Origin of the sequence: Snodgrassella sp. B3882 (genome assembly GCF_026535915.1) — a bacterium.
Classification (GTDB): Bacteria; Pseudomonadota; Gammaproteobacteria; order Burkholderiales; family Neisseriaceae; genus Snodgrassella.
This window is the reverse complement of record NZ_JAFNPF010000001.1, coordinates 1,062,327-1,119,997: the sequence shown is the minus strand read 5'-3', so window position 1 is coordinate 1,119,997 and position 57,671 is coordinate 1,062,327. Positions and strand designations below refer to the sequence as shown.

Genomic DNA, 57,671 nt, shown 5'->3' with positions numbered 1-57,671 from the left:
AACTATTGGTTAGCCACCCACCGACCAACTCCACCAACATATAAAGGGCAATGATAAACAGCGATACTTTTAAAGTTTTCTTATCCTGGCTATGCTCACCAATATGATGATGATGACAAGTTTCTTCGGCATGATGATTATGCATAACTTTTAACCTGATTAACCACAAAATTTTAAGTAACGATAACAGCTTAAACCTTAACCTGATGTTAAGGTCAAGCATGAAAAACATACCCCATGGATTAAATAAGCGCAGTTTGTCTAGCGCTTATGCGTTTACTGCAAATCTGCTGATACAAAAATATTTTGTTTAAAATCAATATATGAAAGTGTTTTAGGCGTAGCTATTACATTACATATATTTACACAAACGCAATATTACTGTATAAAGCCGCTAAAATTTCCATAAAAATGAATAGCGTGGAATATTTTAAGCTAGAAAATTTAAGCAATACTCAACCAACATTACCAAGTCAATTTAATGAAATCCAAACCAAGACTTCATTGTTGATCAAGTGGCTGTTAAGGGGTTAAGTGCTAATTGATTTAATTTGTTTGAAGAGTACAAAAGACTTCACCTCAAACAGACAGGATCATCCATCAACTGGTTAAGGACTGAAGTACTTTCAATTTGCTCAAGTGGTCTATTTCCCTCCTAAGATGATGTCCACCAGTATTCCGAAGTATTCAATAGGTATTATTAAATAGATCTCATGTATGTTTAGTTTTATATCATTAGAATTTGGCTTGTTTTTCATTCTCCTTTTCTGCCTATACTGGTTAGCTGCAGCCAAGCCATATATTCAAAATTTTTTGCTCCTTTGCAGCAGTTACTTTGTCATTTACAAAGCCAGCAGTCTACTGGCTCTTTTGCTGCTGATCGTTTATACAGTATTGATCTATTTTGTATCCATACGCATCAAAATTAGTGCGCATTTCAAACGTTGGTTAATCTTCGGCATAACTGTTACATTACTCAATCTTGCCTTTTGGAAATATTTTGACTTTTTCCGCGCACATGTCTCTGATCACTTACCTGATAATGTACTGGATATGAATTATTTATTCAGTATTGTTTTGCCACTGGGGATTTCGTATTACTCGTTTCAATCGATCAGCTATTTATCAAGTTTATACAAAAACCGAAAGCAAACTAATGTGACCGGCAAAATGTTTACTTTGCCGGGATTAGCTCTGCACCTGAGTTTTTTTCCAACCATCACTGCTGGTCCCATTGCTCGTGCTTACAATGCTACTCAACTGACTGATATTGACAATCAGCCTACAGGCATGGTCACTCAAATCCATGTCAGAGAACGTCGACGCATTATAGCGCCCACCTTGGCTTTAATACTGATCGTTACTGCTTTAATGAAAACTTGGTGGTTTTCAGGTTGGATTTCTGAAAACTGGGTAGATCCGGTCTTTAGCAACCCAACGCAGTACCATAGTTTAGAAATTCTTGCTGCTATCTACGGCTACACCGTACAGCTGTTTCTAAATTTTTCCGGCTACAGTGATTTAATGGTGGCTTTGGGTTTATTACTCGGATTCCGATTACCGATTAACTTCCGTGCTCCGTTATTGGCGCATAATATTCGTGAATTTTGGGCGCGCTGGCATATCAGTCTTTCCACCTGGATCAGGGATTACATTTATATTCCGCTGGGTGGCAGTAAAAAATCCTTTTTTCGTACGCAGATCAATTTGCTCATCGCAATGGTACTTTCTGGCTTGTGGCATGGTAATGGCTGGCATTTTCTCATCTGGGGAGCATTACACGGCACTGGTTTGAGCTTACTCAACATTACTGACCGCATCGTGATGCGGGTACGAAAATGTGCAGAAAAAGAGGCGAGAAACAGTCTGCAAAAATCAGGTTGGCTAGGTAAAGTGTTAGCTGTGGTTATTACTGTGCACTTTGTGTGCTTTTGCTTTGTATTTTTTCGCGCACCGACCTTAAATGATGCCGTAATTATTTTTGAATCTTTGTATCATAACTCTATTAATTTCCCTCTGACTAACAATCCTTTTTATTTCATAGGGATACTTTTACTAGCCTGGCTGATTTATCCGCACTTGGTCAAACTGTATAACTATTTTTATAACCACTCTGAAACATTACCGCGTTATCGCTTTATTTTGCCTTTATTACTGATTCTTATCATTGCCATCATTTGCGCACCTGCAGGCATTCCGGGGTTTATCTATGCAAACTTCTAAACGACGAAAATTACCTGCATACCGAAGACAAAAACAGCGTAAAAAATACATTCGCAGCCAAACGGTCACCACGGTCAGTCCTAAAATTAGCAATACCGTTGTGATGCCCGTGGCTGAGCCGGCTACAGAACAAACTCAACAAACTGGTACCCGCAGCAATAAACAACAATTTCGCTTTGTTTTCATCGCCGTGACCAGCATTACCTTGGTATTAGTTTGGTTAATGCAAAATTCTATCAGTGCGTATATTCAGTTGACTTATCATCGAAATGTAGACTTTAGTCAGCTTAAGTCTTCGAAGTTATGGCACAAAGGTGCTTTATTCGGTACGCTCCTGAATGAAAATATCAGTACATTAAACCAAAGCATAAATGATTTTAATCAAAATCTGATTGCACACTTTAATGATCATTATGCTTATACGCCAGCTTTTCTAGCACAGAAAAAGCTGGAAGAAGCGGAAAAAGAGAAGCATCGGCAGCAAATTGCACAGAAAGTCATTAAAGAAAATACTTTAAAAATGGATTTCTCTTTGGATAAGAATGATCAGGTGTTTTTTGCGGGTGATTCTATGATGCAAGGTGTCGCGCCTCATGTGCAAAGGTGGCTGAGTGAACAGTATGGGATTAAATCAGTCAATCTGAGCAAACAAAGTACAGGTCTAACCTATACCCGCTTCTTTGATTGGGACAAAACCATCAAAGATACGTTAAATAACAATGCCAATATTAAAATATTGGTGGTCTTTCTGGGTCCAAATGATCCATGGGATATGCCCAACCCTAATGGGGGCAGCTTCATCCGCTTTAAAACTCAAGAATGGGAAAGCATTTACCGTGGACGGATAAAAAGCATTATCGATCATGCGCAAAAACATCAAGTGACGGTGCTATGGCTCACTCCACCAAATATGCGTCGTGGTAAACTGAATGAACAGATGGTCTATTTACGCGAACTAATTCATGATGAAGTGAGTAAAAATCATGGTTATGTTATTGATACCAGAGAGATATTAGGAAATAATGGAACTGAGTTCAGTGATATACTGATGGAAGAAAATGGAAATAAAATTAAAACCCGTAGTGCAGATGGCATACATTTCTCTTTACAGGGACAAAAAATTATTGCGAAACATATTTTCGATCGTTTCAACATTTCGCCACAAACTGGTGCGGATGGTAAAACTGATGAGCTTTAGAAAACAATTAAGTATTTTTAGCTGCATACTCTTGCTGACAGCATGTTCGGTTGATCCAATTCAGCAACCGAAACAATCTCATAGTAGAAAACCTCATCAGGAAGAACCCGTCAATCAGGTAACCAAAGCTCTACAAAATAAGCAGATTAATATTGTACAGCTGGGTGATTCACACACTGCCGCTGATTATATGACTGAAGTAGCCCGTGTTCGATTACAGCAAGAATTGGGTAATGGTGGTGCTGGTTGGGCTATGCCCACGCAGTTTCCTGGTATGCGTCTGGCTCGGTTTAGCTATAGCAACCAAGGCTGGCGCGCCATATCGAGCCGAACGGAAGAAAATCAGGATTACAGTCTAGGTGGACTGATTGCTGTGCCCTCTGTGGGAGCCAAATTGACTATTAAAACTCGAGACCCTGAGGCAGAACAAACGGTTATTGTTAGTATCCGTCAGGGTGCTGACGATGATCCATTGAATATTGTCGATGCCAATGGCCGTCATATTGTGTTGTCGGCTAAGCGCAAAGACAATCAATGGCATTTCAGTCGGTTTAATGCTCAGTTTCCTATTACCATCTCAGCTGGGATGAATTTTCATACCGCCATCGGTGGAATCTGGACGCGTAATAGTAATCATCAGGGTGCGGTATTTTCTGCGCTGGGTATCAATGGCTATCAGCTCAATCAATGGAACCGATGGAATACTCAAGCATGGCAAAATGAACTAAATGTCATCGCTCCTGATCTGGTTATTCTTGCTTACGGTACAAACGAAGCTTATAACAATATGGATATTGAATCGGTTAGACAAACTTTAGTCACGGTGATTAATCAGATTCGCTCTGCTTCTCCTAAAAGCTCAATTATGATTTTGGGCGCACCAGAAAGTCTTAAAAATACCGCTGGTCCTTGTGGTACACGCCCACCTAAACTGACCGAATTGCAAAATATGCAAAGAGAAGTGGCAGCCACAGAAAACACATTATACTGGGACTGGCAAGCAGCAATGGGCGGAGAATGCAGCATGAAATCATGGATCAGTCAGGGACTGGCAAGAAATGATGGTGTTCATTTCACCCCAAGTGGTTATCAACGTTTGGGGCTGGCTCTAGCCGACAATATACTGGCGATGAAAAACAAACATTAGTTGTTGCTAAGCATAATAAAGACCTGTCTATTATATAGAAACAGGTCTTTTTTTATCTAACTTGAAGTTTAGCGTTTAGCCAATCCTTGCTGATGCAAAAACGGCAAAATATGGGGGCGCACTGGTTGGGCAAAATTATTGGCTACTGCCTTACTCCAATTGAGATCAAGCCCGCTTCGTTGCTGATAATATGCAGCCAGCTGCTGATCATAAGCAGCCAGCGCAGCTTGATCCATTGGTCGGAATGTATTTTCGCTCACCAACGTAGTTAACGGCATACGTGGTCGATACATAGGACGTTGATCAGGATGACCGAGACATAGCCCAAATAAGGGTGCCGTTAGCTCGGGCAGCTGGAGAATGTCTCTAACTTTAGCTGTATCGTTACGTAAAGAGCCAATATACACACCACCTAATCCCAATGATTCAGCGGCCAGTAAACAATTTTGCCCCATGATGCCGGCATCTACTGCGCCGATAATCAACGCTTCAGTCCAGTCTAGCTGCGCTTCAGGACAAACCTGACGATGCTTGGTGTAATCAATACAAAATACCCAAAATTCTGCAGCGGTGCGGACATATTTCTGGTTAGCTGCCACTTCACATAAGGCAGCCCGCTTTTCTGCATCGGTAACGCGAATGATATGGATACATTGCATAAAACTCGATGATGAAGCTGCACGCCCTGCTTCTAAAATGGCTTCACGTTGCTCTTGAGTTAAAGCTTCTTGAGTAAATTTACGAATCGAACAATGGCCATAAATGGTTGGTAAGGTAGCCGCACTGGTTAATTTGGTTTGATAACTCATAAACACATTCCTTCTGATTTATTTACTCACATAGCTTTTTGGCAGCATGTTGATGGTTTAAAGTAAACAGCATACTGTATGGCTTATTGTATTCTGTTTAGCTATAAGCAACAAACTATAGGGAGTGCCAAAAAGAATACCAATCACTAAGCTTAGCTGTTTAGACCATTTTATTGATTGACGTAGAAGCATAGTTAACTCAAGTTTGAGATTGATTATGGCTATCTAAGCGGTAAAAATTCCAAAAATAAAAATATAATCAGTTATTTACTGTGATATTTCGGTACAATGAATGTAATGATCGGTTTGCCAAACTATGGTTATGAAAAAAACTTTTGACTCAAACAGATATATACAAAAGCGTGTACCGCAATTTCTATTATTTGTCAGCAAGAATTTCCGTCGCTGTCATTTATCGCTGATTGCCACCAGTTTAACATTCACTACCCTGCTGGCCTTGGTGCCTTTTTTTACGGTGACCGTGATCATGGTCAATGCTTTTCCGATGTTTGCGGGTATGGCAACTCAGTTCAATCAATTTTTAACCAACATCATTCTACCGGCAGCGGGAGCTGATTCAGTAGGGAATTATCTGGACGCTTTTCGCGCCAAAGCCAGTGGCTTGACTGCCGTCGGAATTGTGTCCATGTTCATTACTTCTTTAATGTTGATACAGACCATCGAGCAGGCGTTTAATCAAATCTGGAAAGCTCGGGATAAACGACCATTATGGATACGCATGTTGATATATTGGGCTTTTCTCACTCTCGGTCCAGTGGTCATGGGGATGAGCTTATCCTTTCTATCCATACTGACACATTTAGGCACCGCAGCAACCCATATTCCCTTTACCAGCAACCTTTTCAGTTATTTTATTAATCTGGCACTTATCACTACATTATTATTTTTACTATACAAATTAGTCCCGTTTTGTTTTGTTCCATGGCGTCATGCTTTGCTCAGTGCCATCCTTGTCGCTGTGGCTTTAGATTTACTGCGCAGGGGATTTGCTCTATTTATTATTTATTTTGGCAACTATCAGTTGGTTTATGGCGCGTTTGCCGCCATACCTGTATTTTTAATATGGCTAAATCTACTGTGGCTGTTATTACTCACAGGTGCGGTTTTAACTTCATCTTTGCCTTATTGGCATCGACAAACATTTCGGCAACTGGATCAACATCAACTTTTCGAAGATGCGCTAAACCTTTTATTAAAACTGTTACAAGCACAACAAGTTGGTAAGGCTATTAGCGCATATACGCTACAACAAGAATTACAAATTAGCGATAAACACTTGTCTCGTCTGTTAAATGATTTGGAAGATCATCGTTATATTACCCATAATAGTTATGGCTGGGTTTTACAGCTTAGTGCCGAAAAAATCATGCTTAATGATCTATTTCGTTTATATGTCTACAATGATGTCGGCACCTCTGAAGTAGCCAAATCAATACACAGCATTTTGTCTCCCTGTCTACCTGCTTTGAATATTAATTTAAGTGCATGGGCCAAAAAAATAGCGCTTGATACATCAACAAAACAGCAAAAATAAGATATAGTAATAAGTTTAATCTAATCAACAGAGAATCCGTTTAATTTCAACTTTAAAGCCCCGTCGTTAAGAAAAACACACCCATGATGAAATCTATATCTGCGCTAAGTAACTGCATTAAAAAGAAAATCAAACAGCAACCCAAATTTTGGGTTATTTTAGCTGCATTGGTATTGTTTTTATTGCTCATACTCATCATCAGTGTAAGCAGCCAAAAACCAAGTACCAGCACTTATCGAGCAGAAAAAGTCATCATCAATCTACCTGAAGTCAATATTAAAACCTCTCAGGGTAATTTGGACTTCTGGCGTGATGAGGTGGTACAAGCGGGTGACACCATCGAAATGGTGCTTGGCCGCTTTGGTATCAGTGAAACAGAAATTAACCGCATAACCAGTATAGAAACGATTAAAAAACAAGTGCAACATTTGCAGGTTAATCAGGTATTCAGTATTCGTACTGACAATAATGGAAAGCTGACTGATATCCAGTTTTTTAATGATGATGGCAATGGTGAAAAAAATCTGGTGGTGCTGAAAAAAATAGATGACCATTGGCAGGCAGGCATTAACTCTGTTGACACTGAAACATTGCCGACTCTAAAAGCCGTTGTGGTTAAAACTTCTGCTCGTGGTGCATTGGCTCAAGCTGGTATTCCGGTTGAAATTCGGGAATCTTTGCGTGAAATATTTCGCGATAAAATCGATATTAACACTCTGGAAAGCGGAGATAAAATCCGCCTGATTTATGATATCTTGTATTATCGTGGACAACAATTGGGAACCGGCGACATCCGTGCTGCAGAGATCAGCCGTCACGGACAATTATATCGTGCCTATTACTATGAGACAGGCGATGATAATAATGGACAATATTATGATGACAATGGTAAACCGTCCCGCAAAGGCTTTACCAGTGCACCGGTAGAAGGCGCACGCATTTCGTCCCCATTTGGCATTCGTTTTCACCCTATCCGCCAAACCCTGCGGATGCATAGCGGTATTGATTACGCTGTTGCAAGTGGTACACCCATCCGCGCACCTTCTGACGGGGTGGTCACCAGTATAGGCGTAAAAGGGGGTTATGGTAATGCCATTATGTTGCGTCATAGTGATAGTATGCAGACGCTGTATGGTCACATGAGCGCGTTTGCAAATATTCGTGCCGGACAACATATCCGCGCAGGTGAAATCATCGGTTATGTTGGCAGCACGGGTGTTTCCACTGGCCCACATCTACATTATGAAGTATTGATCAATGGACAGCCAGTTAATCCAACTAGCGTGGCTCTGCCTACAAAAAAATTGAATACTCAAGAACTGGCAGACTTTAAGAAGAAACTACAACATTGGAAGCAACAATTAAACAGCGTACCCAATATGAGTGTCACCGTAGCCCAATTAGACTGAAGGTATTTGCCCTATTCGCTTTCGCCATATTCAAAAATAATCACGCTTTAGCTGAATATCAAGTAGAACTTGACCACGCTTTACGCTTACAATAAGTGTTTCGCTCTTCTTGCCAGCCAACTATGAAAATCGCTACCTGGAATGTTAATTCACTCAATGTTCGTCTCCCACATACATTACGCTGGCTGGAAGAAAACCAGCCGGATATTTTAGCTTTACAAGAATTGAAACTTGACCAGGATAAATTTCCGCAAGCTGATTTTGCCAACATAGGCTACCATGCGGCGTGGAATGGTCAGAAAACCTATAACGGTGTTGCTATTCTGAGCAAACAGCCAATTGATAATATTTGTACCGATATCCCGGCATTGAATGAACCGCAAAAACGCATTATTGCAGCCACCATTAATAATATTCGCGTGATCTGTGCTTATTGCGTTAATGGCGAATCGATCGACAGCGATAAATTTAAATATAAAGAACAGTGGTTTCATGCATTGCGTGACTACATCAGCCATGAACTAAAACAAAACCCCGCCACTATTGTTCTGGGTGACTTTAATATTGCCCCTACAGATATCGATGTTTACGATCCACAACAATGGCAAAATAAAGTTTTGTGTTCACCACAGGAAAGAAGTTGGTTCCAACAATTACTTGATCTTGGTTTAACCGACAGCCTGCATTATCTTCATCCGAACGAAGCACATTATACTTGGTGGGACTATCGCATGAATATGTTCAGACGCAAATTAGGACTACGCATCGATCACATCCTGATCAGTCAAAAACTCGTGCCAACACTCCAGCAAGTTTCTGTAGATGTGGCGGCACGTGGCTGGGAACGTCCTAGCGACCATGCTCCAGTCATTGCCCAGTTTGCTTGACATCAGTTATGACCAATACACAATATTATATTGGCTTAATGTCCGGTACCAGCATGGATGGTGTGGATGCTGTTATAGCCAAACTGAACCATACCCGCTTTGAAGGCATTTGCTCTCATGCGTTTATTCCTTATCCTGCCGACCTGAAACAAGCATTATTGGCGTTGCAAACCCCCAGCAACAACGAAATCAATCAGGCTGCCATACTGGCTCAACAATTGGCACAAATTAATGCCAAAGCTGTCAGTGCAGTACTGCAAAACGGACCGTTAACCGCGGCTGACATCACTGCCATAGGCTGTCATGGTCAAACCGTGCGGCATGAGCCTGAAAACCATTTCAGCATCCAATTAATGAATTGGGCATTGTTAACTGAGTTAACCAACATCACTACCGTAGGCGACTTTCGCAGTGCCGATCTGGCTGCAGGCGGACAAGGTGCACCGTTGGTTCCAGCTTTTCATCAGGCCGTATTTGCCAGCCCACATCAATGTAGAGTGGTGCTAAATTTAGGCGGTATAGCCAATATCAGTATATTGCAACCACAACTGGCTCCATTTGGTTTTGATACTGGACCGGCTAATATGTTGATGGATGCATGGGTTCAGCAAAACTGGCAGCAGGACTATGATCAAGATGGTTGCTTAGCAAAACAAGGGCAAATCATCCCCGCTCTTTTGCAGCAGATGTTACATCACCCCTATTTCTCTCAACCTTATCCCAAAAGTACCGGACGTGATTTGTTCAATCTGCAATGGTTGCATCAATATCTGTCAGGAAACGAGCAACCAACAGATGTATTGCGCACCCTGCTTGAGTTAACAGCGCAAACAGTTGTTCAGGCTATCGTACAAGCAGCGCCTACAGCACAAAGTGTTTATGTATGTGGAGGCGGAGCCCAGAACCTTTTATTAAAACAGACATTAAATCAGCTTCTTCACACACATAATATTAGCCTCTACACCACCGATGAATTACAATTACCAGCTCAACTGGTCGAAGCAGCAGCTTTTGCCTGGCTGGCTGCCTGTTGGTATCATCGTCAACCAGCATGCGTACATCATGCTACTGGTGCATCAGAAGCACGTATACTCGGTTGCGGGTATTGGTCTGCATCGTCCGCAAAAATCCGTTAAGACAAGCACAGAGCCTAATCAGAGTGTAGCTTAACCTTTATAATACAGCCTTGAAACAAACTCAGCATACCGTAACATTCATTTAAAATATGGCCACTACACGTAAAAAGAAAACGACGAGCAAAAAACAGTCTCCCACACTGGCCACCAAGCCTAAAGTAATCAAAACAAGACAATCATGGTTGATGAACCTGATAAACGATATTTTTTGGTTGATGGCGTTAATGGTGACCTTATACGTGTTTCTTGCGCTGGTCAGCTTCAATATGAATGATCCTGCTTGGTCACGTGGGATCATCCCTACTACTAATGTACCGGCCAATCTGGCTGGGTTAACCGGAGCCTATCTGGCCGATATCGGCTATTACATATTCGGTTTTTCCGTATGGTGGGGTATCTTCGCCGTTGCCATTGCCTTGTATCACAGTTTTCGTCCATTAAATGCCCGCTCCCTAAACGCCAACAGCGAAGGTAAAAACTATAATGCCTGGTTATCCATATTGGGTCTTTTTCTCATGTTTATTTTCAGCCCTGTGCTGGAAGATTTGATCCTCACCCACCGTCTGGATGAACATTTACCACTTGGCAGTGGTGGTCTGATTGGGCAAACATGCGGAAAATTACTGCAACACTTATTCGGAGAGACAGGTAGCTTACTCATTAGCGTTTTCATGATACTGATTGGTGTCTCACTTATTTTGCAGGTTTCCTGGTTGACAGTGATCGAAAAAATCGGCGCCCAACTAGAGTGGCTGTGGTGTAAATTATTGCGCAAACCGCATCGCTTGATCACTGCATTTCCTAATCAAAAAACCTTACGCCGCGTGGTAAAACAAGCGAAAAACATCAATGCGCAGCACATCACCAAACCACCTCTGGCAACCAGCAACCGTAAGACAGTCACTGTCAGCACAGCTGCCACCATTCAGCCAGATTTATTCGCTTCGGCGCAAACTGCCAACGCAACAGCGGCAACAGCGGCCAGACCAACTGTACGTACTGGCAGTGAACAGACCAGTCTGCCTAGCGTGGATCTATTGGCCACACCAGCCCCTCAAGCTCCTGCGGTAAAAGCCGAACAACTACAGCAGACCGCAGAGCATATTGAAACGAAGTTAAAAGAATTCGGAGTTGACGTAGAAGTCATTAGTGCAACATCAGGACCAGTCATCACCCGTTTTGAAATTGAGCCTGCGCAAGGAGTAAAAGGTAGCCAGATTGTTAATCTAAATAAAGATTTAGCACGCTCATTATCTGTACAAAGTGTACGTGTAGTAGAAACCATAGTCGGTAAAACCACCATGGGTATCGAATTACCCAATGAAGTACGCCAGAATGTCCAGCTAGCAGAAATACTGAATGCCAGCATTTTTCAAAACGCTGAAGACAAATTAACCATGGCAATGGGTAAGGACATCGCTGGTGCTCCAGTCATTGCCAGCCTGGCGAAAATGCCCCATCTATTAGTAGCGGGTACCACCGGCTCGGGTAAATCTGTCGGGGTTAACTGCATGATCCTGTCCATATTGTATAAAGCCCAGCCAGACGAAGTGCGTTTTATTATGGTGGATCCGAAAATGCTGGAATTAAGCGTTTACGATGGTATCCCGCATTTGCTTGCACCGGTTGTGACGGACATGAAAGAAGCAGCTCAAGCCTTGAACTGGTGCGTTGCCGAGATGGAAAAACGCTATCGATTATTAGCTCATGTTGGTGTACGCAATATCAATGGTTTTAACGAAAAAGTATCGGCTGCGAAAAATAATCAGGTACCGTTAGTGAATCCCTTTAGCACCAATCCAGATGAGCCAGAACCATTGGAAAAATTACCCTATATTGTGGTGGTAATCGATGAATTAGCTGATCTGATGATGGTGGAAGGCAAAAAAATCGAGCAACAAATTGCCCGACTGGCGCAAAAAGCACGAGCTGCTGGTATTCATTTAATCTTAGCTACCCAGCGCCCTAGTGTGGACGTCATTACTGGCTTAATCAAAGCCAATATTCCCACACGCTTGTCTTTTCAGGTATCCAGTAAAATTGATAGTCGCACCATTCTTGATCAGATGGGTGCAGAAAATCTATTAGGTAAAGGTGATATGCTATTTCTCCCTCCAGGACAGGCAGAGCCAACCCGTTTACATGGCGCTTTTGTCTCTGATGAAGAAGTCCATGCTGTGGTCAATTTTATCCGTCAACAGGCTCCGGCTCAATATATTGACGGCCTATTGTCTGGAGAAGCGGCTGAAACCACAGTTAATCAGGTCAACCCTAATGCCAACAGCGATGAATTATTTGATCAAGCTGTCGCATTTGTGCTGGATACGCGCAAGACCTCGATTTCCTCATTGCAACGCCATCTGCGCATCGGTTATAACCGTGCTGCTAATTTGATGGAAGCACTCGAAGCCGCCGGCATTGTTTCGGGCACCGAGTTAGGAGGAAGCAGACGCATATTGGCTCAAAAAGACAGCCTTTAAACCGTGTACATCTTCACCGGGCTTTCCTTCAGACTCAATTGATTTCATTAACGAAAAAAAATGTTAGCCAACAAAGCAGCAACAAGGTTGAAATAATCAACTACTCTTAATATCAACCTTGCAGCCTAAAACTGTGCCTAAGCATTGACAACGTTGCGCTGATGGAATGAACAATTTGTATCCAATCCCCTGCCTGCATTGTTACACAACTTTTCTGAGCACAAGTGTTAGCGCAAAAAAAAAACCGCGATAAAACTTAGGCTTATCGCGGTTTTTGCTTAATAATTTAATTAACGGTCAACCGTTAAATTGGCTTTGGCTTTTTTGCCGGCATAAATATAGCCGAATACACCGATAATAATCATTGGCAGGCTCAATAGTTGCCCCATCGATAAATTCATAAACAACAAACCGAGGTATGCATCGGGTTCACGTGTAAATTCAACAATAAAGCGCAAAATCCCGTAACCAGCGAGGAAGACCATCGAAACTTGCCCAAGCGGACGCGGTTTGCGAGAGAATAACCAAACTATGACAAATAATACTATCCCTTCAAGCGCAAACTCATATAACTGTGATGGATGACGTGGAAGACAGTGGTATTGATCCCATATTGCCGCCCATTTTTGCGGATTTTCAATCACCAAAGCTTCATCTTCCTTTAAAGCATATGGAAAGCCCATCGCCCAAAAAGCATTTAGCTCAGTTACCCTGCCCCAAAGCTCACCATTAATAAAATTCCCGATGCGACCACACGCCAGCCCCAAAGGAACTAATGGCGCAACAAAATCAGCCATCTGCCAGAAGCCAACCTTATGCTTTCTGGCAAACAACCACATGGCCACCAATACGCCTAAAAAGCCACCGTGAAAAGACATGCCGCCTTGCCAAACCTTAAAAATATCTAGCGGATGGTTTAATAAATAATATCCTGGCTGATAAAACAGTACATAGCCAAGACGACCACCAATAATGACGCCCAATACGCCTAAAGTGATGAAATCATCCAATAAATCATTGGTCATAAAAGTATGACCACTTTTAACCCTTTTACGTCCAAACCAAATAAACAAACTGAACCCGACAATATAGCTGAGCGCATACCAGCGTATTGCCAAAGGTCCTAAATGCAACAAAACCGGATCAAAATTCGGGTGTAAAATCATAAACAACTTATTCCTAATTTAAGGGCTTCAATATTGCCATCAAACCATTATCTTTTTATTTAATTGATCATCACTGCACTAAATTAACGAAAATCAAGCCAGTCAATCATCAACAACCATACAAATGGCACAATGCCAAATGCTGTAGCTTAGAAACGGTAATGCAAACCTAAATAATTTACAGTGTGATCACCATCAACGGCAACTTAAGTCACCACCCTAAACTGCCTTCTCTCACCAGTCCTGCATCTGCACAAAATAATAAGCAGCGACTAAATAGAATCTGTGCTGTCATTAGAAGAATCACCACCATATTGCCCGTCGCCACTTTCGAAAGTATTCAACTCTTTAGGTGGAGGAGGCAAAAGAGAATCTAATGCAAAAGAAGCCGCATTCAAATAAGGATAATCGGAAAAACTAATTTCATATCCACCATTATTGGTTGAACGTAAGCTTGCTTGTGCCCCCAAAGGGAACGTTTCTTTTTCAGCAATATGACCGAAAGGAAAACCAGTTAGAACCGGTACCTTGGTTAAACGTATCATCGTTTGAATCACTGAACTTAAAGTATAAGAGCTGTCATAAACATCGCGAATACCGTTCATACGGAAACTGCCCAACACGATAGCTTGTTGACGACTCAATACCCCACTGAGATATAAGGTTTGGAGCATTCGTTCAATGCGATAAGGTTGTTCACCCACATCTTCAATAAACAAAATACCGCCATTAATTTGTGGCATATATGGAGATCCAGCCAAAGAAGCCAAGACACTTAAATTACCACCCCACAATATGCCCTCTGCCCTGACATGCTGATTTTGAATTTGGTTAACCGAAATCGTCATCGTCGAATTAGTGCAATTTTTCACAAAGGAACGCATAGTGAATTCATTTAACTGCGGCTTCCCAAAATCGCTGTACAACATGGGACCAGCAAAACTGCACATTTTGCCTTTAGCCAGTAAGGCCAATTGTATTGCTGTCACATCACTGTAACCAAAGAGCATGGTGCCATGTTCGTGCATGCGCTTACCCAGACTTTCCCAGTCTATATTGGGTAAAATTCGTACTGCGCCATAGCCACCGCGTATACCCAGCAAAATTTTAGGCGTACTAACACGACCCGATGCCACATCCTGAAAATCAGCACTACGCTCAAAATCACTGCCACCAAAGCGCTGATAACGACGCATGTAAGCTTGCTGATTGCTTACATTAAAACCGACACGGCTTAAACGCGACACCGCGAGTTCACAGCGACTTGAGTTGTCAGCATATCCAGAACAAGCAAATAAACGCAAAGAGGAACCTCCTGATTTAGAACGAACATTTGGCGTTGGTGAAGAGTTTGTAGTTACCTTATTAGTCGTGGCTGTGTTACCGCAAGCCTGTAACAAACCAGTACCAGCTAAGGCTGCACTGGCACGTAAAAAATTTCGACGACCATGTTGTTGTGTATTCATATCCACCTATTTCTTTGCAGCGAAACTGAGTTTAACAAAATATTTTGGTAGCCAAAGCACAGCCAAGTTAAAAAAACCATCACCACAATAAACTGCTAACACAGCTTCGCCTAGTTATATTTAGCTGCTTGCATTAGGATAAAGATTAGTCGTAAGCGAACTTCAGGGCATATGTGAAACATGTCCTTCAAACTATGCTTTACTCATGACTGCGTTGTGGCATAACTCGTAATAAATCCACCAAGATAGACCAACATTCTGCCACCGTAGCCACTTCTAACCGTTCTTTAGGAGAATGTGCCGCTCGGATAGTAGGACCAAATGATACCATATCCAATTTTGGCGCTTTTCCACTCAGAATACCACATTCAAGCCCAGCATGGATAATCTGCAAAGGAGGCTCTTTGCCATAATGCTCCCTGAAGACCTGACTGGTCAGTTTCAACAAAGCCGAATCAGGATTGGGTGTCCATGAGGGATAATCAGCCATTAACGCTATTTCTGCCCCAGCCATTCGTGCCAATGCAGTTAAACGCAAACTTAATTCATCTTTTGGTGTTTCCTTCAGCGAACGCATCAAGCAATGAATATGCAATCCATCTGTTGTCGTTTGCACCACGCCGATATTTGATGACGTTTCCACAACGCCGGCAAACGCATCGCTCATTCGCAGCACGCCATTAGGCACCGACAACAATAAATCCAGTGCTTTTTGCGTATTCTCGACTGAAGCAACCTGTAGCGAAGTCAGATCTATAAATTCTGCTTCAATTTGCAAATGTTCTTCTTCAGGCCACTCTGCCTTGATCGCCGCAGCAATCTCTGACACCGTTTCAAGTGCTATCTCTTCATCCACCACAATCAGTGCCTCTGCTTCGCGCGTAATGACATTGCGCAACTCGCCACCGTGAAAAGAACTTAGAGAAAAAGGTATAGAAGAATACAAACTGCCTAAAACTCGAGCTAAAAGAACATTAGCATTAGCATGGTTTTTATCAATATCCACACCAGAATGACCACCACGCAAACCAGATACCCGAATCCTGCAAGCTCGAGCATCAACCGATTGCCAATCCAGCGGCAAAGTAAAACTTGCATCCCGTCCACCAGCGCAACCGATAAAAATTTCGCCAGCATCTTCAGTATCCAAATTGATCAAATACGGCATGTGCAACCAGTCAGAACTTAAAGCTTCTGCACCGCCCATGCCAACTTCTTCTTCAACAGTCACAATTAGCGTTAACTCAGGATGAACAATATCATCACTAAACATGACCGCCAGCCCCATCGCCAGCCCGATTCCATTATCAGCACCTAGCGTTGTATCATTGGCCCATACCCAGCCGTCTTCAATCCGAGTAGTGATTGGGTCGCGCAAAAAATCATGATTAGATTTTTCACCTTTCTGTGCCACCATATCCATATGCGCCTGCAACGCAACCGGTGTTCGATCTTCCATACCGGCTGTAGCCGGCTTAATCATGCGCACATTTCCCTTAGCATCTACGACTGTTTTTAATCCACGTTGCTCAGCTGCCTCTACCAACATCTGCCGAACCGCCTGCTCATGAAAAGTCGGGCGGGGTATTGCACACAAACGTTCAAACCATTGCCACACCGATTGGGGCTCAAGATGTTTTAATTCACTCATTTTATACACTCAACTTAATAATAATAGGAACCGAAATTGCTGTTGGCTTTTAATCGTTCACAATTTAATACTTCAAATCAAACCACCAGCCATTTTAAATCTATTAAACAACGTTCGGTTTAAAAAACAAAATAGATGGAAATATTGTCCTGACTATACCCTTAACTATGGCTACAAAACATTTATTTGTATCAAAAAAAAACCTACTAACACATCATAGCTTTATAAATGGCTTCCAAAGCTTCAGCAAATGATTTGTACTTGAAGAAAACCAAGACACATTTAAATACCAAATTATATAATATTCAAAAAGCGCCTGAAGATAAAAGCTTCATAAACTGATTCGATATAATCAATAATAAAAGAAAATCAAAATCTATCCCATAAACTTAACATACTAAGTTATGGGTCAGAGCAAAACTTAATTTATCTGATCGATAGACTAGGCGACAAATTCGATGCCTGAAAGAAAGTATAATTAAAATCTACAAAATTATGAATGTAAAAAGGATCATTTTTCATGATACCCTTTACCTTTTCAATTGAATCACTCATTACTAAAATTATACCACCCGTTTTATCAGCTAAAAGTCCTGACGCCAAAAACATGTTTTGAGCGAAATAATTATCTAAAATACATTATGTTCGTCCAATTTTGCCAGAATTTCTGGCATTGGTTTTTATAAACTTCAAAGCTGCAATGATCACTTTATTCACCTTGTATAATAATAATCAAATATCACATTGTAGGAGTGGTATCTCAAAAAAAACCAGATGTGATGTGTAAGTTATCAGTGTTATATAAACCATAAATCAATTCTTGCACTTGTTGTTGGGCGTTACTAGGTAGCCTTCGATTTTAGATAAAAGCATTTACCTGTAGTGCCACTAGCCAAGGGATGAATCAATCAAAAATTAAAAAATAACCTAAATAGATGATAGCAATAAAAATTCAGGCTACTTCCAAGCAGCCTGATCAATATTAACCACCTTCTTTAAAACTTCACCCCTTTGTGCAGCGCAACAACACCGGCTGTCAGATTATGGTAACTAACCCGATCAAATCCAACAGAAAGCATCATATTACGTAACGTTTCCTGATCAGGATGCATGCGGATTGATTCAGCCAAATACTGATAACTATCAGCATCCTTAGCTATCAGCTTACCCATTAATGGCAGCATTTTAAACGAATACAGATCATACAACGGTTTCAGCGGTTTAAATACCTGCGAAAATTCTAACACCAGTAAAGTGCCACCTGGCTTTAACACCCGATACATTTCCGCCAAGGCCACCTCTTTATGGGTCATATTACGCAAACCAAAAGAGACCGAAACCAAATTAAAATAATTATCTGGAAACGGCAATTTCTCCGCATCACACAAGGCTACCGGCAAGACCATCCCTTCATTAAGCAAACGATCACGTCCAACCGTTAGCATCGAAGAATTAATATCAGTTAGCCATACTTCCCCTGTTTTGCCTACACGTTTGGCCCAACCACGAGCCAAATCACCAGATCCACCGGCAATATCCAATACCTTATCACCCTGATGTAATGGCGCGGTGGTAATAGTGAAGTGTTTCCACAGCCGATGCATGCCACCAGACATCACATCATTCATTACATCATAATTTTTCGCCACCGAATGAAATACACTGGCTACTCGTCCGGCTTTCTCATTTTCATCTACAGTCTGATAGCCAAAATGGGTTTTGTGATCGCTCATACACCACTTTCAAATCGAATATTGATTAAATATATTACATCCAGCAAATGCCTGCATCCACCAACATCTAGCATGCATCCGTTACATTGCATCACGACTGGCGCCAGCTTGGTGTAACTGTTTTTCATACTCCGCCCAACGCTCTTGCTTTTGCGTGGATAAAGCAAATAAATAATTCCAGTCATACAACCCACTGTCATGCCCGTCAGAAAAAGCAATTCTTATTGCATAATGACCAACCGGTGTCAGCGACTCGATCGTCACTTCACGCTTACCAGTTTGCAATATTTCCTGACCTTTTCCATGACCACGCACCTCAGCACTGGGCGAAAAAACCCGTAGATATTCTGCTGATAGCTCATAACGCCCGTGCGCATACACCAAAATTAACACCCGCTTATCATGACTGAGGCGAATCTCATCAGGAACCTGATATTCCATGATTTATCTGTCCAACAACATTACATATCTTAGTTATTTTAACTGAACTCACCAACAATGCCCACCAACTTATATTAGGTACATACCATATAAAGTACTTCCGGCCGAAAAAACATTCTTTTCAACCGGCACAAAATTAAACTAAAAAAAGATAGAAAACTGATGGTGACAGAATTAAAAATTTAGACGATGCATTGAGCTTGTCATACACAAAGTGTTTCTGACCTTAAATGCAACAACAATAAACGTTGAATGGATGTCTTGTTCGTTCAACCAAATCAAAAAATAATTGCTTAACATTAGTTGAAAAAACCGTTTCGTCTTCTTTACCCAGACTAAGCGATAGAATCATCTTACTTTGCAAGCACACATTTAAGCAGTATATTTACCCTAGATTATCCAAATATTCAAGGAAAAACCATGCAATCTGCAGCCATTATCGAACATATCGTCAACTGGTTGAGCAACTATGCCAACCAAGCTAAAAGCAAAGGCTTTGTCGTTGGCGTCTCTGGAGGGATTGACTCTGCTGTGGTGTCTACCCTAGCCGCAAAAACCGGATTACCGACAATCGTACTGGAAATGCCGATTCATCAGAAAGCAGACCAGATTGCCCGCGCGCAGGAACACATCAATCAGCTAAAAAAACACTATACCAATGTCGAAGCACACCGTGTAGATTTAACCACCACCTTTGATTCCCTGGCCGCCGCTGTAGATATTGGAGATAAAAACCAGCATCAAACACAGCTCGCCTTTGCCAATGCTCGCAGCCGTTTACGCATGGTTACCTTATATTATTACGCTCAAGTACGTGGAATGCTGGTTGCGGGCACCGGCAATAAAGTCGAAGATTTTGGCGTCGGATTTTTCACCAAATACGGCGACGGCGGAGTAGATATTAGCCCGATTGCCGATCTACTCAAAACACAAGTCTATACCCTTGCTAAAGCACTTAATATCAACAACGACATCATTCAAGCTGCCCCTACCGACGGATTATGGGATGCCGACAAAACTGACGAAGACCAAATCGGTGCCACCTATCCGGAGCTGGAATGGGCAATGAGTGTTTACGATCAGCACACCATCGACGACTTCACTGGGCGGGAGCGCGAAGTTTTCAGCATATATGATCGTTATCATCGTGCCATGCAGCATAAAATCAACCCCATTCCGGTGTGCCAAATTCCAGCAGAATTATTGAAATAAATCTGCATACTCTATCAATTTTTTGGCCGATTATGCGTTTCGCTCCGCCTCAGATAGTGGACAAAATCACTGGATAAAAAAATCGTCACCAAAAAATTGATAGAGCTATAGCTTAAATCAAAAAGCTTCTGCCTTAACTTTTGTAGCTAAAAAACATGTTCATTTGCGATAAAGATAATAAAACCAATTAAAGGCAATTTTTCGCCGTTCTAAAACGACCAGCAAATAAAACTGTTAACGCTGTTGCTCACTTCAGCATATTTTCTTGCTGATAATATGGCTAAATTTAATTTATGGAAGAAAAGGGTGCTGATAAAATAACTTCGTTCAAACCGCTAGCATTCTGTCCTCATTCAAACCAGCAGCAATAAAGTTATATTTTTTTTAAAGCTTTTGAATTAATGACTTTACATTGCCATAAAAAACTGCACGACCGTGCAGTAGCTTTACATTAGTTTAATCCATCATAAACCTGAATAGAGTGCGATAAACTCACACCCTTTAATAAAATCTATATTGATAAGTAATATAAACATTAATCAATTAATCCAATCCAACTTATTAAATCTACCGCAGGGCAATTTCAACAGCATTGAACAGATAACTGAATTCAGGTTTATTTGTAATTATAGTGTTTTAATTCAAATGACTACAAATATGTGCAACGATATTCTCACGCGCAATTTGAGTTGCTTCAGTCTCTTTGCGTGCCTGATATTCCACCACACCCGCTTTCAAACCACGATCCCCGATAACAATGCGGTGAGGAATACCGATCAACTCAGAATCGTGCAGTAAAACACCTGAACGCTCGTCACGATCATCCAATAAAACATCAACCCCAGCTTGCAGCAATTGGGCATAAATTTCATCGGCAGCAGTTTTCACATCATTGGATTTTTTATAATTCATTGGCACAATGACCACCGTAAATGGAGCCATGGCTTCGGTCCAAATAATGCCACGTTCATCGTTATTTTGCTCAATTGCAGCGGCCACTACTCGGGTAATCCCAATTCCATAACAACCCATTTCTACAACCACATTTTTACCGTTGGCATCGAGTACCGTAGCCTGCAAGGCCTCAGAATATTTCGTCCCCAACTGAAACACATGCCCTACTTCAATGCCACGTGCCAGCTTAAGCGTACCCTGACCGCATGGACTAGGATCGCCAGCAACCACTTCACGCAAATCGACAAATTCTGGTTCGTCTGCATCCCGACCAAAATTGAAACCGCGATAATGATGATCATCTTCATTGGCTCCGATCACCCAGTCAGCGCCATTAGCCAAAGCAAAGTCGGCATAAACCTTGCCGGAAAAGCCAACAGGTCCCAACGAACCACCATGAGCACCGGCAAAAGCAGCCTCAATTGCATTAGCAGAAGCCATGGTTAATGGTGCTTTGACACCGGCTAATTTTTCGGCCTTAATCTCATTCAAATGATGATCACCACGCACCAATAACAATACCACTGAACCATCCTCTTCACCTTCAACCACGATGGATTTTAAGGTCTGATCAGCGGAAATATTTAAAAATTCAGTCAGCTCATCAATGGTACGAATATTTGGCGTATGCAGCTTAGTCAGATCCATGCTGGCAGACAGTCGCTCGCCGGTAAGCGGCATAGTGGTAGCTAATTCCACATTCGCGGCATAGTCAGATGCATCACTGTAAGCAATCACATCTTCACCACTCTCAGCCAATACCTGAAATTCATGCGATCCGGTACCCCCAATACTTCCCGTATCTGCCGCTACAGGACGGTAATCTAGTCCCAACCGGTCGAAAATTTTACAATACGCATTAAACATATCCTGATAAGTCTGTTGTAGCGATTCAAAATTGGTATGAAAAGAATAAGCATCTTTCATCACAAATTCTCGCGCACGCATTACCCCAAAGCGAGGTCTGACTTCATCGCGAAATTTAGTTTGGATATGATAAAAATTCAGGGGAAGCTGCTTATAGCTGCGTATTTCACTGCGAACAATATCAGTAATGACTTCTTCACAAGTGGGTCCCATACAGAACTCACGTTCATGCCGGTCAGTAATTCGCAATAATTCCTTACCATAAAACGACCAGCGTCCGCTTTCCTGCCATAATTCAGCCGGTTGTACCACTGGCATAAGCAACTCAATCGATCCGGCACGATTCATCTCTTCTCGTACGATATGCTCCACCTTACGCAAAACGCGTAATCCCATGGGCATCCAGGTATACAACCCGCTGGCTAGCCGACGGATCATTCCGGTACGCAACATAAGTTTATGACTGGCTAATTCCGCCTCTGCCGGTGCTTCTTTTAAAGTCGAAATATAAAACTGACTGGCTTTCATAAATATCTCCAAAAACAGCCGCTATTGTACCAGTCTCCAGCTGGAAAAAAAGCCTGTTAGCGCATCCGAACCTAGAAACACCCATCGCATAATCTCACCACGCCATAATGACAGCAGGCATGGTATGATTGAATTTATTTAACAGCGCACATACGCTTATGAATTATCTGCTTATCTTCAGTAGCCGCTTTGGTTACACCCATAAGATTGCTCAGAGACTGGAAGCCCAATGGACAGCTGCCGGCATAACCGTCCATACCATTAGCTTGAACGAAGCACCCCAACTGAATTTAGGCGATTACGATAAAATTATTATCGGTGCTTCCATTCGCTACGGACATTATGCCCCGAAAATGACCTCTTGGATCCAGCAAAATCAGCACATCCTTGATCAAACCCCTAGCGCTTTTTTTAGCGTCAGCATTCTGGCAAACAAACCACATCGTAATACCCCACAAACGCATACTTACACCCGCAAATTTTTTGAAAAAAGTACTTGGCAACCCGATGTAATCGGCATCTTTGCCGGTGAACTGCATTATGCCAAATACAACTTAATTGATCGTTATCTGATGCAGCTAGTGATGAAATTGAATAAGGGTGAAACCGATCTCAATGCCCATATTGAATATACAGACTGGCAAAAAGTGAGACAATTTGGAGAGCTCGTATTAAATATTGCATCAAAAAATTGAAATCATGCCACTTGTCTAAATTGTTGACTGTCCAAGCCCTTAATTTACGTTGATTTTTCTGGGTTTAAAGCACAATAAAAAACTGACTTTGTCTTTCAAGATAAAGTCAGTTTTAGCGAATACGTTTAATAGATTAATATTAAACCGTATCCCTTATAGCCAGAATACGATTAAACGTGCATACCGGTTAATTCAGCAGTATCCAAAGCAATCATCAATTCTTCATTAGTTGGTACAACCAATACATTGCCTTTACTGTCTTTAGTGCTGATCACACCTGATTTGCCGAAACGAGCATCAAGATTGGCTTGATCATCAAGTTTCAGACCGAATACATGCAGATAATCAACCACTTTTTTACGCATAGAGTCTGAATTTTCACCAATACCACCAGTAAATACCAGCGCATCTAAGCCACCAGCCGCCACAGTCATGCTACCAACATATTTAGCCAGACGATATGCAAATACATTCAAAGCAAGCTCAGCACCTTGGTCACCATTAGCGGCTGCCTCTTCCAAAATACGGCAATCATTAGAAAGATTTGATAAGCCCAGCATACCACTTTCTTTATTCAGCATTTCGGTTACCTGATCAATGCTCATGTTAGCATTTGCTGCCAGGAAAGAGAAAATACTTGGGTCAATATCACCACTACGGGTACCCATAACCAGACCTTCCAGAGGAGTCAGACCCATACTGGTATCCTGAGATTGACCATTTTTAACAGCAGTAATAGATGCACCATTACCCAAATGCGCGATCACCATGCTCATTTGATTAATATCACGATTCAAGATAGCAGCTGTTTCCTGAGCAACAAAACGGTAGCTGGTACCATGTGCACCGTAACGGCGAACACCGTATTTAGTGTACAAACTGGTTGGAACAGCATAATGGAAAGCATGCGGAGGCATGGTTTGGTGGAATGCAGTATCGAAAACCGCAACCTGTGGCAATTGAGGGAAAGCTTGCTGTGCAGCCTGAATACCCAAAATATGTGCAGGATTGTGTAATGGAGCCAAGACAATGCATGCTTCAATATCACGCATCACTTCAGGAGTAATCACAGTAGACTGAGTAAAGCGTTCACCACCATGTACCACACGATGACCAATTGCTTTAACGCCATCATATAAGCCCAATTTTTTCAATTCATCCAGCAACGCCATCACTGCAGCAGTATGATCATGTGGAGCACTCAAATCATGTTTATTTTTTTCACCATTAACTTTAAAGGTGATGTAAGCATCAGGGTTGCCTACTTTTTCAGCCAAACAGCTCATCAATACTTCTTTTTTCGCCACATCCATGACAGCAGCTTTTACAGAAGAACTACCACAATTCAGTATCAATACCAAATCTTGATTACTCATATTAAATTATTCCTGTTTATAAATACTTCAGACATAAAAAAGAACATAGGTTCTTTAAATTTATCGGGCAAATAGCGTTCGAGCATCAGTAAAACGCTGATTAAAATAGGGGTGATCTAATTTGGCAGTGCGTATCATTCCATTACTAGAGGGTGCATGAATAAATTCACCCTGACCAATATACAAACCGATATGCGAATAATTCTGACCATTGGTATTAAAAAAAACCAAATCTCCGATCCGCAAATCTTGTTTGCGAATTGGCGTAGATACTGCAGCAATATCGCGCGCAGTCCGAGGTAAATTTACCTGCAAGGCCTGCTTGTAGACATATTGCACCATTCCACTACAGTCAAAACCATTTTCTCGGCTGCTGCCACCATAACGGTAAGGAGTTCCGATCAAACTCAAGCTATGCAACAATAATTCCTGACTGCCCACGGCATGGCTAACCTTGGTGATTCTGATTGGTTGCAAATGAGAATTAGGCAGCATCACCACCTTCTTCTTACCCGTTTCGCCACAAGCAGTGAGAAATAAAATTAGCGCACATAAAATAGTACGTCGTAGTGCATTATGCGTAACCATTAAGTTTACCCTATTTTACCCAAATTGATTACTAATTGGTAATGCTCCAGCCTTATTGTAGCATGAGCCCATGACAATATCTGTATTCATATCAAATTAAAACCCCCTCCTTACCTTTTATAACTTTGTAGTACAAAACCTACAAAAGCCAAATTGTGGTTAATATTTATATTTCTACAACTTGACAGTACCTAAAGGCAAGAATAGAGTATAAACACTAATTTAGATTATATACTCTATTTAATTCTAAATTATCGTAACAAAAGCTAAGAAAATTTTATTTTTTCAAATAGCTAAAACTTATAGATCTACATCAAGAAACAGGACGCAACATGCAGCAATTTTCACCACTCATCATTCGAGGCCAACATTTAATACCGATTGTACAGGGTGGTATGGGCGTAGGCGTGTCTGCCTCAAAACTGGCCAGTGCGGTGGCGCGTGAAAACGGCGTCGGTACCATTGCCAGCGTGGATTTACGCCATTTACATCCTGATCTTCTTGAACAATCTAAACAACATCCAACCGAAGAAAAATACGATAAATTAAACCGCATTGCCCTTGATCGTGAAATTAAATCAGCTCTAGCGCAATCGCTGGGAAAAGGCATGATTGCCGTAAACGTGATGAAAGCGGTTAAAGATCATCATGCCTTAGTACAACAATCCTGCGAATCAGGTGCCCATGCCATCGTTATGGGAGCAGGTTTGCCGTTAGATCTACCGGATATGACGGCAGACTTTCCAGATGTTGCATTATTACCAATACTTTCAGAATCCAGAGGCATTGGCATCGTGTTGAAACGCTGGATGAAAAAAAATCGATTGCCAGACGCAATCGTAATCGAACATCCTGCCCACGCCGCTGGGCACCTTGGTGCCGCTACCGTGGCAGGAGTCACTGATGAGCGTTTTGAATTTAAACGCGTCCTCGAAGAAACCTTCGAATTATTCAAAAAATTGGGCTTAGAGCAGGAAAAAATTCCTTTAATCATCGCTGGAGGCATGGCTAACTTCCAAAAAATAACCGTTGCCTTAAAACAATGGGGTGCCTCAGCAGTGCAGATTGGCACAGCATTTGCCGTTACCGAAGAAGGTGATGCTCATCTGAACTTTAAAAAAATGCTCGCCGGCGCCGAGGGTGAACAAATAGTCGAATTCATGTCAGTAGCTGGTTTACCTGCGCGTGGCGTAAAAAATAAATTTTTAGATAGTTACCTGAAGCGTGAATCCATACTACAGAAAAATGCCAAAGCAGATCAACGCCGTTGTACTCAAGGTATCAATTGCCTCTCGGTTTGCGGGTTACGTGATGGGCTTGATAAAGTAGGACAATTTTGTATTGATCTAAAACTGGCTGCGGCATGGCGTGGTGAAACCGATAAAGGTTTATTTTTTCGTGGCAAAGATCCATTGCCTTTTGGTCATGCGATTCGCAGTGTGAAAGAAACCATTGCCTATCTTCTGACCGGAGAAATGCAATCGATTTAAAAAATGACCTAATTTTTAACCACTAACTCGTAATTATTTCTGCCACAGAACCATGAACACGGTACAATAAGCGTTTTGGTTTGGCTTCAAGCTAATCCAAAATAATAAATATTGATGGTATTATGACAAAAAAATTCTAGTGCAGATTGATTATGAATCCCAGACTTGAAATGCTGCAACCCTATCCGTTTGCCCGTCTGCGCAATCTGATGGATGGCTTGGAACCTCCAGCCAATTTAAAACCTATTTTCCTTCACATCGGAGAGCCAAAACACCCTACTCCGACTGTGCTTAAACAAGCTCTAATAGATCATTTGGATGGCTTATCTGTCTATCCCGTCACCGCTGGCTTAGCCCAAATGCGTCAGGCTTGTGCACAATGGCTTTCGCGTCGATATCAAGGTGTACAAGTCGATGCCGATACCGAGATATTGCCAATCCTTGGCAGTCGCGAAGCCCTCTTTGCTTTTACCCAAACAGTAATCAATCCAACTGGTGAGCACAAACCCGTTGTGATCAGTCCTAATCCCTTTTATCAAATCTATGAGGGAGCTGCGTTACTGGCGGGCGCACAGATTGAATATGTAAACTGCAATGCTCCGCGTTTCATTCCCCAATGGCATCAGATACAAGCAGATACCTGGTCTCATGTACAGCTTGTTTTTGTCTGCTCTCCCGCCAATCCCAGTGGCGCAGTAATGAACCTATCAGATTGGCAAGAACTCTTTGCTTTACAAGATCAATACGGATTCATCATTGCATCTGATGAGTGCTATTCCGAAATCTACTTTGATGACCATAACAAACCATTAGGGGTGTTGGAAGCAGCGACAAAATTAAACCGAACTTATGAAAAATTGGTGATGTTCACCAGCCTTTCCAAACGCTCTAATGCGCCGGGCTTACGTTCGGGATTCATTGCTGGAGACAGCAAATTATTAGCAGATTTTTTGCTTTATAGAACATACCATGGCAGCGCCATGAGCCTTCCGGTTCAATATGCCAGCATTGCTGCGTGGAATGATGAACAACATGTCATCAGCAATCGTAATCTATATCGGGAGAAATTTGAAAAGGTTCTGCCACTGTTACAGCAAAAATACATCGTGCAGAAACCTGATGCATCCTTCTATTTATGGTTAGCAGCGCCGCAGGGAGACGATTTAGCCTTTGCCCAATCATTATGGCAACAAGCAGCTATCAAAGTGTTACCTGGACGTTTCTTAGCGCGTAATACCACACATGGCAATCCAGGAGCAGGCTATGTCCGCATTGCCCTAGTTTCTGACTTAGAAGACTGTTTGGAAGCAGCCAATCGTATGATTAATATCGATTTCTAAATACTCATTTAGTTAAGTTCAACAAATCAACCTTAAACCTAATGAAAATAAATCCGCTTTGATGTCGGTATTTTGGCAGACATCAAAGCGGAATGTGATAACCATAATATACAATGTCTCGTCACATCGATACTACCCAAAAAATTTATAAACTGAAGGAAAATATATAAATCTAGTTTGGCTAGCTAAATCATTAGACCTGCGATAGCCCAAAAAATATTCTGCATTCATCCATTAATCATTAAAATATTTGATTGCGCATGATTTGCATAAACCAGATTAATCCTAGATATGATTTCAGCATAACCAGAAACAGCTGTTAATCAGACTATACAAAATTTCAATAAATCTCGAGCCAAAACCACAACACCTTTCAACAAAACCTATTCACCGGCTCATCACCAAACATAAAAAACAAGCAAAAGTACTGTAGCTGGTAAGATTTTCCCTGAAACACCAGTGAAAACATAAAATTGGTTATTTCTGTTAACGACTACTATCAGTAAGACTAATCCTAAAACGCAAAATCCACCGTGGTGACTCATTAATCGAATTCATTACCAAAAACAAGTGGATCTATAAAGCAAAAAATGAATACCGTAGAGAAGCACATACCGTCAGTTAGAATTAAATTATTTCTTTAGATACCATCCTTTTATCATATCCAAAAAAAAACCAGTACAGCTGGTTAGCTGAACTGGCATTTAAAATGTCAAATAGGCGCAACCATTATTCAATATTTTGCACTTGCTCGCGCATCTGTTCGATAAGTACTTTTAGTCCAACAGAAGCCTGCGTACACTCCATTGCGAACGCTTTACTTCCCAAGGTGTTGGCTTCACGGTTCAATTCCTGCATCAGGAAATCCAATCTTTTGCCGACACTGCCATGGTGTTCATTGATTAGACGGCGCACCTCAATAATATGGGTTTGCAACCGGTTCAATTCTTCATCAACATCCACTTTTTGCATGAATAAAACAAATTCCTGTTTTAACCTTTCAGCATCAACTTGTGCAACTGCTTCACGCAACCGATTTTCCGCCTTAGTAATATATTCTTGCAGCAATTGCGGAAAAATTTGTTGCAGCTCATCAACAATTACCGTCATATCGTCTAGTCGAGCCAACAAGTGATGCTGTAATTTTTCTCCCTCACGTTCGCGCGCTGCTCTAAAATCGGCCAGAACTTGCTTAAGCAAACCTAACACACCTGAAATTAATTCATCTTTATCTTCATTCTGCGCAATCAGCACGCCGGGGAAATGCAAAATATCCGCCACCGTCAGCTTGCCCAGATCAGCATACTGTGCCTGCAGCTGCGAATTAAAAGAGACCAACTGCGCCACCAAATTTTCATCAATAGGAAGCTGTTCATGACTTTTTCCCGCTAGCCTCTGTATTTGAATACGGCATTCCAACTTTCCCCGCATGATCTGAGCACTGATCATTTCACGCATCTTACCTTCCAGCATGCGTAATTCTTCTGGAATTTTAAACTGCATATCCAAATATCGATGATTGACAGCACGTAGCTCAAGATTAATCTGACGACTACCAAATTGCCCTGAGGCATTAGCATAGCCAGTCATACTTTGTAACATTATTCTTTTCCTTAAAACAAATTCACCGCAAAAAAACTGGTTAATGGATCAAGTATAACTAAAAGCCCACCTCTGGCAAACGCATATTATTAGGCACTTCAGTTGTACAGTACTATAATTAATTCACCAACCATCATCTAAAAAATTAAATTATGCCCAAAAACATCACTATTGAGCGCCAAAATCGTGCCCCTAACCAATTGCGTCCATTGCACATTATCCCGCATTTTCTTCCGCAAGCCGATGGCTCAGCTCTCATTAGCTGTGGCAATACCAAAGTGATTTGTACTGCCACCATCGACGAAAATGTCCCCCCTTTTTTAAAAGATAGCGGTCGCGGTTGGGTGACAGCTGAATATGGCATGCTGCCAGCCTCAGCCAACAGTCGTATGCGTCGGGAAGCAGTAGCAGGAAAACAATCAGGCCGTACCCAAGAAATTCAGCGCTTAATCGGCCGCTCTTTGCGTGCCGTTATCGATATGGAGAAACTGGGTAGTCGACAAATCCTGATTGATTGTGATGTCATCCAAGCTGACGGCGGAACACGAACAGCCAGCATCAGTGGCGCTTATGTTGCCCTGTGTTTGGCCATCAACAAACTCCTCATTAGCGGTAAAATCACTGAAAACCCCATCAGAGAAGCCGTTGCAGCCATTTCTGTAGGCATAGTTAACAACCAATTATTACTCGATTTAGATTATCCGGAAGATTCCGGCTGCGAAGCAGATATCAACATTGTAATGTCATCATCACATAAACTGATTGAAATCCAAGGTACCGCTGAAGGTTCACCATTTACAGTGCAACAATTGACTGAATTAATTGCTCTGGCACAACAAGGAATCATTCAAATCATGCAGGAGCAACAAAAAGCCATCGAACAAATGCACACCCCTTCAACATAAAATTTTAGGGTTACTCATAGAGTTCCATTCGTCTCAACCAAATTATTGAGACGAATGACTCAAACATCCCTATTTCAAATCCCAATATACACAAATCAGCAATGGAATCTGATGCAGGCAGCCTCTAAACCATGAAACATGAAATAAAATTTTGCATATTATTGAATCAAAAGAAATTTTTATTTATTTTTCTGCTATTAGCACGAGCTTGCTGTTCCTAAATTTTCACATTTCCGTTTCTTCGCCCGCTTCCAGACTATCTTAATCTTAAAAAAAGCTTAACATTTCATAGAACAATACCCCTAAATTATATAACTTATTTCCCAAAAAAATCATTAACAAACTTATTTTTCATCATATAAATCATTGAATAAATTTGCTTCTTATCTTTTAAATTAGAATGATTCACAGAATGATTTTAACAAAATTTTAGATCGGCTGAGTATCGATTTATTTCATCGATTCACTATATTCTCATGCTACATTGCTCAGCCAGAGAAAATATTCATTATTAACAACCTATCCATCATTTAAAATAGCTAGTCTATTTTTTATTTACTCAATATTTAATGTTTCAATATACTGGTTAGCATTCCAAAGGTGCGCAAAACTCCATAGATGAAACAACTGTTTATCAAAACGCTAATTTACCCTCTGGAGAAAGAATAGCCTTAAATATATATCCTTTTATTACAGGGATTACTTCCAGAAAAATAGTTAACATAATAGCTTACTTTAAAACCTAATTTATCTATGTTTTTAGTTAATGTTCCATAATGTATGGTTTATATATATATTTTCATATACTAAAAAATATCTTTCAAAACAGCGAAAATTTCATAAATCATACAATTAATGTATGAAAAAATATAATCTATAAAAGAATTAATAAAATGTAACTTTATGATTTTTTTCAGGTAGTTCTACTAAACACATTAAAGCATGCTACAATTAACTGGCAACACAATCCAATTTTCTAAGCTGAAAGACACTGCAAAATTTTTGCAAAAAATATCGATGAAGCTACGATATAAATGTAATATTTAAACCAAGAAAAGAATCAGATGAAATACTATAAAATAATAACTTCTTCATTAATCATATACATTTTAGCCTGTTTTTCTACCTATTTTTCAATGCAAGAACACTCAAATCAGATTTCATCATCTTGCTTGAATTGTTCATATAACAAAGATGTTATTTCATTTTCTACTTATATTAGCCTTATCTTCATCATATTAATTTTGTTAAAAAAAGCATGGAAAAAAAACTGGAATATTTCCATTTATTTTACAGCTATATTTTTAATAGGAGTTTTTTTTAATAATTATCAAATTTTTTTAGATCGAGTTTCAGCCTGGAGTACTTATACTTTATCAGAAGAATTGTTAAGTGTATTAGCAAGCTCTTTTATTTATTTAACCATAAGTGCCACATTAGTATTCATTACATTAAAATTATCTAAATTTTAACATAAAACTTTAAATATACAATCAACCTTAAAACCAACCTCTTAGATCCCTTTATCTTCAATATCGATTTATAGAATATAATTTTCTTTTAAAATTAACCTTAGTATCCTATTTATCACTGCATCAGGAGCAAAAGCTCAATTAATTTGGCGCTAGTATTTCTTCTGAGATGATGATTGCAAAATGGCATCTTTTGCTTTTGCAAAACAAATCCGATCCAGTCTTTGTGACAGCTTTATAGGTATGAAAGCATCCAAAGAAAAAATACCCTATATCAATAAGCAAAAATAAATAGAAATCTTTGACCGCGCTCAAAAAACGTGATTATTGCAAAAACACTGTAAAGTTTAATATTACATATAAATAAATAGATCTAATCGAGCAATATGAGTGAATTAATTCTCAAAACTCGGCTATTTTACATTTAAAAAAAAGACCGATGAAGAATATAATAATAGCGAAAAAACAAAGATATAATCATCTGAAAATCCCTATCACCCAACAACAATTTATTAGATTATTGAGAAAAAAATTCTTTTTTAAGAATTATTTATTAGCATAAAGCACGCGAATTTAGACTATCCAGATCAATAGAAACAGTGCCAAAAAAAGAATCGTCTCGTAACTTGTTTTTATATTTTAAAAATGCTAAAAAGAATCTTTTAACAAAAATTCAAACAGGCCGTGGCCACGCTGCTGCCTAATCTTCCTTCACAGCAAAATTTATTTAGAAAGCATGCAGTATTATGGCGTTAATCGTACAGAAATACGGCGGGACCTCAGTAGGATCAGTTGAACGCATCAAAAATGTGGCTAAACGTGTCGCACAAGCTAAAGCCAATGGTGATGATATCGTGGTAGTTGTCTCTGCCATGAGTGGCGAAACCAACCGTCTGGTCGCCTTAGCACACGAAATTCAAGAACAACCTGATCCGCGTGAAATGGATGTTGTTTTATCAACTGGCGAACAAGTCACTATCGGCTTATTGGCGATGGCATTACAAAATATTGGTATTCCGGCCAAAAGCTATACCGGCTGGCAAGTCGCCATCAAAACAGACAATGCCCATACTAAAGCACGCATTGATGCCATTGATCAGGATAAAATTCAACAAGATTTACAAGCAGGTAAAGTGGTCATTATTGCCGGATTTCAGGGTATAGATGCGGAAAACAATATCACCACGCTGGGACGTGGTGGCTCAGATACCTCCGCCGTTGCCATGGCAGCAGCATTAAAAGCGGATGAATGCCAAATCTATACCGACGTAGACGGCGTTTACACCACTGACCCACGAGTAGTCCCTGAAGCGCGGCGACTGAATACCATTTCTTTCGAAGAAATGCTGGAATTAGCCAGCTTGGGCAGCAAAGTATTACAAATACGTTCAGTTGAATTTGCCGGAAAATACAAAGTGCGTCTTCGTGTCCTTAGCAGCCTGGAAGAAGGTGGAAATGGCACATTGATTACATTTGAAGAGGATAAAAATATGATGGAACATGCGGCAGTATCGGGTATTGCCTTCGATAAAAATCAGGCACGTATCAATGTACGTGGTGTTCCTGACACACCTGGAATGGCCTCATTGATTTTGTGTGCAGTAGCAGACGCCAACATCGAAGTTGATATGATTATTCAAAATGTCGGCTCAGAAGGTACCACCGATTTTTCTTTTACTGTTCCCCGCAGTGATTATCAGCACACATTGGATATTCTGCACGATGTACAGAAAAAAATCGGTGCGCGTGAAGTATGCGGTGATGATACCGTGTGCAAAGTATCCATAGTTGGCATGGGTATGCGATCACATGTCGGCATTGCGTCTACCATGTTTCGAGCGCTAGCCAATGAAAATATCAATATTCAAATGATTTCAACTTCAGAAATTAAAGTCTCCGTGTTAATTTTTGAAAAATATCTAGAGTTGGCAACCAGAGTTTTACATCAAGTATTTGAGTTAGACAAAGAACCCACTCATTAAATGTAAAAAAATCTCTAAACCAACTAAATATAAATAAAGGTCGACTGAAATTTTTTCAGTCGACCTTTAAATATTGTACAATTAAAAAATTTGCTCAAACAATTTCCGAATTATGTCATCTAATTCAAAACGCGAGTATGAAAATAATAAACTCGTCAAGCGACTTCGTCATCAGGTTGGTGCCGCCATTAACGACTATCAGATGATTGCTGATGGTGACAAAATCATGGTTTGTCTTTCTGGTGGGAAAGATAGTTATGCTCTTTTAGACATCCTGCTCAGATTGCAAAAATCTGCCCCGGTGGAATTTGAAATTCTGGCCGTCAACCTTGATCAGAAGCAACCCGGCTTTCCAAGTCATATTTTGCCAGATTACCTTAATCATCTTAATGTTCCCTACCTGATTATCGAAGAAGATACTTACAGCGTCGTCAAACGCGTCATAGATGAAGGAAAAACCACCTGTGGGTTATGCAGCCGTCTACGTCGAGGCATTTTATACCGCGTGGCAAAAGAAAATGGCTGTAGCAAGATTGCTTTAGGTCATCACCGTGATGACATTGTCGAAACCCTCTTTCTCAACATGTTTTACGGTGGCAAGCTAAAAGCCATGCCACCCAAACTGGTTTCCGATAACGGTGAACATATCGTCATTCGTCCTTTAGCCTACGTTAAAGAAAAAGATCTGATTCGCTATGCCGAAATTCAGGATTTTCCAATCATTCCTTGTAATTTGTGCGGATCACAACCCAATCTGCAACGACAAGTGATTAAAGAGATGTTACAACAATGGGATAAACAATTCCCTGGACGAATTGAATCCATGTTTTCAGCCTTACAAAATGTTGTCCCTTCCCATCTAGCTGATCATCAACTTTTTGATTTTATCGGTTTGCAACAAGGGCAAATGCTACAACACGGTGGTGACATCGTATTTGATCGCGATGAGGTGCTGTCCAGCTTTAACCAAAGTGGCAATTCAAATTCAGCCACCACCTCCCAACCCAACAAACGTATTATTAATATTTTAGATTCACGGCAATAAATTTATGAGCTCATCTGCAAAAAAACTGACCCCAGCCAAAGCCATGGTAGCCGCCGTTAGCGGTTATGCCATGGATGGTTTTGACTTGCTAATTCTAGGCTTCATGCTCACTGCGATCAGTGCTGATTTAAATCTTGACCCTTCTCAGGCTGGTTCTCTGGTCACCTGGACTCTTATCGGTTCAGTGATTGGTGGCATCATCTTTGGTCATCTAAGCGATCGCTTTGGTCGCGTGCGCATGCTTTCAATGACCATTCTAATGTTCGCCTTGTTTACCGGATTATGCGCCGTTGCCCAAGGTTATTATGATTTATTGATTTATCGCACACTGGCCGGCATGGGATTAGGTGGTGAATTTGGTATTGGCATGGCCATGATCGCTGAAGTCTGGCCAGCATCCAAACGAAATCGCGCCTCCGCTTACGTGGGTATAGGCTGGCAACTAGGCGTCTTAGCGGCCGCATATATTACCCCGTTTCTGCTCAACATCATTGGCTGGCGTGGTATGTTCTTAGTTGGTTTATTTCCCGCTATAGCATCATATTTCATTCGTCACGACTCCAGCGAACCCGCGCAATTTACCAAACAAAGTCATGCCCAAGCGCAATTATCTTTTACCACGCGCTTAAAGCAACTTGTTAAAGATCGACAAACTGCCAAAACCAGTCTAGGTATATTTATTCTTTGTGCTGTACAAAATTTTGGTTACTACGGTTTAATGATTTGGATGCCGAGCTATCTGGCTAAAAAACTGGGTTTCAGCCTCACCGCCTCTGGCAACTGGACTGCTGTCACCGTCATGGGCATGATCATTGGTATCTTACTTTTTGGCTATCTCGCTGATCATTTTGCTCGCTGGAAAATATTTTTAGTCTATCAATTGGGCGCTTTTTTAATGGTTGCCCAATATGCTCAACTTCAAGATCCGACTGCATTACTGATCTGTGGTGCCATCATGGGTCTTTTTGTTAACGGAATGATTGGGGGATATGGTGCCCTTATCTCTGATAACTTTCCACCACATGTCCGTGCTACCGCACAAAATGTCTTATTTAATTTAGGACGTGGTGTCGGCGGATTTGGACCACTGGTGATCGGATTTTGTGTCAAAGAGTGGTCATTTTACGCGGCTTTATGTTTACTGGCTTCAATCTATCTATTAGATATCATAGCCACATTATGGCTAATACCTAAACAAAATCACATTCCACCAGAAGATGATAATCTAGGCGTAATTGGCTAATGATCTTTTCACAACAGTGCAGACAAATTACAATCTGCACTGTTTCTTTTTATATTTAACTTACCATGATGCCTGTATTCAAAAAAATAATTCTATTTACCGATAAAGATGGTTTTGCCAGATTTAAAGAAGAAGATATTCATTTAGACCATGGCAATGAACGCAGCCAACTTTCACCATGGTTACCGGCAAGCGCATTACAACTACGTCACAGTCCAGTTGGTTTTCAAAGTGATTTTCATTGTACTGAAAAACCACAGTGGTTATTCGTATTACAAGGTATGATGGAAATCGGACTCAGAGACGGTTCAACTCGCCGATTTGGTCCTGGTGATCATTTTTATTCCGCCGACACCTTACCGGAAAATACTGCTTTTGATTCCAACATTCATGGTCATTGCAGTCGCTTAATCGGTAACACGCCCTTAATAACTGCATTTATTCAAGATTAATTGCCCATCATAGAGAAATAGAGATATGTCTGCATCCATGTTATTTACCTTACCCGATCAACAAGGTCACTTATTTGATGCTTCAAAGCATCTACCATTAATCATCTATTTTTATCCCAAAGACAGTACTCCCGGCTGTACAACAGAAGCACAAGAATTTAGCGCCCTATTACCTCAATTCCAACAATTGGGCTATTGCATAGTGGGTATATCGCGTGATAGTCAGAAAAGCCATCAAAACTTTATAATTAAATTTGGATTAAACCTGACATTACTATCAGATATTGAACAAACCGTCTGTCGACAGTTTGATGTCATTAAAGAAAAAAATATGTATGGAAAAAAAGTAATGGGTATTGAACGCAGCACCTTCATACTTAATGAGCAAGGTCAAATCATGCATGAATGGCGTAAAGTCAAAGCAGCAGGTCATGCTCAACAAGTTCTGGAAGCATTGAGCCATACCAATGCATAATTTTATTTATCATGCACCTTGTTGCGCTTTAATTTTGCAAATTGATGCTCAGCAAAAATTACATAAAATTAACTGGCAGCAGCATCAGAATGTTAATTTGCCCTTATTAACCGGAATGTGGGCGGATAAGCTTGATGCCTATTTTGCTGGCGAACTGCAGAATTTCGCGTACCCTCCGTCTACATCAGGCACCCCTTTTCAGCAAAAAGTCTGGCAGGTTATAGCTGCAATACCCTACGGACAAGTGATCAGTTATGGCGATATCGCGCGCTTAATCGGCAGTTCACCCCGTGCAGTGGGTCAAGCTTGTGGTAGAAATCCTTTGCCAATTATCATCCCCTGTCATCGGGTTGTTTCTGCTTGCGGATTAGGAGGATTTAGTCTGAGTAATCAGGATTTTGAATTAAACATCAAGCGCTGGTTGTTAACCCATGAAGGGGCGACATGGTGATTGAACAACTTGCCACATCTCTTCTTGAGCCCATAGAATCCCTACTGGAGCATTTATGGTTAAGCGAACAGCTAGCCCATAATACTCTAGAAAGTTACCGCCGCGATTTAACCAAAATTGCCTACCGCCTACAGCTTAAACATTTAGACTGGTACAGCGTTGACGCCATTTCCTTGGCCGATTCCATCTTTGTTGAAAAAGAAAAACCCAGCTCACAAGCACGTGCTTTGTCAGCCTGTAAACGTCTGTTCCAATGGTTACAAGAATATAATAGACGACCAGACCTCCCTACCGAACAACTGCAAATGCCCAAAAAAGGGCGGCATTTACCAGATATCATTTCTGAAACGCAAATTAATACCCTATTGGCTGCTCCAGATATCCATTCTCCACATGGATTACGCGACAAAGCTTTGTTAGAGGTAATTTATGCCACTGGTTTACGTGTTAGTGAAGCCGTCAACCTGCATCTAAACGAAATAGATTTACAAAACGGCTTACTGAGCACCATTGGCAAAGGAAACAAACAACGCATGGTACCACTGGGAGAGGAAGCCGTAGATTGGCTGCAGCAATATTTCCTACAGGCTAGACCGATTTTGCTTAAGGGGCGTGCTTGCGATGCGGTTTTTGTTAGTCAGAAAAAAACAGCCATGACTCGACAACTGGCATGGATGATCGTGAGTAAATATGCCAGCGAAGCTGGCATACGCCATTTGAGTCCACATGGGTTAAGACACGCTTTTGCCACCCATCTGGTCAACCATGGCGCAGACTTACGTGTCGTACAATTACTACTTGGACATGCAGATATCGGTACCACTCAAATATATACCCATGTTGCCAACGAACGATTAAAGCAAATTGTTCATCAGCACCATCCTCGTGGATAAAACTTGATAAAAAAGCCAGTAATGTTACTGGCTTAATACTAGACATTTACTAATGCCCTGAAAAATAATAATCTAAAAAATAATTATTTATATTATCGATAAAAATAATAATCTAAAAAATAATCCTTTATATTATCGATATACTGAGTATTTAACGGTGTCGACTTAATTATAAAATTCGGCTGTGAGGTATAGTCAAAATGTAACCATACATTATTGACGAAGATATGATTTTTTATATATTTACTTTCAATTTTCCTAAATTCCTTTATGCCAATTATTCTACCTTTAGTATCCAAATAAAAATCTTTATTCTGCGCTAAGGTGTTAAATGGTTTATTTTCTACATTTGCCTCTTCATCTTCTACATCATCTTCAAAAAGTACACTTATTTTGTTTAAACCATCAGATTTTTTAGAATTGGATTCATCGGAAGAATCGTTGTCATTAGCATCAGCTAGCTTCAGCTGCTCCTTGATACTGTTGAGCATAACTTTAAGGAATAATTTATTTTTCTGAGAATCCGAATTGACTCTGATACGATATCGTGCACCGATTTTACGTCCGCTCTCATCCATATCCATTAAGATAAAGTCTTCTTTAGCATAACTAGCTAAAGCATCATCAATAATTTTCGGCAAAGCACGCGCTAACAGTTTTCCAGAAGATGTATCATCATCTATACCTGAAAAATCCCAACCTATATAGGGCTTTTCAGAAATTTTATCTAGTTCCTTATATTTATAGTAAACATTCAGAAATGGTCTGTATGGACCAGCATCTACGATAAATTGTTTTTTCTTCAGATCAAGTTGAAGAGGAAATTTAGTAGATGAATACATATTTCGAGCTTGTCGACGCAATTCAGGAACGATTTCAATTTTTCTATTTGGTAGATCAACAGCCCCTGTGAAGTATATAGATGATTGATCCAAATAAACTTTAATAGTATCTATAAATTTATCTTCTCTGGATAGTTCAGTAAATACATTATCATTATCATCATAATTTTCAGTAGGCTGATTTTTTTGAGAGCTGTGTTTACTCACTTTTTTCTCATTTTTTGATTTCAATTCAGTAGAGGATAATGATTCCAAATTTTTGCTATCAGATTTTATCGAATATTCTTCAATTTTTTCTACTTCACTTTCTTCGGCATCCATTTTATTTTCAATATGCACATTTAGCTGACCACTTAAATTAAATTGGTTATCACGCAAAATATTACGTTGAACAGCCTGCCTGACCATTTCATCAGGTGATTGATTGCTTACAGAGGTGCACCCAACTAGGCAAAATGCGATTATCATCCAGACCATTTTAAAAATTTTCAAAATATTCCCTTTCATTAATCTAAAAACTCTCTAATTTTTATGGATTCTTCAATTTCCTCAACTACCCTCAATTACATCTTAATTTCTCATTTACTTAAAAATTCATTATTATTCGCGATTCTAACCGAAAAAAGACATTCTTTAATAATAGCATCAATTAAGGATAACTTCATAAAGATGAGAGGTGGAATCGGGTTACTTAAACATCAACAAAAAAAACCAACACATCAAAGTGTTGGTTTAGAAAAAATAGGGTCTTTATCAATTAGAATACGCCTACTAATTGAGAAGTAATATTCAAAGTATTTTGATCAGTTGGAGTCATGGTAAATTTAGGTGCGGAATAATCAATCTGACTTTCTGCTATAACATAAACATTTCGCTCAAAATCTTTAGATGCAGTATAAATCCGTATCTTATTACGCACTGCAATGATGCGACCCTTGTCATCTAAATAATAGTCATAAATGATAGGCATTTTTTCCATATATTGACTTAGCTTACCATCATTATTTAATTGATTTTTATAAACCATATTTAACTTATCAACATATTGTTTTAATACCTCATAATCTTGCTGCTGATACTGCCCGTTTTTGGAAGCTGCTTCTTGACCTTGCTGTTGTAAAGATTTACTCAGACTATCTAAAGCAACAATCGTCATTTTATTAGTTAACTTAGCGTTAGTGGTCAATTTCACTTGATATTTAGCGTTGATTTTTTTTCCAAAATCATCCACATTAACACTACTAAAAGATTTTGCATCTAATGAAGCATAGCTGTCATCCGTAGCTTTAGATAAATCTTTAAATAAATCACTTAAAGGCAGGCGCTTAATATCATCTTCTGGTACCGCTACTTTAACATAGCGTTCACCAACATATTTTGATGGCATCGCTTCCTTCGCAAAAGTATCTGAAAAATTAGTTAATGCTGCAGAATCAATATACACAGCCAACTTACTTAAATCCACCTGAATAGGAAATTTTAAAGACAATAAAATATTTTTTGCTTCATAATGATATTCAGGAATAACTTCAATTTTGTACTGTGAAAGATCGACCGCACCTGTATATTTAACTTTAAATGATTTACTAATCAAATCTAAAAGATTTTGATACTGTTTCATTGGAACAAGACTAGGGGAAAGATCTTCGCTAGCACTGGAAGCTTGAGCCTGGCTATCTTTATTTTCAGTTGGTACCTCAGTTTGCAACTTAGCCTCACCACTGAAATTGAATTTAGTATCCTGAGTCGATAGCTTATGCAATCCTTCCCTTACCAACTTATCCGGTTCTTGTTGAACTACCGCTTTATTACAAGCAGTTATCAAGCCTGCAATGGCCAAAACCATCATCACTTTACCAAATCTAAAACGCATATAACCCCCACTTTTAAATATCTATTTGATACAAATTACACAAAGTTGCATAAAACCAGTTATTGTAAATTAAATAAATCATAATACCAAGCAACAGTGCAAAACAATTCGCGGCTTAATCCTTATCTAATTAACTTCCTTATGCATTTCGGCCTCATTTTATTTAAGATCAATTATCTTAGGCTAACCATTGGTTTGAAAGCACTGTGGTCATCGATACCCAATTTCTAAACACAAATACATATAACATAACCTTTTAATATCTAGGCGATTAACGACTTTTTTCACAAGACTTTTATCTTGTTCCATCACTGGCACTGATTAACTAAACTTTATCCCATTTAAAAATTGGTTTAGTCAGAGAGTGTTATCAATTGAGGAAGAGTTTTTGTTTGTTTGGCTACTTTTCTAAAGGTGTTTTATTGCAACAAGTTAATGTTAATATTGACTTGAAAGTGACCAATAATAATTTTTTCCTAATCTGGCATTCCATATCAATTTGTTTTATATTCTTGTTCAAATATGATTGGAAATCCATCTAATCATGCTCTAGCAGAAGCTAAGTCAAAAGGCGAAAAACCAATAACTAAAATAAACGTTTTTCATCAGATAACACTTATCAATATAAAAGTAAGATATTCATATACCACAAAAAAGATATGAAATTAAAAGACATTGTAACGCAAGAATTTGGATTAATAATAGGTAGAGATGCTATTGAGGTAAAAAAAATTGAAACTATAAATCCTAGAAAAATAGAAGCGGTACTGTCTATTTCTAAAGATTTATGTAGTATAAAACCAAATGTAGTTAGTGATTACTTTTTGGCAAAATTTCAATTTGATGGCATTATCATGTTTAATTTGAGATTAGATTAAATAAGAGGAGCCTTATCAGATAAAGCATTTGAAGTGTATGCACATTCTGATTCTGAATCTGCTATTGTAGAAATAGAAAATTCTCAGATAGTTGAGAAAAATAATGGTTTAAATGGATTTAATCACCTAAAACATTTATTAATAAATGCTTATGATTATGATATATAAGTAGTATGTTCCAGTTTTGATATACAAATGGTAAATCATTTATGAGCTTAGGTGTTTCAATATAACTAATTGAAAATGAGAGACAAAACGAAAAACCAACTTTAAAAGTTGGCATTTTTGTTTTATGCATACAGTTTATCTAACAATTTGAGTTTATATCTTTAATAAGAGAGCGTAGGCGTAGCAGGATGTTGTATAGATCCTTCTCTTTAAAAGCCTACTTTATCTTTAAAAAAACCATAAAAATATTGTATTACCATTAGATAAAATATATTTATCAGATCCTTGATGTTTTTTTTCATAAACATCAAAATCAAATTCTTCTACCAATTTGGTGTCTGTTAATGCGGTTACCAATTGGTTAAAGTCGTTTTATTTTGTCCATGCCCCTGACAAAAGGTACACATACCTAGAGCAAACAGAAATAATATTTTATTCATTTCTAGCTTTTTTGAATTTTAGGGTTAAGCATTTTCCATTACCATCAACCTATCACTCTGTCTTGCAATACATAGCGTAACTGCAATCTAACAGATTGTTTTATAGGCTATTTCAATATAGCGTGCATAGGGACATTTACCATAAGAAGTATGGGGTAGATTCATAGATAATGCGATTAAATATAAGTCCTTATTATGCGTATTACTTTGTTTATTGGAAAAAGCAAAATACTTAAGTGCAATAATCTTTTCTAAATGAATATCCGATAAAAATAAAATGGTTTCTATGATGGTGACCCGAATAAATTATTTCGGTATCACGATAGTACATTGGCTCAAAAATTAGACCACACTAGTCAGTTTGATAATAATGCACTAAATTTATTATTGGAATAATGTCGACAATTTAGATTTTACACCTAGTTATATGATGGATGTATTTTCGGAAGCAGGATACGAGATGGAATAATATCGATATAATTCAAACAATTTATTCTAATCTTAATATTTCGCTATTTGATCAACCAATAAAAACAGGAATAACTTGGATGAAGCTATTCCTGTTTTAAGTGATCACCAGATTACCTTATTACAGATTGGTCAACCATATATATTTCAAAGTGTTTTGCCGCAAAGAAAGCACTCGTTTCAGTATCATTCAAGCAAACCTGAAATTTAGATTTGCTGCAATATATTACGCCAACGCTCTACCTGTGCCCGTACTTGTTCTGGCGCAGTTCCACCAATATGATTACGCGCATTAAGACTGCCTTCAGGAGTTAACACATGATATACATCTTCTGTAATCAATTTAGAAAAAGATTGCAAAACATCCAATGGTAAGTCAGACAAATCTTGACCTTGCTCTTCAGCCATACGTACCGCTTTAGCCACAACTTCATGACTGTCACGAAATGGCAAACCTTTTTTAACCAGATAATCCGCTAAATCGGTTGCGGTAGCAAACCCCTGCATGACTGCTGCACGCATATTTTCGGGTTTCACCGTCACACCACGCATCATATCAGCATAAATACGTAAGGTATCGATTACCGTTTTCACCGTATCAAATAATGGCTCCTTGTCTTCTTGATTATCCTTGTTATAAGCCAAAGGCTGCGATTTCATTAGAGTAATCAACCCCATAAGATGCCCAACGATCCGTCCAGTTTTACCCCGCACTAATTCTGGCACATCGGGATTTTTTTTCTGAGGCATGATGCTTGAGCCGGTACAGAAACGGTCAGCAATATCAATAAAGGCAAAACGCGGACTTATCCAGTAGATCAATTCTTCACTTAAGCGCGATAAATGCATCATTAAAATAGAAGAGGCTGCCGTAAACTCAATGGCAAAATCACGATCTGATACCGCATCCAGAGAATTTTGACAAATTGATTCAAAACCCAACAACTTAGCCGTAACTTCTCGCTTAATCGGAAATGTCGTCCCAGCAAGAGCTGCAGCTCCTAAAGGCATGCGGTTGACACGATGTCGACAATCCTGCATGCGCTCACTATCTCTTCCCAACATTTCTACATATGCCAACATATGATGACCAAAACTAATGGGTTGAGCTACCTGCATATGAGTAAACCCCGGCATCACCACATCAGCATGTTCATCAGCCAAATTAAGCAATGCAGTCTGTAAATCTTTAATAAGATCAACTATAAAATCAATAGCATCTCGTAGCCACAGCCTAATATCCGTAGCAACCTGATCATTACGACTACGTCCGGTATGCAATCGCTTACCCGCATCACCTATCTTCAGCGTCAGTAAATGCTCGACATTCATGTGCACATCTTCAAGATCAACCGACCAATTTATCTTGTTTTCAGCAATCTCCTGCAAAATTTCGTTCATGCCTGCTTGAATAGCGGATAAATCTTCTGAGCTAAGAATACCCACTTGTTGCAACATCTGCGCGTGAGCCAGAGAACCTTGAATATCATATTTTGCCAGAGACTTATCAAAATCTATCGAAGCCGTATATTGTTTTACCAGCTCACTCACCGGTTCATTAAATCGTCCAGACCATTTTTTTTCACTCATTCCCCAACTCCACAAAAAATCACATTTTTAGCGTTCCATCAGATCAACACCTTAAACTTAACCATGGAACATCCCTAAACAACAGAATAAATTTACAGCACTCCTCTAGCCCGATCTGTATGGAATCGAGACTGGAATTCATTGAAGGCTTTAGCTTCAATAGCCAGACGCATCTCAGCCGTTAATATCTGATAATAGCGCAAATTATGAATAGTATTCAGCTGCGCCCCCAAGATTTCGCCTACGCGCTGCAAATGATGCAAGTAAGCGCGGCTGAAATGACGACAGGTATAACAATCGCAACTCTCATCTAAAGGTCGCTGATCATGCCGATATTTAGCATTTCGAATCTTGATGTCTCCATAGCGGGTAAACAACCACCCATTACGAGCATTCCGCGTTGGCATGACACAATCAAACATATCCACACCACAAGATACGCCGTAAACCAGATCTTCCGGTGTACCTACGCCCATAAGATAATGCGGCTTAGATTGCGGTAATTTGGGTCCTATAGCGCTTAAAATACGGTACATTTCCGGCTTAGGTTCGCCAACTGAAAGACCACCAATAGATAAACCTGGAAAGCCTATCTCTTCTAAACCAGCTAACGATTCTTCGCGCAACTCTTCAAACATCCCCCCTTGAACAATACCAAATAACGCATTCGGATTATTGAGTCGTTCGAATTCATTTTTACTTCGCTGCGCCCAACGCAAGCTCATCCGCAAAGATTTTTGTGCTTCTGCAAAATCAACATTACCATCAGGGCATTCATCCAATTGCATCACAATATCAGAATTTAACACCGTTTGAATCTGCATGGATATTTCTGGCGAAAGAAATAACTTATTCCCATTAATAGGACTTCTGAACGTGCACCCCTCTTCAGTTAACTTACGCATTTGCGCAAGTGAAAAAACCTGAAAGCCTCCAGAGTCTGTCAAAATAGGCTTGTCCCAACCAATAAAATCATGAAGACCACCGAAATCTTTAATCACTTCTAATCCGGGGCGAAGCCACAAATGAAATGTATTGCCCAAAATAATTTGAGCTTTAATTTCATCCAAATTTTGTGGTGACATGGCTTTTACCGAACCATAGGTGCCAACAGGCATAAACACCGGCGTTTCCACCTTACCATGATTCAATTCCAGCGTACCACGTCTCGCATCACCATCAGTGCAGTGTAAAGTAAAATTAAGCATATAACCAACTCAAGCTATTACCTATATCAGATTGTCGTATTATAGCCGAAACCTACAAAATCCGCCCTATAAGCATTGCCAAGCAAAATTCAAATCGTTAAAATAAATCCTTTAATAAGTGATTGCCCGTCATTTGCTTATTACCAAGAACTTAACTTTTTCATTATTAAAATAAAAGCAGTTACCCGATTTTCTCTTTAATCAAAGCGAGCGGTCTGTTATTTGTGGAGTATCCATGTTAAATATTACCCTGCCCGACGGTTCTATCCGCCAATATGAAGCGCCTCTAAGCATTGCCGATATTGCCGCTTCCATAGGTGCAGGCTTAGCCAAAGCGGCCATCGCTGGGAAAATTAACGGCAAACTGGTTGATACCTGTGATCTTGTCAGCGAAGATGCTAACGTCAGCATCATCACCGCTAAAGATAAAGAAGGCGTCGAAATTATTCGTCACTCATGTGCTCACCTGGTAGGACATGCAGTTAAACAACTTTATCCTCAGGCCAAAATGGTAATCGGTCCAGTGATTGAAGATGGCTTCTACTATGACATCTCTTTTGAACGTCCTTTTACTCCTGAAGACATTGCTGCAATCGAAACACGCATGAAAGAACTGATTGCACAAAATTACGATGTAATTAAAAAAACCACACCTCGCAATGAAGTCATTGATATATTCAAACAACGTCAGGAAGACTATAAATTACGTCTGATTGATGATATGCCTGACGAAAAAGCAATGGGTTTATATTATCATCAGGAATACGTAGATATGTGCCGTGGTCCACATGTCCCCAATACGCGTTTCTTGAAAAATTTTAAATTAACCAAACTTTCTGGTGCGTACTGGCGCGGTGATGCCAAAAATGAACAGCTGCAACGTATTTACGGTACAGCTTGGGCGACTAAAGAAGATTTAAACGCTTATATACAGCGCATTGAAGAAGCTGAAAAACGTGATCATCGCAAACTAGCCAAACAAATGGATTTATTTCATTTACAGGATGAAGCACCAGGTATGGTATTTTGGCATCCTAAAGGCTGGTCTTTATGGCAAGTTATCGAACAGCATCTACGCCACGAATTAGCCGCAGCCGGATATCAGGAAATTAAAACACCCATGATCATGGATCGTAGCTTATGGGAAAAATCCGGTCACTGGGACAACTACAAAGAAAACATGTTTATCACCGAATCTGAAAAACGTGTTTATGCAGTTAAACCCATGAACTGCCCTGGTCACATACAGATTTTTAATCAAGGTTTACGCTCTTATCGCGATTTACCCCTGCGCTTAGCAGAATTTGGCTCATGCCATCGTAACGAACCTTCAGGTGCATTGCACGGACTGATGCGAGTTCGTGGATTTACACAGGATGATGCCCATATATTTTGTACAGAAGATCAAATTGTTAGTGAGGCTAAGGCTTTTAACGAGCTTGTAATGCGCATTTACAAACAATTTGAATTTAATGATGTTTCCATCAAATTATCCTTACGTCCAGAAAAACGCGCTGGCGCAGACGCCATCTGGGATAAAGCCGAACAAGGTTTACGTGAAGCATTAACAGCGTGTAATGTCGAATGGGAAGAATTACCTGGCGAAGGTGCTTTCTACGGCCCTAAAGTCGAGTATCATATTAAAGATGCACTTGGTCGTTCATGGCAATGTGGCACCATTCAACTAGATTTTGTTCTGCCTGAACGATTGGGCGCAGAGTATGTTACCGAAGAAAACGAACGTGCCCGACCCGTTATGTTACATCGTGCAATCTTGGGTTCGCTTGAACGCTTTATCGGTATCTTGATCGAACATCATGCTGGTGCCTTCCCTTTATGGCTTGCACCAATCCAAATGGTGATTATGAATATCACCGAGGCACAAACAGAATATTGTCAAAAGCTTGCTGACCGTTTAACCTCAGAAGGCTTCCGTGTACAATTAGACTTGCGTAATGAAAAAATTGGATACAAAATTCGAGATAACAGTACGCAACGCCTACCCTACCAATTGGTTATAGGCGAAAAAGAGAAACTGGACAACAAGGTTGCCGTACGCAAACGTGGCGGTGAAGATTTGGGTCAGCTAGATATCGATGACTTCATCGCCATGCTGAAACAAGAAGCCTTGTCTCTTCATTAACTTAAATTAAGGAGTACGACCATCGCTCAAGAACGCGAAGCACGCATCAACGGTGAAATCACCATTAAAGAAGTGCGTTTGATTGGTCCCACTGGCGAACAGTTGGGTGTAGTATCTACTCAGCAAGCAATGAAGCTGGCTGAAGAACACGATGTGGATCTGGTAGAAATTGCCCCTACTGCCAAACCACCTGTTTGTAAACTGATGGATTTTGGTAAATATAAATACGAACAATCCAAAAAGCGTGACGAACAGCGTAAAAAGCAGAAACAGGTACAAGTTAAGGAAATCAAATTCCGACCGGGTACCGACCAAGGCGATTACCTGATTAAAATGCGCAACATTACTCGCTTTCTCACCGACGGTGACAAAGTTAAAGTGACCTTAAGGTTCCGCGGACGAGAAATGGCGCATCAGCATCTCGGTGCTGAACTGCTTAAACGGATTCAGGCCGATCTAATCGAAATAGGAACCGTTGAGCAATTTCCAAAATTGGAAGGTCGCCAAATGGTGATGATTATCGCCCCGAAAAAGAAATAAAAGCAGTATGGCTTTTTAGCCCATTCAAGCCTTATTTTGCATCTCAGAATAAGGCTTTAATTACTTTTATCTATTACACACGTTTGATCACCAATATGATTTAAAGTTCCTATGGCAAATTCTTCTTTTACCATATAAAAGATTAGCAATTGACAAAGTATATTGCCAACAAAATCAGGGTGGATTATAATACGCGTTTTCGTGCCTCAGCCGCATGCATGAAAGTTACTTTAGCGGCAAAAACCGTGGTGTGTGGGTTTAAGTGCTGGTCACAGTCACCCCTCGCCTGATCAAATAACAACGGAGTTTTCCCATGCCGAAAATGAAAACCAAATCAAGCGCGAAAAAACGCTTTAAAGTTTTGGGTAACGGTGGTGTAAAACGCGCTCATGCGTTCAAGCGTCACATCTTGACCAAAAAAACCACCAAAAACAAACGCCAGCTGCGTGGCACCTCAATGGTGAATGAACGCGATATGGCTTCCATCCACAAAATGTTACCCTACGCTTAAGGAGTTTAGATTATGCCTCGCGTAAAACGTGGTGTTACCGCTCGTGCTCGTCATAAAAAAGTTTTAGCGTTAGCCAAAGGCTATCGCGGTCGTCGTAAAAACGTCTATCGTATCGCCAAACAGGCGGTAATGAAAGCCGGTCAATATGCCTATCGTGACCGTCGCCAACGCAAACGTCAATTCCGTCAATTATGGATTGTTCGTATTAATGCTGCCGCTCGTCAACATGGTTTGTCTTATAGCAAATTCATGAATGGCTTGAAAAAAGCAGCCATCGTTATTGACCGTAAAGTTTTGGCTGATCTGGCTGTATTCGATCAAGCCGCTTTCGCTCAATTAGCAGCACAAGCAAAAGCAGCTTTAGCCTAAGTGCAGATGTTTAAAAAAAAGGAAACTTCGGTTTCCTTTTTTTATTTATTTTCACCTAAAATCTGCAAACAGCAATCAATATCTGCCATTTAGCATTGTTGACTAGTTAATTTTCACGTTAAAATAACACCCTAGTAACAATATCGGTATAGCTTATTACAGCCTAGCGTTTTCACTTCGTGATCAATACTGATCTATGAAAGCGAAACAAATCACTCGTAATATCCTATTGTTTGAATTTTTTTCTAAAGAATTTAAGTTATGGAAAATGCCAATCGCATCGTTGCCGACGGCATCGCTGCCATTAATTCAACTGTCGATCTTCCTAGCCTGGAATTAGTTAAGGCTCGCTATTTAGGGAAAACCGGTGAATTAAATGCTTTATTAAAAACACTGGGTAAAATGTCCCCAGAAGAACGCAAAACTATCGGCGCGCACATCAACGATTGCAAAAATCAGTTTCAAACAGCGTATAACAACAAACGGGATGCATTGAATGAGGCAAAATTGGAACAGCAACTCGCTGCAGAAGCCTTGGATGTCACCCTTCCTGGTCGTGGACAAAGTACTGGAGGATTACATCCCGTAACATTGACCCTACAGCGCATCGTTGAACTATTTCATAGCATGGGTTTTACAGTTGCTGATGGTCCTGAAATAGAAGACGACTTCCACAACTTTCAGGCCTTGAATATACCTCCAAATCATCCGGCACGAGCCATGCAGGATACATTTTATGTTGAAAATGGTGACGTTCTGCGAACCCATACTTCACCTATTCAAATCCGTTATATGTTGGATAAAAAAGAACCGCCTATTCGGATTATTGCCCCTGGACGGGTTTATCGAGTAGATTCAGATGCAACTCATTCACCCATGTTCCATCAAGCTGAGGGTCTGTGGCTCGAAGAAGGCGTCACCATGGCAGATCTAAAAGCCGTATTTACCGATTTTATTCGACGATTTTTTGAACGTGAAGATTTACAAGTCCGTTTCCGACCATCATTCTTTCCATTTACCGAACCATCGGCTGAAATCGACATCATGGGTGAAAATGGCTGGTTAGAGGTAGGTGGTTGTGGCATGATTCATCCAAACGTCTTAAAAAACGTCAACATAGACCCAGAAAAATATACAGGTTTTGCTTTTGGTATAGGGCTGGATCGTTTTGCCATGCTGCGCTACGGAGTCAATGATTTACGGTTATTTTTTGATAATGATCTGAATTTCTTAAATCAGTTTAAAGACTAATATTACCGACCATCTCATTACCGAGTACAATGAAAAATTAGTCAAATTTCAATAATTAGCCTAATTTTTTATACCAATTAGTATTGCTAAACTGATAAGAATGACAATCTTATCGTGCCTAATTATTGATTATGCTTTATTAAGTATCGAGACAAACCAGTCATAGAGATACAGCAGAAAAAAAGGTCATCTTAAACCTTTTTTTCAGCATAACAACTAAACACATGATATGCAGCAACGGTTTGCCAAACCTCACTTAAGCGCATAAATTGAAACAGAATTCATATTGGAAGCATTATGCAATTTTCTCAACATTGGTTACATACATGGGTTAATCCACAGCTCACATCTGCGCAACTAGCCCATACTTTAACTATGGCCGGATTGGAAGTTGAAGAAACCAAACTGGCAGCCCCTTCCTTTACAGGTGTAGTCATAGCAGAAGTAAAATCTGTCAGTAAACATCCCGACGCAGATCGTCTAAATATTACCCAGGTAGATGCAGGTACTGGTGAATTAATCCAGATTGTTTGCGGTGCACCAAATGTCCAAGCCGGCATCAAAGTTCCTTGTGCTTTATCTGGAGCCATATTACCGGGTAATTTCAAAATCAAACCTACCAAAATGCGCGGTCAGACATCCAACGGCATGCTCTGCTCAGCAAAAGAACTAGGTCTAATCGATGAAGTTAATGGTTTACTCATCTTGCCCAATAATGCTCCAATAGGTCAAAATATACGCGAGTTCCTTGATTTGGATGATTCACTGTTGACGCTCAAAATCACCCCAAACCGTGCTGATTGTCTGAGTATCAAAGGTCTTGCCCGCGAAGTTGGTGCCCTAACCCAAACCAAGCTAAACGCCTTAGATATACCCTCAGTTCCTGCTGATACAAATACCGTAAAACCTGTTCAATTGCAGGCGCCTGAAGATTGTGGTCGGTTTTTAACCAGAGTAATAGAAAACATCAACCCCAAGGCTGTCACACCGGCTTGGTTGAAACAGCGGCTCGAGCGTAGCGGATTACGGAGTATTAACCCACTCGTAGATATTGGCAATTATGTCATGCTTGAAATTGGTCAGCCTCTGCATATATTTGATGCTGACAAAATTTCTGGAGACCTCATTGTCAGAAGAGCAAAAGATGGAGAAAATCTGGTTTGTCTTAATGATAAAACCGTAAGCTTGTCCAGCAACACATTAGTGGTAGCAGATGACAAAAAAGTGTTAAGCATCGCTGGTTTAATGGGTGGCTCTAACAGCGCCGTAGATGACAATACCCATAATGTCATCATTGAAAGCGCTTGGTTTACTCCAGAAATTATTGCCGGTAAATCACGCCAATATGGTTTTGGTTCAGATTCATCATTCCGTTTTGAGCGTGGTGTAGACTTTAATCTGCAACATCAAGCGATCGAAAGAGCAACCGCTCTTATCAAAGAAATCTGTCATGGCAATGTTGGTGAAATAAATGAAGTTACAGGTAACTTGCCTGCCATGAAACAAGTTAAAGTTCGCTCTGCGAGAGTTGAAAAAATTTTGGGTGTATCCATTCCAGACAACCAAATTTACACCATCTTGCAACATCTGGGCTTAAATCCACAAACTTGCGCTGATGGATTCATTACTACCGCACCTAGCTTTCGTTTCGATATTCAGATAGAGGCTGATCTGATTGAAGAAATCGGACGAGTTTACGGCTATGAAAATATTCCTGACGATCAAACCCATGGAAAATTATCCATGGTTGCCCTACCTGAATCCAGAAAGCCATTGTTCAGTATTTACCATCAACTCGCCAACCATGATTATCAGGAAGTGGTTAGCTATGCCTTCGTAGAAGAAGCATGGGAACATGACCTAGCCGGTAACCAACAGCCAATCCGCCTTAAAAATCCGATAGCCAGCCAATTAAGTGTGATGCGTTCTACCCTTTTTGGTGGATTGATTGAAATCCTACGTAACAACCTTAATCGTAAACAAAATCGGGTTAGGTTATTTGAAGTTGCTCGTGTTTTCCAGCAAAAAAATGGGCAATATATACAGACCAACAAAATTGGCGGTCTTGCCTACGGTTCGGCAGTACCGGAACAATGGGCACAAAAATTGCGCAACGTCGATTTTTATGATGTCAAAAATGACGTTGTTGCACTCTTAGGTGCCAGTCAACTCACGTTCCGTGCTGCACAGCATCCGGCTTTGCACCCTGGTAGAACCGCTGAAATTGTTCACAATGAAAATATAATTGGCGTATTGGGAGAATTGCACCCACGCTGGATGCAAAAATATGATTTACCACAATCGCCAATACTATTTGAACTTGATCTATCTGCTGCATTAAGCAAAAACAAAATTTCCTACCAACCAGTTTCCAAGTTCCAGCCTATACGCCGCGATCTGGCATTTATCGTTTCAGAGCAGACTTCTGCTCAGCAACTTCTGGATACATTGAGAAACGTCAAGCATCCAGACATCAAGGAAATAGCATTGTTTGATGTTTATCGTGGAGCAGGTGTCGACGAAGGGAAAAAAAGCCTAGCTGTCAGAATTACTTTACAAAGTATCGAACAGACACTTAAAGATGAAGAGGTTGAAGAAATCATTACTAAACTAATTGAAAACGCTGGAAAAATAGGCGCACAATTGCGAAGTTAGCCAACCAATCACAAAATATATACCTATCTGTATTATTAAAAACTTGAACATACAAATCAAATTAGAGATAATACCGTGTTTTTTAATGAAAGAAGTTTTTTTATGACATTGACCAAAGCTGAGCTAGCAGACATGCTGGTAGAAAAAGTTGCTGGCATGAGCAAACACGATGCCAAAGAAATTGTTGAATTATTTTTTGAGGAAATTCGTGGTACGCTAGAACGTGGCGAACACATTAAAATTTCCGGATTTGGTAACTTCCAGTTGCGTGACAAACCACAACGCCCTGGTCGTAATCCTAAAACTGGCGAGGAAGTACCTATTTCTGCCAGACGTGTCGTTACCTTCCACGCTTCACAAAAATTGAAAGGCATGGTTGATCACTATAATGGAAACAAAGCCTAATCGCTTAGCAGCCATTCCGGCTAAACGGTATTTTACCTTAGAGGAATTATGTCGTTTAGCCGATATCAGTGAAGAACAATTTGTCCATTGGCAACACAGCAATGGCATCGTCATTGGCTATGGAGGACAACATTACACCCGTAATGATGTCATTAAAGTCCGCCAATTAAGTAAAAGCTTTACGCCTAACATTGATCCCTATACTCGAAATGAACGGGACATGTATGGTAATCCAGCTATAGATGCCATTGAAACAAGCCAACATATTCAGTCAGTTATCAACAACTTGACTAATGTGCTTGCTAAATAAAAAGATTACTTTTATAATCCATTTCCCTTCAAAGTCGGAGTGTGGCGCAGCCTGGTAGCGCACTTGCATGGGGTGCAAGGGGTCGAAGGTTCGAATCCTTTCACTCCGACCATAAAAAAATATACAGCCATAACGGCTGTATTTTTTCATGAAAATAGTATTTAATTCTCCCTCTACATTATCTAAATACCTTGACCGCTTCATCTCCATTAAAAGTCGTTGAAAAGCGGATGTAGCCTACTTCTTTCAATTGACATAACAACTCATAAGCAATAATAAAATCAGAGGATTTATTCTCGATTAATTGAATTTGCAATGCTTGAACGCGTGGCTCGTATTTTAGAACAGTCATGGTAATAAATTTTTGCAATAAAGATAAACTAGAAGGCAAATGACGATAAATGATGCTCAAATCCGGTAGCCCATAATCTGGAATATGTTTAACACTCCCACGACGTGTATTCAAAATGCGTTCAATGTTATTCATCACACTATATATATAACGTTCTTTAGCATCCAAATGATCAAATGGAACATCTCCAGCAAAATTAAGCGTAATTTTTTCCAATAAAGAGGCATTAATCATCATATCTTTGCTCATCTATTCATTACAATACATTAACCATCCTGATTTAATTCTTTAATTTCTAAATTTTAATAATTTAAAAAGTGACAGACAAACTGTTGCAGTCTATTTATATATCAGCAAAAAACCATCTATTAATTAAAGTTAGGATGATTTTATTGACCTTGGTCATAAATCAAAAATCTACTTATTCATCCAGTGATTCTGCAGTTTTCTTCGCAGACTTAGCTTGTTTTTTCTTCTCCTTAGTAGCTTTTTTTTCAGCTTTTTGTTGTTTAATCAAATTCTTCATTTCTCTTTTACGTTTTAATTGTGCTACCGAACCATTCACGAGAATATAATTATTCCTGAATATATTTAACTCTTTCACTGGTAGCAATATTTTCCATGATTTATCATTAGATTCAGGTTGATTAAAAAAGAATACCAATCCAACATACCGTGTTTTATTGTCTAAATCATTTTTAATTTTCTGTGTATCGAACGGGTAGATAATACGAGAGTCGGATTTCACCAGCTCTCCTTTCAAAACAGAATCTGCATTGGTGAGCAGATCATAATAACTGGCCTGTTTAAACAAATTATCACTGCTTAACTGATAAATGACCATTCTGAAAGTATTGTGATCAGATAAATTGGTTTGATTTAGAAATTGTTCCGAAACAACATTAAAATCATAATGATAATGTTTTAATTTTACCGACTCTTTTCCTACTTTAACTGCATCTTCATATCCTTGTTGTAATAATCCACAACCTGATAAGCCCGTCAAAACAATTAAAACCAACAAGAGATGGAGATTCATCACAACTCACCTAAAAATATCGAAAATTGCGTATCTGCTGCTGGCTGACCAACAGTAACGCCCGCACTCAATTGCTGCGGTGCCGAGCTATTAAGCTGAGCTACAGGCAATAAATCCGCATTAATTTTAGCAACCAATTCTACATCTAGCGTAAAGCCCAAATATTTTTGCACCAGTGTTTTCAAAATTACTCGTACTGGCTGATGTTTATACATTAAATTTAGAATCTTATAACAGCTTAGCGTTAGCGAAATTCTTATGCGACTGTTAGCATCATATAAAAAACGCCCTAGTACAGCATTATTAAACGTAATGCCCTTTCCCAACGATGTCATTGCAACAGGATATTTGACCGCAATAAATTCATTTATTTCAATCTTATTTGCTGACGGAACAACATACTGCACAATTTCTTTTAAACCAAAAATATTTTTATTTTTTTTATTTAAATTTTTTATTACCCCTAAATAATATTGCGGATCAATTTCCAAGTGTTGACAGCCATGAATAAGAGTCAATAAAGCTTGTGAAAATCGATCAGAGGCATGCTGACAATATTGAAATTCATAATGAGAGCGTTTCCATATTTGATAATACAAAGTCACTAAACGATGATGAAAAATATCCAGAAATGCCAATAAATTGTCCATGCCATCTTTTTTTTCAGCTCCCTCGGCAATGAGCCAGCTAGGCATTACTCCATCTGTGCCAATTAACCCCATGAAAGTGGTAAAAATTACCGGCAACTTATAATTATAGACAGTTTCAGCTGAAGATCGTTTCAGTTCGCTGCCAGGAAAACCTAAGTAAGGCCAAGAACAAAACTGCATCGTCAAGTCACTATCGCTTTCCAAGTCCGGCACCCGCAAATTCATCTTATGAGATTCCAGCAGATAACAGAATTGAAAAAAATTATAAGCCTCTGGTGACAGCATTAATCGATTAAATAGAGCTGCATCCATTAGATTTTTTCATCCACATTGATTGGCCAGCTGAAGGTCATTCCCTCAGGCTGCAATGTAACATTGACCTGTATGGCCAAATTCAACTGAGTATACGCTATCAAATAACGGTTAAGAACATAGGCAAATAAAGCTGCATCAGCTTCATTAATAAATCCAGAGCTGTCCAGTTGAATATTTACCATTAAGCATCTAATCATCATACCATGATGCATAATATGCTTAATTTCCGTCTCAACTTCATTAATAGCAGAAATATTTTTTTCATTTGCAACAGCTGTAGACCAATTAAGTAAGCGTAAACTATTTTTTAATGTACCAGTATCCAAAGTAGCTAAATAATTATTACTCATTTCAAATAATAACTGCCATTGCTGATTTTTATAATCAGCCGGATAATGGATCGCTGTAGGAACCATAACCATTTCAGCTTTTTTTACACCTAAAATAGGTGAGTGCAAATTGAGATTTTTGTTATATTTAGTAATTTGACGTGGCAGATTTCCATGCGCCCCTAATATATTAATAGAAAAAATTTCCTCATCATTAAATTGCATTTCACCACTAAAGCTAATAAAAGTATCATACCTATTTCCGATACCCTGTCGAGTACGAATATAATAATAAGGTTTCACCTCGTCATCGATATTTAAATGACGCTTTCCATGTTTAAATTCATTTAAAGGCACATAACGTTGGCGATGACCGTTTAGTTGACTAAATGATTCAACCTCTGTCACGGCACATACAGTAACCCGTTCTGCAGACGAAAACATAGGATTTAATCGATATTCAG

48 protein-coding genes and 1 tRNA gene (2 of these 49 cut by a window edge) are annotated in these 57,671 nt (G+C 39.8%); 30 read left to right on the top strand and 19 right to left on the bottom strand.

Annotation, left to right across the window (positions count from 1 at the left end; all coding sequences use genetic code 11):
* Positions 1 to 145, bottom strand: the 5' portion of a protein-coding gene (locus J3U68_RS04790; RefSeq protein ID WP_267375196.1) for a cation diffusion facilitator family transporter. Its footprint begins 815 nt before the window's first position; the window shows 145 of its 960 coding nt (coding positions 1–145); its start codon is at positions 143 to 145; its stop codon lies off the left edge, out of view.
* Positions 146 to 717: 572 nt separating this feature from the next.
* Here J3U68_RS04790 and J3U68_RS04785 point away from each other — a divergent pair.
* The 3 genes from J3U68_RS04785 to J3U68_RS04775 are packed head-to-tail and all read left to right on the top strand — an operon-like array spanning position 718 to position 4,568.
* Positions 718 to 2,223, top strand: a complete 1,506-nt coding sequence (locus J3U68_RS04785) for an MBOAT family O-acyltransferase (RefSeq protein ID WP_267375194.1) — start codon at positions 718 to 720, stop codon at positions 2,221 to 2,223.
* Positions 2,210 to 3,421: a DUF459 domain-containing protein gene (locus tag J3U68_RS04780; RefSeq protein ID WP_267375193.1), complete on the top strand. Its 1,212-nt coding sequence runs from the start codon at positions 2,210 to 2,212 to the stop codon at positions 3,419 to 3,421. Before J3U68_RS04785 ends, J3U68_RS04780 begins: the two co-directional genes overlap by 14 nt.
* A complete protein-coding gene (locus tag J3U68_RS04775; protein WP_267375192.1) occupies positions 3,411 to 4,568 on the top strand; it encodes an SGNH/GDSL hydrolase family protein in 1,158 nt (385 codons plus the stop codon). Before J3U68_RS04780 ends, J3U68_RS04775 begins: the two co-directional genes overlap by 11 nt.
* Positions 4,569 to 4,636: 68 nt before the next feature.
* Here the strand turns inward: J3U68_RS04775 and nfsA are convergent, their stop codons facing one another.
* Complete coding sequence (gene nfsA, locus J3U68_RS04770) at positions 4,637 to 5,377, bottom strand: oxygen-insensitive NADPH nitroreductase (RefSeq protein WP_267375191.1); 741 nt, start codon at positions 5,375 to 5,377, stop codon at positions 4,637 to 4,639.
* A gap of 322 nt (positions 5,378 to 5,699) precedes the next feature.
* Between nfsA and J3U68_RS04765 the strand changes: the two genes are divergently transcribed.
* From J3U68_RS04765 to J3U68_RS04745, 5 genes are all read left to right on the top strand, one after another.
* On the top strand, positions 5,700 to 6,932 hold the full coding sequence (locus J3U68_RS04765; RefSeq protein WP_267375190.1) for a YihY family inner membrane protein: 1,233 nt from the start codon (positions 5,700 to 5,702) through the stop codon (positions 6,930 to 6,932).
* An 83-nt stretch (positions 6,933 to 7,015) separates the two neighbouring features.
* Positions 7,016 to 8,341, top strand: coding sequence for a M23 family metallopeptidase (locus tag J3U68_RS04760; protein ID WP_267375189.1), 1,326 nt, complete (start codon positions 7,016 to 7,018; stop codon positions 8,339 to 8,341).
* 122 nt (positions 8,342 to 8,463) lie between these two features.
* Positions 8,464 to 9,228: an exodeoxyribonuclease III gene (gene xth, locus J3U68_RS04755; protein WP_267375188.1), complete on the top strand. Its 765-nt coding sequence runs from the start codon at positions 8,464 to 8,466 to the stop codon at positions 9,226 to 9,228.
* Positions 9,229 to 9,236: 8 nt separating this feature from the next.
* Positions 9,237 to 10,364 (top strand): anhydro-N-acetylmuramic acid kinase, encoded by a 1,128-nt coding sequence (locus J3U68_RS04750; protein WP_267375186.1) that lies wholly within the window; start codon positions 9,237 to 9,239, stop codon positions 10,362 to 10,364.
* Positions 10,365 to 10,453: 89 nt separating this feature from the next.
* Complete coding sequence (locus J3U68_RS04745) at positions 10,454 to 12,844, top strand: DNA translocase FtsK (protein ID WP_267375184.1); 2,391 nt, start codon at positions 10,454 to 10,456, stop codon at positions 12,842 to 12,844.
* 290 nt (positions 12,845 to 13,134) lie between these two features.
* On the opposite strand, the gene lgt is transcribed toward J3U68_RS04745, so the two are convergent.
* The 5 genes from lgt to J3U68_RS04720 all read right to left on the bottom strand — a co-directional run bounded on the left by lgt (position 13,135) and on the right by J3U68_RS04720 (position 19,301).
* Complete coding sequence (gene lgt / locus J3U68_RS04740; protein ID WP_267375183.1) at positions 13,135 to 14,010, bottom strand: prolipoprotein diacylglyceryl transferase; 876 nt, start codon at positions 14,008 to 14,010, stop codon at positions 13,135 to 13,137.
* 272 nt (positions 14,011 to 14,282) lie between these two features.
* Complete coding sequence (locus J3U68_RS04735; RefSeq protein ID WP_267375182.1) at positions 14,283 to 15,476, bottom strand: LD-carboxypeptidase; 1,194 nt, start codon at positions 15,474 to 15,476, stop codon at positions 14,283 to 14,285.
* Between the two features lie 199 nt (positions 15,477 to 15,675).
* Positions 15,676 to 17,127 carry an aminoacyl-histidine dipeptidase gene (locus J3U68_RS04730; RefSeq protein ID WP_267375180.1) on the bottom strand — a complete coding sequence of 484 codons (1,452 nt, stop codon included), beginning with the start codon at positions 17,125 to 17,127 and terminating at the stop codon, positions 15,676 to 15,678.
* Between the two features lie 995 nt (positions 17,128 to 18,122).
* The gene (gene ubiE, locus J3U68_RS04725; protein WP_267375179.1) at positions 18,123 to 18,860 is read right to left on the bottom strand and encodes a bifunctional demethylmenaquinone methyltransferase/2-methoxy-6-polyprenyl-1,4-benzoquinol methylase UbiE; all 738 of its coding nucleotides are present in this window, start codon (positions 18,858 to 18,860) and stop codon (positions 18,123 to 18,125) included.
* Between the two features lie 81 nt (positions 18,861 to 18,941).
* Positions 18,942 to 19,301 carry a DUF971 domain-containing protein gene (locus tag J3U68_RS04720; protein WP_267375178.1) on the bottom strand — a complete coding sequence of 120 codons (360 nt, stop codon included), beginning with the start codon at positions 19,299 to 19,301 and terminating at the stop codon, positions 18,942 to 18,944.
* 420 nt (positions 19,302 to 19,721) lie between these two features.
* Here J3U68_RS04720 and nadE point away from each other — a divergent pair, with 420 nt between their 5' ends.
* Positions 19,722 to 20,513, top strand: coding sequence for an NAD(+) synthase (gene nadE / locus J3U68_RS04715; protein ID WP_267375177.1), 792 nt, complete (start codon positions 19,722 to 19,724; stop codon positions 20,511 to 20,513).
* 636 nt (positions 20,514 to 21,149) lie between these two features.
* On the opposite strand, the gene J3U68_RS04710 is transcribed toward nadE, so the two are convergent.
* Positions 21,150 to 22,862 (bottom strand): proline--tRNA ligase, encoded by a 1,713-nt coding sequence (locus J3U68_RS04710; RefSeq protein WP_267375176.1) that lies wholly within the window; start codon positions 22,860 to 22,862, stop codon positions 21,150 to 21,152.
* A gap of 158 nt (positions 22,863 to 23,020) precedes the next feature.
* Here J3U68_RS04710 and hemG point away from each other — a divergent pair, with 158 nt between their 5' ends.
* Positions 23,021 to 23,557, top strand: a complete 537-nt coding sequence (gene hemG, locus J3U68_RS04705; RefSeq protein WP_267375175.1) for a menaquinone-dependent protoporphyrinogen IX dehydrogenase — start codon at positions 23,021 to 23,023, stop codon at positions 23,555 to 23,557.
* A gap of 170 nt (positions 23,558 to 23,727) precedes the next feature.
* Here hemG and J3U68_RS04700 read toward each other — a convergent pair whose 3' ends face one another.
* Entirely contained in the window at positions 23,728 to 24,933 is a 1,206-nt protein-coding gene (locus J3U68_RS04700) for an acetate kinase (RefSeq protein ID WP_267375174.1), read from the bottom strand.
* A gap of 60 nt (positions 24,934 to 24,993) precedes the next feature.
* Entirely contained in the window at positions 24,994 to 25,521 is a 528-nt protein-coding gene (locus tag J3U68_RS04695) for a C40 family peptidase (RefSeq protein ID WP_267375172.1), read from the bottom strand.
* Between the two features lie 332 nt (positions 25,522 to 25,853).
* Between J3U68_RS04695 and J3U68_RS04690 the strand changes: the two genes are divergently transcribed.
* Entirely contained in the window at positions 25,854 to 27,011 is a 1,158-nt protein-coding gene (locus J3U68_RS04690) for an NAD(P)H-dependent flavin oxidoreductase (RefSeq protein ID WP_267375171.1), read from the top strand.
* A gap of 152 nt (positions 27,012 to 27,163) precedes the next feature.
* Complete coding sequence (dapC, locus tag J3U68_RS04685) at positions 27,164 to 28,351, top strand: succinyldiaminopimelate transaminase (protein ID WP_267375170.1); 1,188 nt, start codon at positions 27,164 to 27,166, stop codon at positions 28,349 to 28,351.
* Positions 28,352 to 29,080: 729 nt separating this feature from the next.
* On the opposite strand, the gene J3U68_RS04680 is transcribed toward dapC, so the two are convergent.
* Positions 29,081 to 29,953, bottom strand: a complete 873-nt coding sequence (locus tag J3U68_RS04680) for a YicC/YloC family endoribonuclease (protein WP_267375169.1) — start codon at positions 29,951 to 29,953, stop codon at positions 29,081 to 29,083.
* A gap of 152 nt (positions 29,954 to 30,105) precedes the next feature.
* Between J3U68_RS04680 and rph the strand changes: the two genes are divergently transcribed.
* From rph to xerD, 8 genes are all read left to right on the top strand, one after another.
* A complete protein-coding gene (gene rph, locus J3U68_RS04675) occupies positions 30,106 to 30,858 on the top strand; it encodes a ribonuclease PH (protein WP_267375168.1) in 753 nt (250 codons plus the stop codon).
* A gap of 2,218 nt (positions 30,859 to 33,076) precedes the next feature.
* Complete coding sequence (locus tag J3U68_RS04670; RefSeq protein ID WP_267375167.1) at positions 33,077 to 34,312, top strand: aspartate kinase; 1,236 nt, start codon at positions 33,077 to 33,079, stop codon at positions 34,310 to 34,312.
* Positions 34,313 to 34,424: 112 nt separating this feature from the next.
* A complete protein-coding gene (gene ttcA / locus J3U68_RS04665; protein ID WP_267375165.1) occupies positions 34,425 to 35,357 on the top strand; it encodes a tRNA 2-thiocytidine(32) synthetase TtcA in 933 nt (310 codons plus the stop codon).
* Between the two features lie 4 nt (positions 35,358 to 35,361).
* The gene (locus J3U68_RS04660; RefSeq protein ID WP_267375163.1) at positions 35,362 to 36,600 is read left to right on the top strand and encodes an MFS transporter; all 1,239 of its coding nucleotides are present in this window, start codon (positions 35,362 to 35,364) and stop codon (positions 36,598 to 36,600) included.
* A gap of 65 nt (positions 36,601 to 36,665) precedes the next feature.
* Positions 36,666 to 37,052, top strand: coding sequence for a hypothetical protein (locus tag J3U68_RS04655; protein ID WP_267375161.1), 387 nt, complete (start codon positions 36,666 to 36,668; stop codon positions 37,050 to 37,052).
* Between the two features lie 25 nt (positions 37,053 to 37,077).
* Positions 37,078 to 37,527 carry a peroxiredoxin gene (locus tag J3U68_RS04650; RefSeq protein WP_267375160.1) on the top strand — a complete coding sequence of 150 codons (450 nt, stop codon included), beginning with the start codon at positions 37,078 to 37,080 and terminating at the stop codon, positions 37,525 to 37,527.
* Positions 37,520 to 37,978 (top strand): methylated-DNA--[protein]-cysteine S-methyltransferase, encoded by a 459-nt coding sequence (locus J3U68_RS04645; RefSeq protein ID WP_323811425.1) that lies wholly within the window; start codon positions 37,520 to 37,522, stop codon positions 37,976 to 37,978. Before J3U68_RS04650 ends, J3U68_RS04645 begins: the two co-directional genes overlap by 8 nt.
* Positions 37,972 to 38,871 carry a site-specific tyrosine recombinase XerD gene (gene xerD, locus J3U68_RS04640; protein WP_267375158.1) on the top strand — a complete coding sequence of 300 codons (900 nt, stop codon included), beginning with the start codon at positions 37,972 to 37,974 and terminating at the stop codon, positions 38,869 to 38,871. Before J3U68_RS04645 ends, xerD begins: the two co-directional genes overlap by 7 nt.
* A gap of 92 nt (positions 38,872 to 38,963) precedes the next feature.
* On the opposite strand, the gene J3U68_RS04635 is transcribed toward xerD, so the two are convergent.
* Together J3U68_RS04635 and J3U68_RS04630 are read right to left on the bottom strand one after the other, a co-directional pair.
* The gene (locus J3U68_RS04635) at positions 38,964 to 40,205 is read right to left on the bottom strand and encodes a hypothetical protein (RefSeq protein ID WP_267375156.1); all 1,242 of its coding nucleotides are present in this window, start codon (positions 40,203 to 40,205) and stop codon (positions 38,964 to 38,966) included.
* A gap of 265 nt (positions 40,206 to 40,470) precedes the next feature.
* Positions 40,471 to 41,586, bottom strand: coding sequence for a hypothetical protein (locus J3U68_RS04630; RefSeq protein ID WP_267375154.1), 1,116 nt, complete (start codon positions 41,584 to 41,586; stop codon positions 40,471 to 40,473).
* A 659-nt stretch (positions 41,587 to 42,245) separates the two neighbouring features.
* Between J3U68_RS04630 and J3U68_RS04625 the strand changes: the two genes are divergently transcribed.
* Positions 42,246 to 42,464 (top strand): hypothetical protein, encoded by a 219-nt coding sequence (locus tag J3U68_RS04625; RefSeq protein WP_267375152.1) that lies wholly within the window; start codon positions 42,246 to 42,248, stop codon positions 42,462 to 42,464.
* Positions 42,465 to 43,747: 1,283 nt separating this feature from the next.
* Here the strand turns inward: J3U68_RS04625 and argH are convergent.
* Positions 43,748 to 45,130 carry an argininosuccinate lyase gene (argH, locus tag J3U68_RS04620; RefSeq protein WP_267375151.1) on the bottom strand — a complete coding sequence of 461 codons (1,383 nt, stop codon included), beginning with the start codon at positions 45,128 to 45,130 and terminating at the stop codon, positions 43,748 to 43,750.
* A gap of 92 nt (positions 45,131 to 45,222) precedes the next feature.
* Positions 45,223 to 46,338 (bottom strand): tRNA guanosine(34) transglycosylase Tgt, encoded by a 1,116-nt coding sequence (tgt, locus tag J3U68_RS04615; protein ID WP_267375150.1) that lies wholly within the window; start codon positions 46,336 to 46,338, stop codon positions 45,223 to 45,225.
* 235 nt (positions 46,339 to 46,573) lie between these two features.
* On the opposite strand from tgt, the gene thrS reads away from it, so the two are divergent.
* The 9 genes from thrS to J3U68_RS04570 all read left to right on the top strand — a co-directional run bounded on the left by thrS (position 46,574) and on the right by J3U68_RS04570 (position 54,634).
* The gene (gene thrS, locus J3U68_RS04610) at positions 46,574 to 48,481 is read left to right on the top strand and encodes a threonine--tRNA ligase (RefSeq protein ID WP_267375148.1); all 1,908 of its coding nucleotides are present in this window, start codon (positions 46,574 to 46,576) and stop codon (positions 48,479 to 48,481) included.
* A gap of 21 nt (positions 48,482 to 48,502) precedes the next feature.
* Positions 48,503 to 49,021 (top strand): translation initiation factor IF-3, encoded by a 519-nt coding sequence (gene infC / locus J3U68_RS04605; RefSeq protein WP_267376212.1) that lies wholly within the window; start codon positions 48,503 to 48,505, stop codon positions 49,019 to 49,021.
* A 313-nt stretch (positions 49,022 to 49,334) separates the two neighbouring features.
* Complete coding sequence (rpmI, locus tag J3U68_RS04600) at positions 49,335 to 49,532, top strand: 50S ribosomal protein L35 (protein ID WP_267375147.1); 198 nt, start codon at positions 49,335 to 49,337, stop codon at positions 49,530 to 49,532.
* A gap of 12 nt (positions 49,533 to 49,544) precedes the next feature.
* Positions 49,545 to 49,901, top strand: coding sequence for a 50S ribosomal protein L20 (gene rplT / locus J3U68_RS04595; RefSeq protein ID WP_267375146.1), 357 nt, complete (start codon positions 49,545 to 49,547; stop codon positions 49,899 to 49,901).
* A gap of 261 nt (positions 49,902 to 50,162) precedes the next feature.
* Complete coding sequence (gene pheS, locus J3U68_RS04590; protein ID WP_267375145.1) at positions 50,163 to 51,152, top strand: phenylalanine--tRNA ligase subunit alpha; 990 nt, start codon at positions 50,163 to 50,165, stop codon at positions 51,150 to 51,152.
* Between the two features lie 297 nt (positions 51,153 to 51,449).
* On the top strand, positions 51,450 to 53,807 hold the full coding sequence (gene pheT / locus J3U68_RS04585) for a phenylalanine--tRNA ligase subunit beta (protein ID WP_267375144.1): 2,358 nt from the start codon (positions 51,450 to 51,452) through the stop codon (positions 53,805 to 53,807).
* A gap of 102 nt (positions 53,808 to 53,909) precedes the next feature.
* Entirely contained in the window at positions 53,910 to 54,212 is a 303-nt protein-coding gene (locus J3U68_RS04580) for an integration host factor subunit alpha (RefSeq protein ID WP_037488375.1), read from the top strand.
* The gene (locus tag J3U68_RS04575; protein WP_267375143.1) at positions 54,196 to 54,522 is read left to right on the top strand and encodes a hypothetical protein; all 327 of its coding nucleotides are present in this window, start codon (positions 54,196 to 54,198) and stop codon (positions 54,520 to 54,522) included. Before J3U68_RS04580 ends, J3U68_RS04575 begins: the two co-directional genes overlap by 17 nt.
* Before the next feature lie 35 nt (positions 54,523 to 54,557).
* Positions 54,558 to 54,634: transfer RNA gene (locus J3U68_RS04570), tRNA-Pro, on the top strand.
* Between the two features lie 66 nt (positions 54,635 to 54,700).
* On the opposite strand, the gene tssE is transcribed toward J3U68_RS04570, so the two are convergent.
* The 4 genes from tssE to tssF form a co-directional block, all read right to left on the bottom strand.
* Entirely contained in the window at positions 54,701 to 55,111 is a 411-nt protein-coding gene (gene tssE, locus J3U68_RS04565; RefSeq protein ID WP_267375142.1) for a type VI secretion system baseplate subunit TssE, read from the bottom strand.
* A 184-nt stretch (positions 55,112 to 55,295) separates the two neighbouring features.
* Positions 55,296 to 55,913: a type VI secretion system lipoprotein TssJ gene (tssJ, locus tag J3U68_RS04560; protein ID WP_267375140.1), complete on the bottom strand. Its 618-nt coding sequence runs from the start codon at positions 55,911 to 55,913 to the stop codon at positions 55,296 to 55,298.
* The gene (locus tag J3U68_RS04555) at positions 55,913 to 56,848 is read right to left on the bottom strand and encodes a type VI secretion system baseplate subunit TssG (protein WP_267376211.1); all 936 of its coding nucleotides are present in this window, start codon (positions 56,846 to 56,848) and stop codon (positions 55,913 to 55,915) included. Before J3U68_RS04555 ends, tssJ begins: the two co-directional genes overlap by 1 nt.
* Before the next feature lie 26 nt (positions 56,849 to 56,874).
* Positions 56,875 to 57,671 carry the 3' end of a type VI secretion system baseplate subunit TssF gene (gene tssF / locus J3U68_RS04550; RefSeq protein ID WP_267375139.1) on the bottom strand. The gene runs 961 nt beyond the window's last position, so the window shows 797 of its 1,758 coding nt (coding positions 962–1,758); the start codon falls outside the window, past its right edge; it ends in the stop codon at positions 56,875 to 56,877.

Excerpts from the sequence above, each read along its gene's own strand:
- J3U68_RS04785 (WP_267375194.1), top strand. The coding sequence starts at position 718 with ATGTTTAGTTTTATATCATTAGAATTTGGCTTGTTTTTCATTCTCCTT.
- J3U68_RS04780 (WP_267375193.1), top strand. The coding sequence starts at position 2,210 with ATGCAAACTTCTAAACGACGAAAATTACCTGCATACCGAAGACAAAAA.
- J3U68_RS04775 (WP_267375192.1), top strand. The coding sequence starts at position 3,411 with ATGAGCTTTAGAAAACAATTAAGTATTTTTAGCTGCATACTCTTGCTG.
- nfsA (WP_267375191.1), bottom strand. The coding sequence starts at position 5,377 with ATGAGTTATCAAACCAAATTAACCAGTGCGGCTACCTTACCAACCATT.
- J3U68_RS04765 (WP_267375190.1), top strand. The coding sequence starts at position 5,700 with ATGAAAAAAACTTTTGACTCAAACAGATATATACAAAAGCGTGTACCG.
- J3U68_RS04760 (WP_267375189.1), top strand. The coding sequence starts at position 7,016 with ATGATGAAATCTATATCTGCGCTAAGTAACTGCATTAAAAAGAAAATC.
- xth (WP_267375188.1), top strand. The coding sequence starts at position 8,464 with ATGAAAATCGCTACCTGGAATGTTAATTCACTCAATGTTCGTCTCCCA.
- J3U68_RS04750 (WP_267375186.1), top strand. The coding sequence starts at position 9,237 with ATGACCAATACACAATATTATATTGGCTTAATGTCCGGTACCAGCATG.
- J3U68_RS04745 (WP_267375184.1), top strand. The coding sequence starts at position 10,454 with ATGGCCACTACACGTAAAAAGAAAACGACGAGCAAAAAACAGTCTCCC.
- lgt (WP_267375183.1), bottom strand. The coding sequence starts at position 14,010 with ATGATTTTACACCCGAATTTTGATCCGGTTTTGTTGCATTTAGGACCT.
- J3U68_RS04735 (WP_267375182.1), bottom strand. The coding sequence starts at position 15,476 with ATGAATACACAACAACATGGTCGTCGAAATTTTTTACGTGCCAGTGCA.
- J3U68_RS04730 (WP_267375180.1), bottom strand. The coding sequence starts at position 17,127 with ATGAGTGAATTAAAACATCTTGAGCCCCAATCGGTGTGGCAATGGTTT.
- ubiE (WP_267375179.1), bottom strand. The coding sequence starts at position 18,860 with ATGAGCGATCACAAAACCCATTTTGGCTATCAGACTGTAGATGAAAAT.
- J3U68_RS04720 (WP_267375178.1), bottom strand. The coding sequence starts at position 19,301 with ATGGAATATCAGGTTCCTGATGAGATTCGCCTCAGTCATGATAAGCGG.
- nadE (WP_267375177.1), top strand. The coding sequence starts at position 19,722 with ATGCAATCTGCAGCCATTATCGAACATATCGTCAACTGGTTGAGCAAC.
- J3U68_RS04710 (WP_267375176.1), bottom strand. The coding sequence starts at position 22,862 with ATGAAAGCCAGTCAGTTTTATATTTCGACTTTAAAAGAAGCACCGGCA.
- hemG (WP_267375175.1), top strand. The coding sequence starts at position 23,021 with ATGAATTATCTGCTTATCTTCAGTAGCCGCTTTGGTTACACCCATAAG.
- J3U68_RS04700 (WP_267375174.1), bottom strand. The coding sequence starts at position 24,933 with ATGAGTAATCAAGATTTGGTATTGATACTGAATTGTGGTAGTTCTTCT.
- J3U68_RS04695 (WP_267375172.1), bottom strand. The coding sequence starts at position 25,521 with ATGGTTACGCATAATGCACTACGACGTACTATTTTATGTGCGCTAATT.
- J3U68_RS04690 (WP_267375171.1), top strand. The coding sequence starts at position 25,854 with ATGCAGCAATTTTCACCACTCATCATTCGAGGCCAACATTTAATACCG.
- dapC (WP_267375170.1), top strand. The coding sequence starts at position 27,164 with ATGAATCCCAGACTTGAAATGCTGCAACCCTATCCGTTTGCCCGTCTG.
- J3U68_RS04680 (WP_267375169.1), bottom strand. The coding sequence starts at position 29,953 with ATGTTACAAAGTATGACTGGCTATGCTAATGCCTCAGGGCAATTTGGT.
- rph (WP_267375168.1), top strand. The coding sequence starts at position 30,106 with ATGCCCAAAAACATCACTATTGAGCGCCAAAATCGTGCCCCTAACCAA.
- J3U68_RS04670 (WP_267375167.1), top strand. The coding sequence starts at position 33,077 with ATGGCGTTAATCGTACAGAAATACGGCGGGACCTCAGTAGGATCAGTT.
- ttcA (WP_267375165.1), top strand. The coding sequence starts at position 34,425 with ATGTCATCTAATTCAAAACGCGAGTATGAAAATAATAAACTCGTCAAG.
- J3U68_RS04660 (WP_267375163.1), top strand. The coding sequence starts at position 35,362 with ATGAGCTCATCTGCAAAAAAACTGACCCCAGCCAAAGCCATGGTAGCC.
- J3U68_RS04655 (WP_267375161.1), top strand. The coding sequence starts at position 36,666 with ATGATGCCTGTATTCAAAAAAATAATTCTATTTACCGATAAAGATGGT.
- J3U68_RS04650 (WP_267375160.1), top strand. The coding sequence starts at position 37,078 with ATGTCTGCATCCATGTTATTTACCTTACCCGATCAACAAGGTCACTTA.
- J3U68_RS04645 (WP_323811425.1), top strand. The coding sequence starts at position 37,520 with ATGCATAATTTTATTTATCATGCACCTTGTTGCGCTTTAATTTTGCAA.
- xerD (WP_267375158.1), top strand. The coding sequence starts at position 37,972 with ATGGTGATTGAACAACTTGCCACATCTCTTCTTGAGCCCATAGAATCC.
- J3U68_RS04630 (WP_267375154.1), bottom strand. The coding sequence starts at position 41,586 with ATGCGTTTTAGATTTGGTAAAGTGATGATGGTTTTGGCCATTGCAGGC.
- J3U68_RS04625 (WP_267375152.1), top strand. The coding sequence starts at position 42,246 with ATGAAATTAAAAGACATTGTAACGCAAGAATTTGGATTAATAATAGGT.
- argH (WP_267375151.1), bottom strand. The coding sequence starts at position 45,130 with ATGAGTGAAAAAAAATGGTCTGGACGATTTAATGAACCGGTGAGTGAG.
- tgt (WP_267375150.1), bottom strand. The coding sequence starts at position 46,338 with ATGCTTAATTTTACTTTACACTGCACTGATGGTGATGCGAGACGTGGT.
- thrS (WP_267375148.1), top strand. The coding sequence starts at position 46,574 with ATGTTAAATATTACCCTGCCCGACGGTTCTATCCGCCAATATGAAGCG.
- rpmI (WP_267375147.1), top strand. The coding sequence starts at position 49,335 with ATGCCGAAAATGAAAACCAAATCAAGCGCGAAAAAACGCTTTAAAGTT.
- rplT (WP_267375146.1), top strand. The coding sequence starts at position 49,545 with ATGCCTCGCGTAAAACGTGGTGTTACCGCTCGTGCTCGTCATAAAAAA.
- pheS (WP_267375145.1), top strand. The coding sequence starts at position 50,163 with ATGGAAAATGCCAATCGCATCGTTGCCGACGGCATCGCTGCCATTAAT.
- pheT (WP_267375144.1), top strand. The coding sequence starts at position 51,450 with ATGCAATTTTCTCAACATTGGTTACATACATGGGTTAATCCACAGCTC.
- J3U68_RS04580 (WP_037488375.1), top strand. The coding sequence starts at position 53,910 with ATGACATTGACCAAAGCTGAGCTAGCAGACATGCTGGTAGAAAAAGTT.
- J3U68_RS04575 (WP_267375143.1), top strand. The coding sequence starts at position 54,196 with ATGGAAACAAAGCCTAATCGCTTAGCAGCCATTCCGGCTAAACGGTAT.
- tssE (WP_267375142.1), bottom strand. The coding sequence starts at position 55,111 with ATGATGATTAATGCCTCTTTATTGGAAAAAATTACGCTTAATTTTGCT.
- tssJ (WP_267375140.1), bottom strand. The coding sequence starts at position 55,913 with ATGAATCTCCATCTCTTGTTGGTTTTAATTGTTTTGACGGGCTTATCA.
- J3U68_RS04555 (WP_267376211.1), bottom strand. The coding sequence starts at position 56,848 with ATGCTGTCACCAGAGGCTTATAATTTTTTTCAATTCTGTTATCTGCTG.